Raw genomic sequence first — 57,671 nt, 5'->3', positions numbered from 1 at the left:
TGAAGTATGACGAGTATAGCTGGTGAATGATGCAATATTTTGTAACACTATAGACACTAAAGATTCATCAATATAAGCCGATAACTGACATATGACAAAAATCGGGAATAGGAAAATACATTATGGCTATTGAGCAAACATCTGCAATTTCTGCGCTGACTCAGGTGACAAACCGCGACCCACAAGATGCGGCTGCCCCGATGCGCGACAAAAAAGTGTCCAGCAATGAAGTCGTTCAAGAGAGTTCTTTTGCGCCAAGTGAGTTACAAAAAAAATTATTGCAACCTCAAGCTAGCGATATTAACAGTGCTAAAGTTGAGCAAATCAAACAAGCTATCAAAGATGGCACCTTAAAAATGGACGCTGAAAAAATTGCCGATGGCATTTTACGTGATGCCCATGAATGCATGTTATCAATGAAATAAAAATAGCCATCATGACTGACGAATTACTGATATTACTAGAGCAACAACTCTCTCACTTGCAATCATTACAGATAGTAATGAAAAATGAAGAGTTATTATTAGGTTATCACCGTGTGCCACCTTCGCCTTTCCAAGAAACCACTGAACAAAAACGGTTTCTGGTTGCCGCAATTGGTCATGGTGAAACAAACCGCTTGGCATTAGAAGCACAAGCGGAGGTTAGTGCACCTTATGAGAACAATGACGCACTAGCTGGGGTATGGGAAGCCATTAAAACCTTAACCACCAACCTAAAAGAGCTGAATTATCGTAATCACCAGATGCTGCAATTGCATATTGAGCTAAATGCTCAGCGCCTAAACTTTGTGAAAAAGCATAATAACCAGTCTACTTATGGTGCTGATGGCTTAGAGTCAAAGCGCCCTGTATTAGGTAAGAAAATTTCAATTTAAGGTTGTTTTGTATTTTTAAACTAAAAAGGATTACCCTTTCATGTACTAGATAATAAACACCTTTTCATCAATTAGTTTGAGTAGCCTTAATGCTGCACCATTTGGTTTAATCTCCCCTCTTTCCCATTTAGAAACACTTTCCTTGGTCATATTTAATATCGAAGCGAGAGAAGATTAAGAAATATTATTTTGCTCACAAATACGTTTAATGTCTTCTCCTGTCATAGACTTAGGGTTGGTGAATTTTTTCTTAAGCTCTTGTGTTTTTATCCGCGCCTCGATACGGCGAGCCGCGGTGCCATCAGCACCACCAATTGCTTTCATTTCTTGAGCAAATTTCAGTAACTCATTTATTTTATTATTCATAATGAATCCCCACCAACAGGTTAGCTTCAACTCACTATAATTTTTACTATAGTAAAAATTATCATGGTTAAGGAAGAAAATATGCTAATTAAGCAAAGTCTTGGAATAAAAAAAGAGGAAAATTACCGTATCCTATTGGCAATTTTCCTCTTTTTAATACTGTAGCTAAATGGCAAATAATACCGATAGAATTAACTGCCGCTGATCATTGACGTCATTCTGATCTTACGGTGGTCAGTCATTTCTAAATTCGACATGACCACTAGCTGTGGCAGGCTGCGCCGCAAGAAACGCGACAAAATTAGGCGTAAGCCATGGTTAACTAATAATACCGTTGGGGCTCCCATCGCCTCTTGGTGTGCCACGGCTTGCTCTGCTTGGGTTTGAATAAACTGCGCCAAGTTTGGCTCTAAACCACCGCCATTTTTAGCGGCTTGCAGTAAGATCTGTTCAAGACTAGCTTCTAAACCAATAACTTGAATTTCTTCTGCATTACCAAACCATTGCTGGGTGATAGCCCGACCTAACGCAATTCTCACTTGTGACGTCAGGTAATCCGTATCTTTATTCTCACCATTTTCCCCCGCCATTTCAGCTAAGGTTTCAATGATGGTACGCATATCGCGGATTACCACATCTTCCATTAATAAATTTTGTAGTACACGGTGCAAAATGGTTAACGAAATGGTATCTGGGATCAGGTCATCTGCCAATTTTGGCATCTCTTTTTTCACACGATCATACAACATTTGTGCTTCTTGGCGGCCAAATAAGGTGCTGGAGTTTTGCAACAAAATTTGATTAAAATGAGTTGCCACTGCGGTACTCGCAGATACCACCGTATACCCTTGTATTTGCGCTTGCTCACGTAAATCATCATCAATCCAGATTGCAGGTAAACCAAATGCAGGCTCTTTGGTGACGTCGCCTTGTAACGACCCGGCGGCATTACCTGGGTCAATAGCCAGGCTACGACCAGGCTGTGCTTCTCCCCGCCCAACTTCTGCACCTTTGATCAGAATTCGATATTCACAGGGGGAAAGCGCCAAGTTATCGCAAATATGTACGACAGGTGGTAAATACCCCACTTCTTGAGCAAATTTCTTACGTAAACCACGCAGTCGCCCTAATAATTCACCTTGCTGGTCATTATCAACTAAGGGAATCAACCGATACCCCACTTCCATCGCCAACAAATCTTCTAGTTGCACGTCATCCCACGTGGCTTCAACCACTTTATTTGCTTCTTGGAAATGCTGCGATTGGCTATTATCTCCCGTGGCACTTTCGGGTTGTTGCGATTTACGCACTAAATACCAACCAAGGGCGGCCAGTGCTGCAGTAAATAGCAAGAAAACAAAGTTAGGCATACCCGGAATCAAACCGATTAGGCCTAAAACGCCTGCGCTCAACCACATCACTCGCGGGTTATTAAATAGCTGGGTGACCATCTGCTCACCCACATCTTCATCGGTTGCCACTCGAGTGACAATAACCCCAGCAGCCGTTGAAATAATCAAAGCAGGAATTTGCGCCACAAGGCCATCACCGATGGTCAGCAAGGTATACGCACTTGTCGCCTCACCCAATGACATATTGTGTTGACCAACACCGATAATTAATCCGCCAACCACGTTGATCACCATAATCATGATCCCCGCAATCGCATCCCCACGCACGAACTTACTCGCACCATCCATTGAACCGTAAAAATCCGCTTCTTGAGTCACTTCCGCACGGCGTTTTTTCGCTTCATCATCCGTAATGATACCTGCGTTCAAGTCGGCATCGATGGCCATCTGTTTACCCGGCATACCATCTAACACAAAGCGAGCGCCCACTTCCGCAATACGCCCTGCTCCCTTAGTGATAACCATAAAGTTAATCAGTACAAGAATAATGAACACCACAATACCGATGGCAAAGTTACCGCCCACCAAAAAGTGACCAAAAGCTTCGACAACTCGTCCAGCTGCATCTGGCCCTGTATGGCCATCTAACAAAATAATTCGCGTTGAGGCGATATTCAAAGAAAGGCGCAATAAGGTTGCAAATAGCAAAATGGTTGGAAATGCAGCAAAGTCTAATGTGCGCTTAGTGAACATCGCCACTAATAGCACCATAATAGAAAGTGCAATATTGAAGGTAAACAGTAAATCCAATAAAAATGCCGGCAATGGCAGTACCATCATCGACAAAATCAATAAGATAAGAACCGGTCCAGCAAGTATTTGCCACTGCGTTCCCTGTAAATTTTTCGGCAATTTTAATAATGAAGCCAAATTAGCCATCGCGATTGTTATCTCCAGCAAAGTCCAGCGTCGGTGGCACTGGCAAATTTTTCGGTTTTTTTGGTCTGAGTCCACCTTCACGGCGCCAGCGGCGCAATTGGTAAACCCATGCTAAAACTTCTGCAACCGCCGCATATAAGGCAACAGGAATGCTTTGGCCTATCTCCGCATGGCGATATAGCGCACGAGCAAGCGGCGGTGCTTCTAACTGTAATATTCGGTGCTCTTCACCAATTTCCTTGATGCGCTGAGCCAATACGCCCGCACCTTTCGCTAATACTTTTGGCGCCCCCATTTTTTTGTCGTCATATTTAAGGGCAACCGCATAGTGTGTCGGGTTAGTGACGATGACATCCGCACTTGGGACATCCGCCATCATTCGGTTACGCGCAATCGCACGCTGTTGTTGGCGAATTTTGGCTTTAATCTGCGGGTCACCCTCTTGCTGCTTGAATTCATCTTTAATTTCCTGACGACTCATGCGCAATTTTTTTAAATGGGAGCGAAACTGATAGAAAACATCAAAAGCCACCATCGGGATCAGCAAAAACACAATTAAATACCCGGCAAAAATGACTTTCTGTAGTGCATTACTTAGCGCCGTAACCGGTGATTCCATCACTAAATGCAGTAATGATGGCCAACTTTGCCAAAGAAAAATAAACGCCCCTAAACCCACAAATAACGATTTTAAAATTGCTTTAAATAACTCAGATAACGCATTCATCGAAAAAATACGCTTTAGCCCTTTGATTGGATTTAACTTTTTCAAATCAAATTTAATCAACTTGCTATTAAAAACGAGCCCACCCACTAACGATGACGCAGAAATCCCCACCAAAGCTAACCCACCAATCACGGGTAATAAGGCAAATAAAGCCTCACTGACAACACGTCCTAAATAGCTGATCATCAAGCCTGTGTTTTGTAAGTAATGACCATCAAAAATAAAACCCTGACGAGCTATTTGCCGCAGTTGTGCCGCCAAATGTCCGCCACTTAACCATAGCAAGCTCACGCCAGCTAACATCATCATTAGCGAACTCAATTCTTTTGAACGAACGATTTGCCCATCATCTTTGGCTTTTTGCTTTTTATGGGGGGTGGGCTCTTCTGTTTTTTCTACATCACTCTCGTTGGACACCGTGATTCCAAAATTTAATGAAAATACGAGTTATCGCTATAGCATGACAGAGTGTAAAAAAATCAATGGTGGAAAATAGACGTAGTTCAAGGGGGTTATTTGGCTATTGAGCAATAAGCATGCTTAATTTCACATGCCTGAACACGTGTAATTAAGGAGATACCATGAGTACAATGGCTCAAAGCATGAAAAAAAACGCCAGTGTCACTATCGCGCCTGAACTTTATGAGCAAGCAAGGCTTGTTAAAAAAACATTACCTGTACGCCTAAATCCACAATTATCAATCAACGGGCAGGTTTTCATTTTAATGACTCATCAAATGGCTTGCGTCCCTCATTCATTATTAGGGAAAAAAATCGTTGACTTAAGTTGCCAACGAGACACCATTAAGCACGCAATCGACTTACTTATTAATGGCTTTTAACAATAAAGGGTTATTATGGATACTTGCCACCTTGTTGCCCCAGATATTTCCTTAGAAGATGCCCCCAAACATGCCCAGCGCATGCTTGACTGGCTAAAAGAACAAGGCATTATTGACCCACATTTCCAAGGCGTTGAATATGGTGAAGTCATTTATCGCCCTACACCCGCTCACAAAGAACCCATTTTGTACGTCATTAATGATGAAATCGTCCCAACCCAACTCCCGGAAGATATGCTAAAAAATTACATGTCTATCGTAACTGAACACACGGTTTTTCACGCAGGTGGCAATGGCCTCGGTATTTACTGCCCACAATGTGCCAGTGAACAAAGCGAACAGAGCCATGCATGGAGCGATACGGTATCTGATTGGTATGAGGGAAAACCAGAAAACCTCGCTTGTTTTTGTTGCGATTTTCATGGTCCACTTAATGCGTGGCAATTTGATCCGCAATGGGCATTCGGTAATTTAGGTTTTAGTTTTCATAATTGGGATGTCCGCGATGATTTTATTGAGCTATTTGCACAAATACTTGGCAGTAAGATCATCGCAGTCTATCAACATGATTAGCGATTAAATACTCACCTGAATACATATAGATTTACTTATACACTATATAATTCAGGGCGTAGAAGGAAAATCCAAGGTAAGGCGCAAGCCAACCGCTTCCGCATATTTTAATAATGTGCCTAATTTCGGGTCGAATTGCGCTTTTTCCAAACGCGACACGTTTTGCTTTTGAGTTTGCATTTTTTCTGCAATTTGCATCTGGGTTAAGTTATTGGCTAAACGCGCTTTTTTAAGTTGATTGATTAACGCTTGCCTCATTTGTAATTCTGAAGAGCACTCATCAACATCCCCGTTATTTTCTTGAACGATATCAGCTTGTTCTTTTTGTTCTTTAATCACGAAAGTAGAAATTAAATCGTTATTTATCATTGCAATCCCTTCCTTGTAACGCAAGTACAATAAAACTACCCTAATCCTATGTAATTAGAGTAGTTTAATTAAAAAAATGTCGGTAATTAGAAACCTAGCTCATCAAGTAAATCATCAACCTGAGACTGTGATGCCATGACATTAACGCCTTCTTTATTGATTTGCGGGCCATTGAGCAAACTTTCGTTTTGCGTTTTCGCACGCATTTCAGGTGGCGTATTTTCCATTAATAATGCAAGCAGTTGTTTTTCAGCTTCTTCAACCACTTCCATCATTTTTTTGATGACTTGTCCTGTTAAATCTTGGAAATCTTGTGCCATCATGATTTCCAACAACTCTGCTTTAGTCGTTTCGCTGTCTTGGATCACCTGTCCTAAAAAGGCTTCTGTTGACTCACGCAATTGTGCAGGAACCGCATCTCCAGCGGTTTCTTGCCACTGCTGTTGCAGCACCTGCGCATTTTTATTCATTTCCACTTGCAGTGGTTTGATGACATCAATGCCATTTAAGGTTTTTTCTGCCGCTTGCGCCGTCATTTGTGCGATATAACGCAGCCTGTCTTTTCCGTCTGGAATACTCGCCACGGCTTGTTGAACGCTTTTTTCTAGGCCCAATTCGCGCATACTTTCACGCAGGGTTCTCATTAGCGTACCAATGCGTGTAATGACTTGTTTTAAATCATCATTACCATTGCGAATACCTTCCATACCCACTTGTTCAGTCATGAAAATCTCCTTTGGCACGCACTGTTATTGCAGACCCATTTTTTCGAATACTTTATTCAATTTTTCTTCTAAAATAGCGGCAGTGAACGGCTTAACTACGTAACCACTCGCACCCGCTTGTGCAGCCGCAATAATATTTTCTTTTTTCGCTTCAGCCGTCACCATCAAAACTGGGATGTGCTTTAATGCATCATCACCGCGAATAGTTTTGAGCAGTTCTAAACCATCCATATTTGGCATATTCCAATCGGCAACCACAAAATCGATGCTGCCTGCACGAATTTTCTCTAAGGCATCAACACCGTCTTCCGCTTCTTCTATTTTATTAAATCCGAGCTCTTTTAATAAGTTACGGACGATGCGGCGCATAGTAGAAAAATCATCAACAACCAAAAAACTGAGATCTTTAGCGGCCATAACCACTCCTTCAAAATACAATTGTGAATTCCTGCCCCGGGTTAAACCGTGACAGAAGAAAGTCTTGCTAAAACACTTGGGGCAATCTTGAGAATATCTTGCACTTCATCCGCAGCTCCCATTTCAATCGCAGCACGCGGCATACCAAATACCACACAACTACTTTCGTTTTGTGCGTAAGTGATTGCCCCCTGCTTACGTAAATTTAATAGTCCTTTCGCTCCATCCATCCCCATTCCCGTCAATAAAATACCAATGCATTTTCGCCCAACACATTGAGCTACTGAATCGAACAACACATCAACAGAAGGACGGTGCCGGTTAACAGGTTCGCTTTGCTGTAAAATGACTTGAAATCCCTTGCCTTTATCGGCAATCAACATATGCGAATCGCCTGGTGCGATATATGCATGGCCTTTTTGTAATAGCTCGTTGTGTTCAGCTTCTTTTACGGTCAATACACACAGCTTATTTAAGCGATCAGCAAAAGAACGCGTAAAACCCGCAGGCATATGCTGAGTGATCACGACAGGTGGGCATTCATGAGGTAACATTTCTAGAAATTGACGTATCGCCTCTGTTCCACCTGTCGATGCGCCAACCGCAATCACACGGCTGTTACAAACATAGGGAGAGAGCGCTTTGGCTTGAGAAACTGGCTCACTGACCTTTTTGTCCGGACGAGCAAAACGGCTGCGCTGAGTAATTTTTGACATAGCTGCTGCGCGAATTTTTTCACCAATAATATCGCGATAACTCATCATGGTTTCACGAATACCAATTTGCGGTTTCGTGACAAAATCCACAGCACCTAATTCCAGCGCCTTTAATGTCACTTCAGAACCTTTCGACGTTAATGTTGAAACCATGACCACAGGCATTGGGTGTAAGCGCATTAATTTCTCTAAGAAATCAATACCATCCATTCGTGGCATTTCCACATCTAACGTAATCACATCCGGCTCATATTGCTTGATTAAATCACGAGCAACATAAGGGTCTGGTGCGGTATCAACCACTATCATGTCATCATGGCTATTAATAATTTCGCGCATTAATTGGCGCATCAGTGCTGAGTCATCCACACATAGCACTTTAATTTTTTTCATTACCCCCTCCTCGCCGCTTGCAAGCTGTAGACGGTTTGCCCTTTAATAACGAAACTTTGTGATAACTGCGATAAATTTTCAGAATGCCCAATAAATAACAAACCATCTGGCTTAAGCAATGGAGCAAAACGCTCCAGCATTTTTATCTGCATCTCTTTATCAAAATAAATCATGACGTTACGACAAAAAATCGCATCAAATCGATGTTGCATTTGCCAATCATGGTCACTCAAATTTAAATAACGAAATTCAATCATTTGGCGTAATGCTGGCTTGACTCGCGCATAGCCATCAAACTCGCCAACGCCTTTCATAAAATAGCGTTGTCTCTGTAATGCCGTTAAAGACTTCAGCTCTTCTATGCGATACACGCCTTGTTTCGCTTTTTCTAGCACTTCCGTGTCAATGTCACTGGCAATGACTTTGGCATTAATTGCGTTTGGCCCAAGCACATCACTCAATGTCATGGCTATCGAATATGGCTCTTCTCCTGTTGAAGATGCAGCGCACCAAATATTAATCGCGCTATTTTTACGTGTGCGAACAAAGTCTGCTAGCGTCACAAAGTGGTGCGGTTCACGAAAAAATGCGGTTAAATTTGTCGTCAGAGCATTCACGAAAGCTTGCCATTCTGCATGGTGAGGCTCACGCTCTAACATCCGTAAATAATCGGAAAAATTGTCGATATTACAATCACGCAACCGCTTTAACAGCCGGTTATAGACCATATTTTTTTTATTCATGGTGAGGACAATGCCTGATTTTTTATGAATAAATCGACAAACCCGACCAAACTCATCATCAGTCAGTGGTTCTACCTGTGGTACAAAAAGCATCGTACTTGTCGTCCTATTCAATAAAAACCCAGAGGCAGCCAGTTATTTGGCTGCCTTTTAGGATGGATAACCTAAGAAAAAATAACCAGTTACGATTATCCACCGAAAACTCAAAAACGAGTTTTCACAACACTTAACGCCGATTACGATTTAATTGACTTTCAGGTAATTCAAAGAATGCAACCGTATCAACTAAGTTGTTCGCTTGATCTTCTAGCGCTGCCGTCGCACTGGTCGATTGCTCAACTAACGCCGCATTTTGTTGTGTGACTAAGTCCATTTGGCTTACTGCTGTTGCGACTTGCTCAATACCACGGCTTTGCTCATTGGATGCAGAGGCAATATTACCCATTAATTCAGTAACTTGGTTAACTGCAGCAACCAATTCACTCATAGTTGCACCTGCTTCATTAACTAATTGAGAACCTTGGCTGACTCTGCCAACAGATTCATCAATCAAGGTTTTAATTTCTTTTGCCGCTTCCGCACTACGCTGAGCTAATGCTCTAACCTCACCAGCAACCACAGAGAAACCGCGCCCCTGTTCACCCGCTCGAGCAGCTTCAACAGCAGCATTCAATGCTAAAATATTGGTTTGGAAGGCGATGCCATCAATCACACTAATAATGGCACTGATTTTTTGTGAGCTATTGGAAATGGAAGTCATGGTATCAATCACGTCTTCGGTGATCTCTCCACCTTTCGTTGCGGTTTTCGATGCGCTAACAGCAAGTTCACTGGCTTGGCGCGCGTTATCCGCATTCTGCTTAACCGTAGCGGTTAACTCTTCCATACTGGCTGCGGTTTCTTCAAGTGATGCCGCTTGCTGTTCAGTACGTGAAGATAAATTATTATTTCCTAACGCGATTTCACGGATACCAGTGTACATTTGGTCCGTATTTGAACGTAGCGCTGTTACTGAAGTCGCTAGAGACTCCTGCATGTCTTTTAACTTACCAAACACTTCACCAATTTCATCACGGGTAGTGACTTCAATTTTCTGATTGAGTTTACCATCAGCCACTAATGCAAAGTGCTCTCCCATACTTTTCAATGGGTTAATCACTTTACGTTTCATCCAGTAGTTAACAAAAACAATAACGGCAAGGATAATAACAATCACTGAAGCGAATGAACTCCACGCAAACGTGTTATACATTCTTGCTGCTGCAAGAGATTCATCATTTTCAGCATTCAGTAATTCAAGGTATTCCTCGACAACTTGCTCCAACTGATCCTGGTTTTCTTGGGCAGGAAGTTCAATATAGGCTGCAATATCTTTATTATCTAAATGTGTTTTTAATGCTTTGAGTGTCAATACAAAGGCTTGATACCGAGCCTCAAGAGCGGCGAGATTTTCTTTCTCACTCAAAAGAGGCTGGTTTTTAAACGTGGTGTAATCTTTCTCAGCTTCTTCGAGTAATTTATCAAAAGTTACTCTCGTTTCTTCAATCAACGGTTCGTTACCACCCACTTTATGCAGCAAAGCAATTTGCGTTAAGCTGTTGCGTGCTTGCATTAGGTGTTTACTGGTTTCTTCAAGCATCGCTCGCTTATCAGACCCCAAATCAATACGCTCTAAAGATTTTAATTCACTTACAACAATCCCGACAGAAACCCCGCTAGACACAATCTGCATCCCACAAAATAAAATGAGAAGTAGATACAAACTCACCGAAATTCGGATATTTTTACCAAACATAGAAATCCCCACTTGTGCCAGCTAAGAGAACTAAACCTCTGAAACATTGTCTTGTTTTCTAATGCACAGAAACGCTGCAAAACCAAAGCCTTGCAGCGAAAGACTGAGCTTAACCCTTAGAAAGTTTCCCAATTGTCATCATCTTTATGTTCTTTTGATGACAGTTTTGTCAGATCCGGTGTTTTAACGATATTTGAAACCGTTCTTGCTGCCGGCTGAATATTGCGTATTTCGCTTTGTTTTAATGGTGGTAAACGGAAGATTGAAATCAATTGCGACAGTTTTGCCACTTGTTCTTCCAATACATTGGCTGCAACCGCAGACTGCTCAACCAGCGACGCATTTTGCTGTGTCACTTTATCCATTTCTGCAACAGCGATGCTGACCTGTGCAATTCCTTTACTTTGCTCGTCTGATGCAGTTGCAATGTGCGTCATAATGTCAGTGACACGTGTGACAGACTCAACAATCTTGGTCATTGTTTCGCCCGCATCTTCTGCTTGGCGAGCGCCTGTCCCAGTTCTTGACACTGAATCTTCAATTAACGTTTTAATCTCTTTAGCCGCATCAGCACTGCGTTGTGCTAAATTACGCACTTCATCAGCCACCACAGCAAAACCACGACCATGCTCACCTGCTCGCGCCGCTTCAACCGCTGCGTTTAGCGCTAAGATGTTGGTTTGGAAGGCGATGCTATCGATAACCGCAGTAATATCAGAGATTTTCTGTGAGCTATCGGCAATGTTCAGCATGGTACTGACCACATTCGATACCACTTTGCCACCCTCTTTTGCTATCACTGAAGCTTGGTTTGCAAATTCACTCGCTTGGTGGGCGTATTCCGTATTTTGTTTTACGGTTGCAGTCAGCTCACTCATACTGGCTGAAGTTTCTTCTAAGCAAGCAACTTGCTGCTCAGTTCGTGCAGATAAGTCATTGTTGCCTGCTGCAATTTCGGTTGTACCTTGGTAAATAGTTTCGCTACCATCTAGCACACCACGAACGGTATTAATCAATTCCTGCTGCATATGTTGAACACCATTGGCCAACTCGCCAATTTCATTCTTGGCAATTGTTGTCACATTCGGTGTTAAATCGCCTGAAGCAAAGACTTTAATACGCTCAATTAAAATACCGAGTGGTTCAATAATGCCTTTACGAACATAGCGATAACTAAAGAAGCCAATTAAGACGAGTAAGATAGATAGTGTCACCAACATATATAAAGATTGGCGATAGTTATTATCTGCATTTACGACTTCGGCCTGAAAATCTGCTGAGATATCCGCAAAATAAGCGTTAAATTGCTCTTCAAATTTTACTTGGTGCCCTGAGGTTCTGTGTGCATAAAAGCCTTCAAGGTCACCTTTTTCAGCGAATTCACCTAGCTTGATTAACGCATCACGATAGGTTTCATAGGTGCTAAATAGTTTTTCAAATTTGGCCTTATCATAATCCGAACTTTGCATCAGCTTGTTATAGCGCGCATAGGCATCATCCGCTGATTTAAAGTTACGTTTAGCGGCTTTAATCAAATCTTCTGTCGTTGCATCGTCTTGAATTTTACGACCTTCAAGCAAATAGGCATTGATAGAGCGGTTTAAGTTAGCTCGAGCTTGTAACAAATTGACCCAGCTTTCCGTTAATACTTGTCTTTGGCGTTGTAATGAATTCAAATAACTGATGCTGTCGCTGTTATCGCCCAGTTTGGTAAACATCAACCCACTGGATACCAGTTGCAGCAAAATAAAGATAAAAATGACGGACAAAAGTCCCGATACGATTTTAATTCGACTGTACATGACGTTTTACTAACATAATTTTGTTGTATTTTGGATATCGGTCATCCAACCAAAAACTTTAGTTAATGACTTATTATTATTTGAACAATTGTTGGGGCTGAGAATTACTCAGCCATGCTGTCAATCAGCGCCATTTCATCGCTTGTTAATAATTTTTCGATATCGACTAAAATCAACATACGGTCGTTTAATGTTCCGAGCCCTGTCAGATATTGTGTTGATAATGTCACGGCAAAATCAGGTGGCGGTGCAATTTGTTCTTCATTCAAGACCAGTACATCCGAAACTCCATCGACGACAATACCAACGACGCGATCTTTTAAATTCACTACGATAACGACCGTGTTATCGTTATACACCACGTTTTCATGGGAGAATTTCACCCGTAAATCAATAATCGGAATGATGACCCCACGTAAGTTAGTCACTCCTTTGATAAAATCAGGGGTATTCGCGATACGAGTCACTTGTTCGTAACCACGAATTTCCTGCACTTTTAAGATCTCAATGCCATACTCTTCTTCACCCAAGGTAAAAATGAGGTAGCCTTCGCCGTTTTTTTCTTCTTCGTGTTTATTTAAATCATCATCTAACATAGACATGGTGTATGGCCTCTATTTAGTGCACGACAGGTTGAGAAACCTGCTGTTTCTTTTTAATCAAAATGCTGTTATTCATTTTTTGTAGTTCAGCCACATCTAAAATCAATGCAACAGAACCATCACCCATAATCGTTGCTGCGGAAATACCGGGGATCTTGCGATAATTACTTTCAATGTTTTTCACCACCACTTGCTGCTGCCCAACTAATTTGTCGACCAACAATGCAAAACGATGACCTGCATTCTGAATAATCAGCACAATACTGTTATCTAAATTTCGTTCGGCTTCTTCGATGGAAAATACGTGGTGTAATTCAACAAGCGGTAGATATTCACCTCGCACAAGCAGCATTTTTTCCTCTCCAGCCAAGCGATAAATATCCTCTTGTCGAGGCTGCAACGTGCTGATAATTGCACTCAATGGCACGATAAAGACATCTTCCGCTACTTTCACCGACATCCCATCCAAAATCGCTAAAGTGAGCGGTAATAAGATGCGGATAATGGTGCCTTTGCCTTCGGTAAAACCGATTTGAATACGACCGCCCATGTCTTGGATATTTCTTTTCACCACATCCATTCCAACACCGCGTCCCGAAACGTCTGTCACTACCTCTGCGGTTGAAAATCCTGGAGCCATAATCAGCATCGCAACTTCATCATTGCTCATACCATCATGCACGTTCATGCCTTGTGACTTCGCTTTTGCCAAAATACGTTCACGGTTTAGCCCTGCGCCATCATCACGAACTTCAATGCAAATATTGCCACTTTGATGTGCTGCCGCTAAGGTCAATGTGCCAGCTTCTGGCTTACCATTTGCCACGCGAACTTCTGGCTTTTCAATCCCATGGTCGAGGCTATTACGAACAAGGTGATTCAGTGGATCGACGATGCGCTCAATCAAACTTTTATCGAGTTCAGTTGAACTTCCTTCCACTTTCAGCTCGATTTTTTTACCTAATTTCGATGCAATATCGCGTACCATGCGTGGGAAACGACTAAATACGTAATCCATTGGCATCATGCGAATTGACATAACGGATTCTTGCAAGGCGCGAGAATTACGCTCCAACTGTACGATTGAGCTTAATAAATCACTGTATTCATTTTGATCGACATGCTGACTATGTTGGGTCAGCATTGATTGAATAATGACCAACTCCCCGACTAAGTTGATCAACTGGTCAACTTTCTCTACAGCCACACGAATACTGCTCGAATCCCCTTTCGGTTTAGCGATTGCAGGTTTTTTCGATGTATTTGCAGGCGCAGCTACCGCTGGTGAAACAGTTACAGGTTTTGCTTCTTTCTCCGGCTCAGGAATCTTAATTTCGATTGTGCCATCGGAGCCATCCGTGATGACTTCTTCAGGAGATAAGGCGAGGCAATCCGCAAATGATACGACTTGGTGAGCAATCTGTGATTCATCCACCACAAAACATAATACGCCACTAATATCATCAATATCAGTGTTTGTACCAAGCCATGCTTGCAAACTATTTGCTGTTTTTTCAGTATGATACAAGTGCCCAAATAAACTGAGCTCATCTGCCAGTAAATCAACTTCATTTTCTTTGAGCTGATTTAACGAGATCATAAAGTAGTGTGAATATTCACCTTGCTCTGCGGGAGCTTCTTCAACAACCGCAACTTCAACTTTAGTCTCAGGTAACGCAGCCGTTGTTTCAGTGACCTCTTCTGCTTTATTTTCAACCCGGCTAAGCACCTCACAAATGCGCTTAAAGGTCTCTTCATCCGGCAAAGAATCATTTTTATAGGCATCTAACTGTGATGCCATGACATCCTTAGCATCAAGAAAAACATCAATAATGTCAGGTGTGAGTGTTAATTCATCATGACGCGCCTTATCTAAAAGGTTTTCCAATGTGTGAGTCGTATTCTGCAACTGAGTGAAACCAAAGGTTGCAGCCCCTCCTTTTATTGAATGGGCACTGCGGAAGATGGCATTTAGCTGCTCGCTATCCGGGTCAAAAGGATCAAGCTCAAGTAAATGTTGTTCCATATCCCTGAGCAACTCATCAGCTTCATCGAAAAATGTTTGATAAAACTCGGTAATATCCATGGTTTTTATCCAATTTCGCTTAAGTTTCACTTAACGCTGTCTGCCGGACATTCCGGCAGACAACTAAACATGTTATGTAATAAATTCAAATAACAGCAATTCATCACGGTATTTTCACCGCAGCGACAACACCCACGGACGTTTCTGGTGTGGGCTTTTGCGGTTTATTCAGCACATCATTGATCGGCTTTGCGCCATCATATTCACGGAGGATCTGCTTTGTTTCTTCATCATTTAATACAATGATACTTATCCGGCGGTTGATCGGAGCAAAGCCATCATCTTTGTCTAAGTGAATAGCTGATGCCATTCCAACCACGCGTAAGACTTTATTTTCATCCATTCCACCGCGAATCAATTCACGGCGTGAAGCATTCGCGCGATCAGATGAAAGCTCCCAGTTGCTGTAATTGGCTCCGTTGGCATAAGCGAGATCATCAGTATGACCGGAGATACTAATTCGATTGGGAACATCATTAAGAAGTGGTGCTATTGCTCGCAAAATATCACTCATATACGGTTCAACCATTGCCGAACCAACTTTAAACATTGGGCGATTTTCACTATCTACAATTTGAATTCGCAGCCCATCGTTGATCATATCAATCAGTAAATGTGGCTTTAATTCATTCAAACGTGGGTCTTTTAAAATGGCCTGCTCAAGTGACTCTTTTAATTTTTCAAAACGATAGTTTGCATTTCCATCAATAATATTATTAGGTTCTGGCATCACATCCCCATCACGGAAAATAGGGTCTTTACCACCACCAGGAATAGGGTTTGTGGCATCTCCACTTTTACTTCCTGGGTTGATAGCTGTACTTAAGGGAGTACGAAAATACTCGGCAATTTGAGTTAATTCTTGAGGACTTGAAATTGAGATTAGCCACATCACTAAAAAAAATGCCATCATCGCCGTCATAAAATCGGCATAAGCAATTTTCCATGAACCGCCATGCCCGTTTTGCTGATGCGAACTGCGTTTTTTAACCCGAATAACATGCGGTGTATTGGCTGCCATCCGTTAGTTACTCCTCAGTTGTTTCTTGTGAGCGAGCACCAACTTTCACTTCTCGAACTTTATCTTCAAGTTCAACAAATGAAGGCCTATCTGCACTGAATAACACCTTGCGGCCAAATTCCACTGCAATTTGAGGGGCATAGCCTTGCAATGCTGAAAGGAAAGTCACTTTAATGCATTCCATCATTTTCAATTGCTCACTACTGCGTAGTCTTATTAGTGCAGCCAAAGGTAAAATGAAGCCATAAGCCACTAAAATACCTAGAAATGTTCCCACCATAGCATGAGCAATTAAAGCACCCAATTCACCAGCAGGACGATCCGCTGAGCCCAAGGCATTTACGACACCCAAAACGGCCGCAACGATCCCAAATGCAGGCATAGAGTCACCGACCATATTTAACCCCGAAGCCGGTACTTCATTTTCTTGGCGAAAAGTTTCTAACTCTTCGTCCATTAATGCCTCAATTTCATGGCTTTGTAAGTTACTGCTTACCATCAAACGTAAGTAGTCCACGATGAACATCATGGTGGATTCGTCTTTTAAAATACGGGGATACTGGGAAAAAATTTCACTTTCACTTGGGTTATCAATATCTTTTTCAAGTGCAAGTAACCCTTGCTGGCGTGATTTATTAAGTAATTGAAATAACAACGCCATTAAGTCCATTGACATTGTTTTATTGTAAGAGGAACGACGAAAGAGTTTTGGTAATACTTTACACAAGGCGACTATAGATTTGCCACTGTTACCAACAACAAAGGCACCTAAACCTGCACCTAAAATAATAACAAATTCAGCAGGTTGATAAAGCGCACCCAAATGGCCACCGACCATTAAGTATCCGCCTATAACCGCAACTGTAACAATGATATACCCGATGAGTATTAACACAATATTCCCTTTCACTCCGTTGGTTAACAGATGGCAGTCAAAGGGAATATTAGGAGTGACAGGCAAAAACCTTTGCCTGTTAACCAAATCAATCCAATTACATTACCGCTTTAGTAATGCCATCCTGTCGATATACCGTAATATCGGCTAGATGCTCGGAAAGTTTACGTTTTTTTATTGCACGTGATGGCGGTTGGCATAAACTACAAGTAAAGCTATTTTCAGGAATATGTGCGTAAGTAATAAAAGAACCATGGCAACAGCTACATTGTGAACTTTGTAACATGCCACTTTCCACAAAACGGACTAATGTCCAAGCGCGTGTTAAAGCTAACAAAGGCTCCTCACCAGGTTCTGGAATGCACTGTTCAAGGTATAACCTGTAGGCTTTTAATATGGCATCCACACCACGACATTGACCACTTTTAAGTAAAAATTGATAAGCATTATAGAACATGGATGAATGAATATTCTGTTCCCACGTCATAAACCAATCTGTAGAAAAAGGTAGCATGCCTTTTGGTGGTGGGCAGCCTCTTAGCTCTTTATATAAACGAACTAAACGACCACGACTAATTTGAGTTTCACTTTCTAACATTTGAAGGCGAGCGCCTAAAGAGATTAGTTCCATGGCTAATCGAATATCATTCGCTTCTTGGACTATACTTTTTTCAGCTGCGGTACTCATCTTTTTCTCGCTATTTCTGTGTCGCCCTCATTATGCGTTTGCAATAATCGGGTCGAAAGTAAGATACCTGTATGAATTTGTTGCAATTCATCAACTCTTGAATCACGGGTTAGCTTTTCAATTGTGTCACTATTATCAAATCTAAACTGGCAGATTAGCTGGTTTGTCTCTGCTAATTTGACTAATTGAGGGAGTGTAAGGTCTGCTAAAGTAGTTGCCATTGCATCAGAGATACCTAAACGAAACATCGCAGAGGCTTTCTCTTGGGAGATGAGTTTTTGGGCTAATAGCAAATATGAGAGGTTAATATCGTATATATGCTTCAGAAAATCTGTCGTCGAGCTCATTTTTTTTCCTTTCCGAAAATTATCAACATCTGTGCGATCTGTGTGCAAAAAGAACAAATATAAATTTGAAAGTATTGTGTAATCAAATTATTAAATTTAAAAAGTAATTAAATTGGGTAAATACAATTCCATTAATTTTCCCATGTCATCCATTCAAAAGTACCCAATTTGGAGTATAAACACACAAATTTCCAAACTTAAATTAAAGATATTTCCTGAATACCTACAACAATAAAGAATGACTAAAAAATTAGCGGTTCCCGTAAAAATCAGAAATGGCTGATGTCATTATTAGTCGCTAATTATTATGCACCACTAAATTAACTATTCAAGGTACTTATGTTTCTTTTTATACCAATGGGATGATTACCCCTTAATTCATTAAATAATCTTCATTATTTCTTTATCTTCTATTACTTTATCCTAAATATCCACAACATTTTTAGTCACCTTAAGCAAAATGGCAGGATTTTAATCAAAGCATTCACTCTTTACATGTGATTACCAAGCGAAAAAAACCAAGCACAACATCAAAAACAACATATTGATCCAAATCAATTTTTAGTATTAAGAAACTGAGTTACCCATGTCTGTAATAAGCCGTTATCGGCACTATTGGAATAAAACTTAATCATTAATTTTCAATAAGTTTAATCTACATTACAACCATCGTTCAAAATTATTCAATCGTAGTTATCATACAAACTCTCACTATATTGTCATACATATTAAGTATCCGCCCTCAATTCTCATTAGATTAATTAAACAATGATTATAATGTCATCATCTCGTAATATTAATAAAATTAATAAAATTTAAATAAATTACCAATAATAAAAAACTATTTAGCTTAAATACTTTTACTGGTTATTTTTGTTTTTTTAATATTTTAAGTAATCACTTTGTTATTAATTCATTAAAGTAATTTTTTTGATTAATTAATATTTGTTTTTTTATATAAAGTAGCTGAGATTTCATTTTTTTTAATAAAAAGATCAACCTACGTTAATCAATCACTTTTGTGTTAAGGGTGAAAAATGAAGGTTTCAATTAAGAACATTCCATTTTCTATATATTTTTCATATCACTTTTAAAACATTCGATTGGCACTTAAAATAAAAACGACTAAGCGTATTATTACATGTCTTCATGCTTATCCGTTCTAGCTGTTTTCACGCAATGACAACAAATTTGATTAACCAAGGTTATAGTAACCTTTAATTACTATATACTTTTATTTTAACAAAATACCCTAATCATCATCCTAACTTAAGTAAAATTGCTTAATCCAATAATGAAGGAATAGAAAAAAATGACTTTTAGTTAAAATAATTCAGTGAGAAGCTTGCTTATAAAACAAACAAATTTATTGTGCTTTTTATGAGCAAAAATATTCTCCAATTTGCGACAGTCTTCACACTTGTTTTCTTTGTTTCTCAATAATTTCCGAATAAAACGATACTCTCATTGATATATTTATGTTAAGAAGATCACATTAATATTGCTTACAATGCTCTCTAAGTCGTATGTAGGATCAATATAGACAAAATGATGAAAAAATGACAAGGCCAGTGAAGTGATAAACTTGTTTTCCTCATGCACCAATGCAACACTGAGCACACTAAAATATAATTTTAAGGAAAAGCATGTTCAATTATCAAGCAACTGTAGACTTCATTGAGGAAGAAAACGTATATGAAATCAACTTTAGTGATTTTTCTGGGCTACAGGGCGTTAGCTATTGTAAAGAAGATGTTGAGTTAGAAGCCCAAGAAATTTTGCTCGCTTCTTTTGCTGAACTAATTGAACTCAGAAAACCTATTCCATTAGCAACACAAACAAAAAGTGAAGCAACCTTTACTGTTTATTTACCCATAATCTGCTGCTTAAAAATTGCCTTGCATAACGCGATTCTCAATTCTGCAACACAACGCATCGACCTCGCTCGCAGGCTGAACATCAATGCACAACAGATAGAACGCTTACTCGATATTCATTACGCATCTAAAATTGAACTTTTAGAGCAGGCTTTATATATATTAGGCGTTGAAGCTTCAATTACAATCACCCAAAAATTGGTTGATAACAGCATGAACTGATCATCATTGATAAGAATAGCGCCGAAATAGCCTGAAACACTTTTATTTACCTATACTGATTGTTAGGCGTTGATGAAATGGCAGAGACTTGAGTTAATTTTATTTTCCTCATGTCTCAAACCCTGTAATTGCAATCACTTCTTAGGTACATTCCATATTAAAAAATAGTCTCTTTAAATTGTTCGCAATTCAACCAAATCATACTTTTCCAACCCAATACAGATTCCTTGGGGTGTCTATCACGTTTCATGTCTTAAGCATCTGTGATTTTTATCGTACTCTTAAATGATGAATAAAGGATATTGTAGCCTTATATCCGGTTACTAAATCATGAGTTAACTCGAATTAAGAGTAACATTTAACTTAATAAGACTCATCAATATTTGACGTATTACCTTCCCTTTCATAATCCCTAAAATAATTTATTTTAAATAAAAATCTCAATGAGGTACAATAAGTGAGTTTTTATATAGGGTATATGTATGAAAAATGAAAATCACTTAATCTCGAATATAAAAGATAATAACCAACCATACTGGCCTACACTAAAGCTTATATTGAGTTCATTAATTGTTTTTGATTTTTATTTAAATTTAGTTGATAAAAACAAATATGCGTTGCTTATTAATACTTTTGAATTAACATTAATCCCTATGTTTGTATTTATAGTTGCATTTATAACAAAAAATACGACATGGAAAGGGTTACAATCTCATCTTCTTCCTGCTGTTATCATTTATTTTACGTTCCAAACAATCGATATGCTCCCACTTTATTTCACCGGTGAGTTAACTTTAAGAACCTATTTACTTTCTCCTCAATACGGAGTTTGGTTTTTCTTAGCAACGCCTATCTGGCAAGCTATTTTTTTATTATTACCGAAAAGCTTTAAATTAAATAAATTCTACCTCTCTATAATTTTAACATTATCATTGATAATTTCTTATATAACAAAAACTTACCTTATGCCATTTTCTAGTTTCTTCTCAATTATTCTATATTTTCCATTTTTTGTCATCGCTTATTTTATTAATAATAAAAGTATATCTTCGTTAAGAAAAAAACCTACCATGGTAATTTTTTGTATTACAATTTCAGCTATTTTATTCCTTCATTATCGAGATGCTTTCTTAAGTGAAATGCTCAGCGGTATCAACTCCTATTTATTCTTCAACGAATTTATTATTCATATTTTAAATTTTTCTATAAGTCTAGTGTTAGGGTCAAGCATTATTTACTTTGCCTTATCAACTGATAAATATGCGAAAACATCAAACAATGCTTTAGGTGTTTATTTAATCCACCCAATTATTTGTTTTATTATATTACAAACATTAGTTTTTTTAGGTATAGAGCTTAATTTATTATTAATAATAACATTTACTCTACTAACCATTTGTATAGCACTTTTATTAGCATCAATTCCAATTATTCATTGGTTTATAGATCCTATTTTTTACTCTAATAAATTGAAATAATGAGGTAAAAGCCTAACTCATAAACAATCAATGCTATTTGAATACTAATTAAAACAGATAAAAAATCACCTCAGCAGGTTAGTTTGAAACGCTGTTTAAATTCCTTGCAATCCTAGTTAGTTCAATCCGGCGTCCCGCTGTCTGATCTTCAAGAAATGGGCGGCTAGGAAAGTATTGAGATGGTTCTGCGATATGCTCACTGAGCACCAGATCACTTAGCCAAACATGCTAAGCAAATTGATGCAATATTTAATGCTTGCGTCCCAAATACGTCCCATACAGTCAGTATAGGTTCCGCAGCATGCTCATAACTCATTGAAAATCTTGGTGGGTTGTGGGGGGCTCGAACCCCCGACCTAATGATTAAGAGTCACCTACTCTGCCAACTGAGCTAACAACCCGATACAAATTATTTAACGCCTAACAATTGCTACAGTCAATATGATTCTGCTATTTTTATTATCTAAGTTAATTTAAAGTTACGAATGTAAAATTTAAGAAAACTATCGCTTGAATAAACATCACTTCGTTTCTAACAAGATAACTTTTCCTTACTCTAATTGAGATTTATGTCACAATATTTCACGCAAACATAACCACAAAATTATAAAAAAGACTGTGGCTAATTATCACAAACCACTACGGACATCTTTAGTATGGAAGAAAATGCGAATTCACTATCAACACAACCCAACGCTGATCGTAATCAGCTAAAACGTAGTCTTAGTAACCGCCATATACAACTTATTGCTATTGGTGGCGCAATTGGTACAGGCTTATTTATGGGTTCTGGTAAAACCATTTCACTTGCGGGCCCATCAATTATCTTTGTGTATATGATAATCGGCTTTGTGCTATTTTTTGTGATGCGCGCAATGGGTGAACTGCTACTTTCTAATCTGGACTACAAATCATTCAGTGATTTTTCTGCTGACCTTATCGGCCCATGGGCAGGTTTCTTTGTCGGTTGGACATACTGGTTTTGCTGGGTTATCACAGGTATTGCCGATATCATTGCCATAACAGCCTATGTGAGCTTTTGGGTTCCTGATTTTCCTGAATGGGTAACCTCATTTATCTGCGTAGTCACCTTATTAACACTCAACCTGGTTTCTGTCAGGCTTTTCGGTGAGCTCGAATTTTGGTTCGCTATGATAAAGATTGTTGCCATAGTGGCTCTCATTGCAGTAGGTGGCACACTAATTGCCATGAATTTTCAATCCCCTGCGGGTCATACGGCATCTTTAAGCAACATCTGGAATGATGGTGGAATGTTTCCGATGGGGATCAGCGGCTTCTTTGCTGGCTTCCAAATTGCTATTTTTGCGTTTGTTGGGATTGAATTAGTCGGAACGGCAGCCGCTGAAACACGCGATCCAGAAAAATCTTTACCGAAAGCTATCAACGCGATACCTATCCGGATCATTGCATTCTATGTGTTATCTTTAATTGTGATTATGGCAGTTACCCCATGGCGAACCATATTGGCCGATAAAAGCCCATTTGTAGAAATGTTTGTCCTGATAAGCTTACCTGCAGCAGCAAGTATTGTTAACTTTGTCGTTTTAACTTCTGCAGCTTCTTCTGCAAATAGTGGTGTATTTTCCACCAGTCGAATGCTTTTTGGGCTTTCAAAAGAAGGGAATGCACCAAAACAGTTCAGCCAATTATCGAAAAAAGCCGTACCCGCTACTGGGTTAATTTTTACCTGTATCTGCCTCAGTTTTGGTATTGTTCTGATCTATTTTATTCCTGATATCATGCATGCATTCACACTAGTCACAACCGTGTCTGCAATTCTTTTCATGTTTATTTGGAGCATGATTTTATATAGCTATTTAAATTTCCGTAAAAAGCGACCTGAGATGCACAAAGCATCCCATTATAAAATGCCTGCGGGTATTGTGATGTCGTGGTTAAGCCTCGCCTTTTTTGCCTTTATGGTTGTTTTATTGGCATTTCAGCACGATACAAGACAAGCCTTAATAGCAACACCAGTTTGGTTTATTTTGCTCTTCATTGGTTACCAATTCGCTAAGCGCAAAAAGAACCATTAATGAAAAATAAGCAAAAAGGCCGAATAACAGTATTGTTACTCGGCCTTTTTAGTTTATAAACTCGCTCGATTAACTTGCTTTATATTCTGCCTCGGCTTCATCAAAACGAGCCTGCGCAGCTGCACTTGGTGCTTTAGTTATCAAGCTGACAACAACAATCGCGATTGTTGCTAATAAGAAACCTGGGATGATCTCGTACAAATCAAACCATTTGTATTTTATCCAAACGAGTACTGTCACTGCACCAACTAACATTCCTGCGAGTGCGCCCGTACGCGTCATTCGTTTCCACATTACAGAGATTAAAACAACAGGACCAAATGCGGCACCGAAACCAGCCCATGCATTACTCACTAATGCCAAAACTTTATTATTTGGATCACGAGCAATGTAAATGGCAATTGCAGCGACTAACAACACCATAAAACGCCCGACCCATACTAACTCTTTTTGGCTAGCACTCTTACGAATAAAAGGCTTATACAAGTCTTCCGTTAGCGCACTCGCACAAACTAATAATTGGCAACTTAACGTACTCATTACCGCGGCTAGTATGGCTGATAATAAAATACCAGCGATCCATGGGTTAAACAAAAGCCCCGTTAACTCCATGAATATACGCTCATTGTTTTGCATGACCGAACCCGCTAAAGCCGGATTATTTTCAAAATAAGCGATACCAAAGAAACCAACCGCAATCGTTCCACCTAGGCATAACACCATCCATGTCATACTAATACGTCGAGCAGAACGAATAGTACGAGCAGAGTCTGCTGCCATAAAACGCGCTAAAATGTGAGGTTGCCCAAAATAGCCTAATCCCCAACCTAATAATGACAGAATTGCGATGATATTCATGTCTTTAAACATATCAAGATATTCAGGATTCTTAGCTTTAATCACTTCAATAGAGGTATCAATTCCCCCTAAAGAAAGGATCACAACAATAGGTGTAAGAATCAATGCGAAGATCATTAATGAAGCTTGAACAGTATCGGTCCAACTCACAGCTAAGAAACCACCTAAAAACGTGTAAGCAATCGTCGCGAGTGCACCTAACCACATCGCTTTCTCATAGCTCATATTAAATGTGCTTTCAAATAACAAGCCACCTGCGACCACACCTGACGCACAATAAATCGTAAAGAAAACTAAAATAACAACAGCAGAAATAATACGTAAAATCTTACTGTTATCCTCAAAACGGCTAGTAAAGTAGTCCGGTAATGTTAACGCATTATTATTTTTTTCTGTTTGGACACGTAAACGCCCAGCAACAAATAACCAGTTAAGATATGCACCGAGACTCAAACCGATAGCAATCCAACTTTCAGAAATCCCGGCCAAGAAAATCGCACCTGGTAACCCCATGAGTAACCAACCGCTCATATCTGAGGCACCAGCAGACAATGCAGTTACAACACTGCCTAAACTTCTCCCACCCAGAATATAGTCGTCAAAGTTTTTCGTTGAGCGATAGGCCATATAACCAATTAATAACATGCCAGTAATGTATACGACGAACATAATGATCATCGGAGTGCTTACAGTCATCCTGTTTTCTCCATTGAGTAGCTTTAAAATTATTAGTTATCTTTATAAGTGACCGCTGATAACTTGTAACTTCATGGTGTTGCACTTTATTGCACATATTTAATTTATCTGCGCAAACACCAAATAGGTTGTGATTGTTTGTGTTGCACTAACTTAATATCTTAACTGCCACATCCTAGACAGAGTCGTATTAAATTAACAAGAAATTAACTATTTTTTATTGCATAAATAGAATCCATATCACAAATGTTAAAATTTAAACTTAAATTCACAATCAGATGTTTAATCGCCTCATCTAAAGATGATAAATATAACTACATGTAAAATATAATAAATAAATGAATACCAATTTAATTGAAATTATTAGAACTCAAAAAACTCGATATATTTCACATTTCTTTCAGAAATCACACGTAACAATGTTGCACAAAGTTGCAACATTAAGATAATGTGGTGTAACTTTTTGATTAAAATGACTCGTGACCTAGAGGAATTAAGATGAGTAGCACTACAACTATGGGTGTGAGACTTGATGAAGCAACTCGTGAACGCATTAAAAATGCCGCTCAGCGTCTTGACCGCACATCACATTGGCTTATCAAACAAGCTATTTATAATTACCTAGAACAACTCGATAATGGCCAAGCCTTTCCAGAGCTCTCACCGGGTATCGATGTAAAAGAAAATCAAACTTCTGATGAAGACACCACCGTTGAATCTAACTATCAACCATTCTTAGATTTCGCAGAGCACATTTTACCACAATCTGTAAAACGCTCTGCAATTACTTCTGCTTACCGAATTCCTGAAACACAAGCCGTGCCAATGTTGTTACAGCAAGCACAGCTCCCTACAGAACAAGCTGAAGCCGCTCATAAATTAGCTTATTCAATAGCTGAAAAACTACGCAATCAAAAAAATGGCATCGGCCGCTCAGGTTTAGTTCAAGGTCTACTCCAAGAATTTTCACTTTCATCTCAAGAAGGTGTCGCATTAATGTGTCTCGCAGAGGCCTTACTGCGCATTCCTGATAAAGCAACTCGAGATGCGCTCATCCGCGATAAAATTAGCAATGGGAATTGGCAATCACACCTTGGCCAAAGTAGCTCAATGTTTGTCAATGCCGCGACTTGGGGTCTACTATTTACGGGTAAGCTAGTTTCTACGCATAATGAAGCTAAACTCTCAACCTCACTTAATCGCATCATTAGTAAAAGTGGTGAACCGCTGGTACGCAAAGGCGTTGATATGGCGATGCGCCTTATGGGAGAGCAATTTGTTACTGGCGAAACTATTTCCCAAGCGCTCGCTAACGCACGAAAACTCGAAGATAAAGGCTTCCGCTATTCCTACGACATGCTGGGCGAAGCCGCATTAACGGAAAAAGATGCACAAGATTACATGGTGTCTTACCAACAAGCTATCCACGCGATTGGTAAAGCATCAAATGGCCGCGGTATTTATGAAGGCCCTGGTATTTCAATTAAGCTATCAGCATTACATCCACGTTATAGCCGTGCACAATACTCTCGCGTAATGGAAGAGCTTTATCCACGCCTGTTATCCCTAGTATTACAAGCGCATCAATACGATATAGGGATTAATATTGACGCAGAAGAAGCCGACCGCTTAGAAATCTCTTTAGATTTACTAGAAAAACTCTGTTTTGAACCACAACTCGCGGGGTGGAATGGGATTGGCTTTGTTATCCAGGCCTATCAAAAACGCTGCCCATTTGTGATTGACTCAATCATAAATTTAGCTGAACGCAGCCAACGTCGTTTAATGATCCGTCTGGTAAAAGGGGCTTATTGGGACAGTGAAATCAAGCGCGCGCAAATGGATGGGCTAGAAGGTTACCCAGTTTATACGCGTAAGGTGTATACTGACGTTTCTTACATTGCCTGTGCACGAAAACTGTTGTCGGTTCCCAATTTAATTTACCCGCAGTTTGCAACGCACAACGCACATACTCTCTCTGCTATCTACCAAATTGCAGGTAAAAACTACTACCCAGGCCAATATGAATTCCAATGTCTACATGGAATGGGTGAACCACTTTATGAACAGGTGGTTGGTAAAGTCGCTGATGGCAAACTAAACCGCCCTTGCCGTATTTATGCACCTGTCGGTACTCACGAAACACTACTTGCCTATCTGGTGCGTCGATTATTAGAGAATGGTGCAAATACTTCATTTGTAAACCGTATTGCTGATGCCACTATTCCGCTAGATGAATTAGTTGCTGACCCAGTTAAAGATGTCTTAGAACTGTCTAAAACTGAAGGTCAAATTGGCTTACCGCATCCAAAAATTCCGTTACCACGTGATTTATACGGCCAAGAACGAGTAAATTCGATGGGGCTTGACCTATCAAACGAACATCGACTGGCTTCCTTATCAAGTGCCCTACTGAGTGCAGGTATGCAGCAAAAAATAGCAGAACCGCTGTTAGGGGGCAATTTCCAAGCTTCGCAAACGTTACCTGAAGCAACACCAATTATAAACCCTGCCTGTAATAAAGATATTGTTGGCCATGTTCGTGAAACAACAGAACAAGAAGCTGAACATGCATTAAATACCGCTAACGATGCGGGTACTATCTGGTTCGCAACTCCGCCTTCTGAACGAGCAGCTATCTTATTACGAGCCGCTGACCTTATGGAGCAACAGCTACAACCACTATTAGATATTTTAGTGCGTGAAGCGGGTAAGACCTACAACAATGCAATTGCGGAAGTTAGAGAAGCGGTAGATTTTCTTAATTACTATGCAACTCAAGTCAAGAATGATTTTGATAACAATACGCACCGTCCTTTAGGGCCTGTGGTCTGTATTAGTCCATGGAACTTCCCGTTAGCAATATTTTCAGGCCAAATTGCAGCTGCTCTCGCGGCAGGAAATACCGTACTCGCGAAGCCGGCAGAACAAACACCATTAATCGGTGCTATTGCGGTTTCCATTTTGCATCAAGCGGGTATTCCACGCGATGTACTGCAATTTTTACCGGGTAAAGGTGAAACGATTGGTGCCCAACTCGTTGGTGATAGCCGTGTTCGTGGAGTCATGTTTACGGGGTCAACTGAAGTTGCAGGATTACTTCAACGTAATATCGCTGGGCGCTTAGATGCACAGGGCCGACCAACCCCGCTGATTGCAGAAACGGGCGGATTAAATGCAATGATCGTTGATTCTTCTGCATTAACAGAACAGGTTGTCATTGATGTTGTCGCATCTGCATTTGATAGCGCAGGTCAGCGTTGTTCAGCACTGCGCATTCTATGCATCCAAGAAGATGTCGCAGATAGAACGATTCGTATGTTAAAAGGCGCAATGGAAGAGTGCCGCATGGGGAATCCAGAACATTTATCAACCGATATTGGCCCGGTGATTGACCGTGAAGCAAAAGAAAATATCGATCAATATATTCAAAAAATGCGTAGCAAAGGGAAAGTCGTCTTCCAAGCCGCATTTGAAAATCATGATGATCAACAAGAACAAATGGAAGGAACCTATGTTAAGCCGACATTGATAGAACTTGATGATGTTAGTGAGCTGAAAAAAGAGATCTTTGGCCCTGTTCTGCACGTTGTACGTTTTAAACGAGATGAGCTAGAAGCACTCGTTGAACAAATTAACGCTGCGGGTTATGGGCTGACACTTGGTGTTCACACTCGTATCGATGAAACTATCAACCAAGTTGTTTCAAAAGCTAAAGTAGGTAATCTGTACGTAAACCGAAATATGGTTGGTGCCGTTGTTGGTGTGCAACCTTTTGGTGGTGAAGGCTTATCTGGAACTGGGCCTAAAGCAGGCGGGCCACTATACCTCTATCGTTTATTAAGCGAACGCCCAGATAACGCGGTTTCAAACACTTTAGAGAGACAAGATAGCCATTTACCGATGGATGCCAGTGCCCGAACCGTATTACTCGAGCCATTTGAAGCACTTACTCAATGGTCTGAAAAACAAAATTCGGTTATTTCCCCCTCCGTTATTGAGCTATTTACACGCCATAGTCAGACAGGAACCACTCGTGTGTTGCCCGGTCCAACGGGAGAAAGGAATACCTATACCTTGCGCCCACGTGGTTTGATTTTATGCCTTAGCGATAATGAACAAGATTGTTTAACTCAGTTAACAGCGGTGCTTTCTGCGGGTTGTCAGGTGTTATGGCCAGATAGCGAACTTCATCAGAAGCTATTTAAGTCACTACCTGAAAAAGTGAGAAAAACCATATCGCTAACTAAAAACTGGATAGAATCTAAAGAGCCAATCGAAGGGGTTATTTACCATGGTGATAGCGATCAGTTAAAAGAGGTTTGTGCAGCGGTTGCACAACGTAAAGGGCCTATTATTTCAGTACAAGGCTTTGAACGAGGTGAAACTAATCTGCTGACTGAACGCTTACTTCATGAGCGCTCATTGAGTGTCAATACCGCAGCTGCAGGTGGTAATGCTAGCTTAATGACGATCGGGTAATAAACAAAAGGCCTGACCTCGCAGTTTATGAGGATCAGGCCATACATCACAATGTGTTTATTTAAAAATACACTTATCTCATAAGAATAACAGTCGCGGTTCCTATCAGATAAGTGCTATCTCATATATTTACTGCTAGAAACATAAAAGGTGCCCACGAGGACACCATTGTTTAAAAACAACAATGAAAATAACGATACTTATTTTCAGTATGTCATTCTAATTATTGCACTTTTCAGATTCCCAGAATAAATATTGTTCATATTTACGTAATGCAATATTGTAATTGCTAAATGCAGAGTCTGTCATTTTTTCACTTAACTCTTCTTGAACTTTACTTGCAGTAAATTCTTTCATAGAAAAATTAGAAGAAGATAACAGCTCATCTAAACGTCGTAAACGAACAACATATTCACGAACAGTACTATGGCTCATCTCAGTCTGTAAGAATAAATACTGTTTAAATGACATAATATCAAAATAATCAGTATTACTATTGCAATAAATTTCACTACAAAAACGACAAAGTGCAGTAAATTTATCTTGCAGCTCCCCCCAGGTACCTTCATCAACCAATTCAGTCATATCAGCGATAGCTTCTTTATTTAAGATGTCATCGTTGAAAACTAAAGAGATGCGATCAAGGGTCTTGTGACAATGTGCACAATGAGTTTGGCTGTGTTTAAAATCTTTGATGTAACGACTCAGAGGCCGTTTCTTTACAATAGAAGCAGACATAATGGTAAAGCCCTGTGTGTAAGTCTAAATATAAAATTGTAACCAAATAAATCAGGTTACATACATTGTATGCCCATAGCATTAATATATTATTTGCTATGTTGCATTGTGATATGGTGAACCCATATCATATATTCTTACTTTACCTTTAGAGAACTAATCATTCTAAAAATGTACAGTAAGAAAAGGTATCGCCCTTTGTTAAAAACATTCTAACCCGTCTCTCGCTCTTTGGCGAATTTCTACGGTGAATCAATTTTGGTATGAATTTGAGTTAGCGTCAACAAAATTAACTTAATTGTCGTTAACCCTGTACACCTATCATTAACCATAAGTTAAGCGATATTTACTTATTAGTTCGCTTAAAAACAAAGACTTTACCTGATAATTTCATCTTCGTACAAAGAAAATTTAATTTAAAAATCAAACTTATACTGATACAAAGGTTTTCTTCTTAAATTTGTGAAGTAGCTCACTTTTCACATCTATAATTGCATCTTAAATGAACAGCCATTAATTCTATAAATATTTCATAGTAAAAATTTATCATTCAACCGTAAATATTTTGTTACAAATAAACGATTTTTTAATAATTTTAATTGTGTATAAAAAAATGTTATAACAATATTTCAAAATCTTATATAAGCAAAAACACGTACAAACATTATCCTATCTTGGCACTAGAACATAATTATCTTCAAAAAATATGTTTGTTAAATTAAATAATCACGATTCCACCGCCTAATTAACCTCTTCTCTCTATCCTCAATTCCTTTATCTTCTATCAATTACTTTAGATAAACGTAGAATTGTTAGTGATATTCCATAACGATATGATAAAAAAAGACTTAACCATAAACATAAAATTATGTAACGAAAACAGACAAACATAAAATACGATAGTCCAAGTAAATTGAAATTTAATTAATTAACTAAGATATTATTTTAGGATTTGTCACGTTTGATATTAAAAACATCTCTTATATACTCAATTTGCTATATAAATAAATAATTTTAATAAGGTTGATTATGAAAAAGTTGATTTTAGCTTGTGGTATGGGTTTATTGGCACTGACAATCACTGCTTGTTCGGAAGAAGAGAAAAAAGGCGAAGTTGCTGGTGCAACTGAAACTTGTAACGCTTACTTCGCTGAAGTTGATAGCTTAATTGCTAAAGCTTCAGAAAACCCGCAAGCAAAAACTCAGTTAGATGCAATGAAAGGTCAGCTGGAAGAAGGTAAAAAACAAGTTGCTGCACTGCCTAAGGATCAGCAAGATAAAGCTTGCCAACAAGGTATTGATGCAATGAAACAGATGAAAGCTGCTTTAGGCCTGCAATAAGCCCTATTCTTCTTTATTCTGTAGATCAACAAGAGCCACACTGGTGGCTCTTTTTATTGCGCACAGAAAAGAAGAACCATCCTTGGTTTTTCTTTTTCCTGACTTAACAATATATTATAGCCATGTGCCAAAACGTTTAATATAAAACTGCTTCATCAGTTGAGCGACAACACAATAGCTCACTAATGTCAGAGCTAGCCATGGGAAATATTCTATTGGCAACGGTTGTAATCCTATCATTTCACCAAATGAAGAAAATGGAATATATAGCCCGAGAGCCATAATTAACCCTGTCGTTAACATAACAGGTAGCGCAGCTGTGCTTTGTATAAAGGGTATTTTTTGTGTTCTTAACATATGAACAACTAGCGTCTGAGAGAGTAATCCTTCCACAAACCAACCGGATTGGAACAACGCTTCATGAGCAACACTATTTGCTTGGAACACGTACCACATTAGCGCAAAAGTCGTGATATCAAAAATAGATGACGTTGGCCCAATCCAAAGCATAAAGCGGCCAATATTTTTTGCATCCCATTTACGAGGTCGTTTTAAAAACTCTTTATCCATTTTATCCCAGGGTAATGCAAGCTGGGAAATATCATACAGCAAGTTTTGAACGAGCAAATGAATGGCTAACATCGGTAGGAAGGGAATAAATGCACTGGCAATCAATACAGAAAATACGTTACCGAAGTTAGAGCTCGCTGTCATATTTAAGTATTTAATAATATTGCCGAAAGTTTCACGTCCTTTAATCACCCCCTGCTCTAATACCATTAAATCTTTTTCAAGTAAGATAATATCCGCAGATTCCTTAGCAATGTCCGTCCCTGTATCAACTGAAATTCCCACATCAGCATCACGTAATGCCGGTGCATCGTTAATCCCATCACCAAGAAAGCCAACTGTATGCCCATTTGCTTGTAACCGCTTTAAAATACGGGATTTTTGCAAGGGTGTTAATTTACAAAAAACTGAAACCTGCTCAACTTTCTGACCGAGCTCTTCGTCCGTCAAAGCTTCAATTTCCAGACCAGTCATGATTTCACTGATATTTAGGCCAACATCATGACAAATTTTTTCGGTAATAATCGCATTATCACCCGTCAACACCTTCACCGTAACACCATTTTCACGTAGCGCTGCAATGGCTGAAATTGCGCTTTCTTTTGCTGGGTCAAGAAAAGTTAAAATGCCTTGTAGTTCTAACTGATGCTCAGCTTGAGTTGAAAGCGGTAAGCGGGCTTCAGCATCATTCAAACGGCGAGTTGCGAGTAGTAATACACGAAATCCTTGTCTGTTATAGTCACTCACTAGCTCAGTAATTGTTGCTCTTGCTTGGTTATCAAGTAAATGAAGCTCACCATCTTGTTGATAGCTTTGGCAAACAGCTAACATTTCCTCAGCGGCGCCTTTACAAATAAGTAGGGCTTCACCTTCTGGTGTTCGTACTGTCACTGACAATTTACGCCGAATAAAATCAAAGGGTAATTCATCAATTTTTTGAAATCCTTTTAGCTGCTCAACTTCACTGTTCCCTCTACCACGACGAATAATTGCCTGATCCATCATGTTCTTAGCGCCACTTTGATGGAAGCTATTTAGCCAAGCCAGTTGCAAGATTTTACTATTTTTCTGCCCATTACTGTCTAAATAATGTTCTAAAATAATACGATCTTGCGTTAAAGTTCCCGTTTTATCGGTACACAGCACATCCATTGCACCAAAGTTTTGGATAGCATTTAATCTTTTGACAATCACCTTGTGTTTTGACATGGCAATTGCACCTTTGGCTAAATTGGAGCTAACAATCATCGGTAACATTTCGGGTGTTAACCCCACAGCAACCGCCAGTGAGAATAATGTTGCTTCGAACCAATCACCTTTTGTAAACCCATTGATAAGTAAGACAATTGGTACCATGACTAACATAAAACGAATCAATAACCAACTTACGCTATTCACACCACGATCAAACGATGTTTGCGCACGGCTCCCCACAATGGATTTAGCCAACGAGCCTAAATAGGTTTTTCCGCCGGTTGCCACCACAATTCCACGTGCTGTACCGCTGGTAACATTGGTTCCCATTAAACAAATATTTGAAATCTCTAATAATTCATTTTCTGTTGGCGATACGGGATCTAAACTTTTGGCTGAAACGTCACCCAATGTGTCATATTTTTCAACGGGTATAGACTCCCCTGTTAGAATCGCTTGGCTGATAAACAAATCTCTTGATTCGACTAGCTTTAAATCAGCAGGAACCATATCTCCTGCGGATAACAACACAATATCCCCAGGTACTAAGCATTTAATCGGCACCTCTTTTCGAACTGAACGTCCCGTTTTATTGTCGCGACGAAATACCGTAGCTGTCGTTCGAACTAAGGATTTCAATGCTTCCGCAGCTTTATTGGTACGATATTCTTGCCAAAAACGCAAAAATCCACTCAGTAAAACCATAGTGACAATAATAATCACCCCGGTTAAGTCTGTTTCTTCACCTTGACGTTCGGGAATAACATAATCCGTAAAAAAACTAACAACTGCTAATATAATCAGTACGAATATAAATGGATTTTTAAAGGAAGTGAGTAGTTGCTTCCATGCTGGAGGGGCTTTTTCATGAGCAACTTCATTCTCACCTTCAGTCACTAGGCGATCCATCGCCTCATTCTCAGATAAGCCTAATAGATTTGTTTGATATTCATTGAGCACTTGCTCAATATTTTTACTCGCTTGTTCGCCAACAATATATTTTTGGCGTGCAGCCGCTTTGACGCTTTTACGCGGTTCTCTTATTTCAGTCATAACGTTGTCTCGAATACAACACTCGTGATTTTAACGCTATCCAACTGAAATAAAATTAGTTTATTATCAGTTAGATAGCTCCAGCTTACGACTCCATGACGGAGGGTGGTCGTCCATTTCAGCTCCTATAGTGAGTTAATTTAAAGTCATCAGGCAGGTAGCTCTGATGCGACTTTCCAATTGATAGCACTAACACTTTGCTCAAGACTTATTCTGCATACCAATGCTTCAATTTCCTTTTGCTCGGCGGGTGTTGCAAGGAATTCAGCACACACTTCCAGCTGTTCAGGCTTTAATGTGTCGGCACTACTTAACGATTGCAATCGAATATGAAGCCCGTTAATTGCTTGTAAAATAAGTGTTCTTACTAAAATTTCATCCGTTTGATGGCACATTACACGGATCTTATAGCGCTGTTCTACATCAAGCGCTTGCTGCTGTGGTTGTTTATTAATTCGTGAAGCTGCTTCTCTTAATAAAATGTTGGCGCATAAAATTAATAACGTCGCCATCAATGCCAAAGAGTACTGCCCTAATCCACATAAAACACCGATCCCCGCAGAACACCAAAGCGTTGCCGCAGTATTTAGACCTCGAATGTTCATGCCTTCACGCATAATTACACCCGCCCCGAGGAAACCAATTCCAGACACCACTTGGGCAGCAATACGCCCAGGGCTATCAGGAGATGTTGTTACAGAACTTAAAATAAACACCGCAGCACCTGTTGCAACCAGTGCATTGGTTCTCAAGCCCGCCATTCGTTGACGCCACTGGCGCTCAGCACCGATTAATGCACCAAAACACATAGCAGACAGTAAATTTAAAATATCAGGGGAAAAAAGCATGATAATCCCTCCAAAAATAACTTGGATAATGATTTATATGCCTAATAAAAAGCATATAGCCATATATTTTGAGTAAAATAAATTACTCAAAAACCATTAGCTATTGCCTGGAGGAAATAGAGAATAAATATAGACCAACATGATACACACTCAATACAGCTATAATATGCTATCTAATTAAATACAATTATAAGGGAGTAGTATGATGAGGAAACATCAGACACCGCCCGCCATTGTGGCAAGCAGTGAAAAGAAAAGATGATTACTGGCTTGCCATTAAATTAAGTTTTTATTCCAACTCTGACTGTCCAAGTAATAATCTCCTAAGTAAAAGATGGAAGGAGTATAAGTGGGGAAAATTATTAAGTAAAGAACAAAGTGTTCATTAACTTGAAACTTATCTTTCAATTGGTGTAACAAAAATCCCTTCATCACCCTCTTTTTCATTAAAAAACCAAATACCTTCCGGGTAATCTGGTAATGCGATTAAGTACATTACCCCTTCATTGAAGGGCTCAATAAGTAAAATAGTGCCTTCACGACGCTCTTCCCCGTCTGTTTTTACATAAACACGGTCATTAATATTCATAACAGTCTTTTCCAACAAAATATATTAACCATAAATGTAGCGCATACGAAAAAGCCCGTCATTAAAAATGACGGGCTTTAGAAAATCAGTTAAGCAATTAGCTTAGATAGCAGTTACGTTAGCAGCTGCTGGGCCTTTTGCACCGTTTTCAATGGTGAATTCAACTTGCTGACCTTCAGCCAGAGTTTTGAAACCATTGCCCTGAATGGCAGAGAAGTGGACGAAAACGTCTTTGCTACCATCAGCTGGAGTGATGAAACCGAAGCCTTTAGACTCGTTGAACCACTTAACTTGACCTTTCATTTTGTCGGACATTTGACTTTTCCTATATAACATCAAAAAAACTTGCCTTTTGGCATATACGGGCCAGAGTCAACTATTTAATCAGGGAAACACCAAGATGCAGCGTCACGGTCAAAGGCTATCTGTGATAACTTTCTTCTTTAGAACACACTAACTCAGTAATCATACATCAAATAGGACTGCTAAACAGGCCGACACTCATTAACTCATGACTTAAAGATAATAGCAACTATTTTATACGGGTAAACTTCAAAAATATGTCGTTTTTTCGATTGCGTCACTTTTATCGACTATAACGTTAACAAAAATGCTGCATTTAGTTGATAGTTTAAAGAAAACTTTAATTTAAAAAGCCAACAACCCAATAAATGTCAGTAAGAATTATCTGATACGATGACAATCTGTGTAAATATTTTTTTTAACTGATATATAACAATCTCAACGGCTCGTGATACCCTCCTAGTATAGATATCTGACAGAGAGTTATACACATGGATATTATCAAACAAATACTCGTCGAAGACTTGGATGCCATCAATAAACGTGAAAACCGAGATGGGAAACCTTACTTTAATAGCCAGTTTCTCGCCAACCACCCTTATTTATGTGTTGGCATGGTTGCGGCTTATGTCCCCCTAGCCATTATTCTTTGGTATGCCCCTTATTTTGGCCCTTATTGGGCTCTGGGTATCACTATTCTCTTTATTATACTAGCAAGTGTGCTACTTTTTGACATTAAACCTGTCTATCATTTTGAAGATATTGGTGTGTTAGATTTACGCGTTTGTTATAACGGAGAATGGTTTGTCACTGAACCCGTTTCTGATAATGCGATAAGTAAAATCATTGATTCACAAGATGTTAGCTCTGCAATAAAGCAAGAAATATCGCGTTTAATTACATTAAAAGGAATGATATCGTTTTATGATATCTATCATGTTGCTTATCCTGAAGTTTCTACGCAATTACCTGGTACACTTGCAGCTCAAAATTAATTCAATATCAATTAACTAGAGCAAAACTTCGTCAGAATGTGCAGTGAATGAGCAGTTAGATATTTTTTCTGTTTTTATGATTGACAGCCTGAGATGATGTCGTTAATATTCGCCTCGTTCTCAGGAACAAGCAATTCCTCCATAGTTCAGTCGGTAGAACGGCGGACTGTTAATCCGTATGTCGCTGGTTCAAGTCCAGCTGGAGGAGCCAAATTTAAAAAAAGCCCGCTTAATGCGGGCTTTTTGCTATCTGTTTGTTATGTTCTGCTACTCATGAATTATTCACCTCTATTATCAGTTCCCTCTGCATCTCCTATAAGCCGCATACTATAGACAACGACACCACTTATTGGAGTAGATAATCATCAAATCGATTACTTAACACTCACTTGGCTATTTTTTTCGTTTTTATGCTTTACAACGGTGAACAGGATGGGTAATATGCGCCTCGTTCTCAGGAACAAAGCAATTCCTCCATAGTTCAGTCGGTAGAACGGCGGACTGTTAATCCGTATGTCGCTGGTTCAAGTCCAGCTGGAGGAGCCAAATTTAAAAAGCCCGCTTAATGCGGGCTTTTTGCTATCTTTCTGAAAGTTACCCTTCTGAATATTCAGCTACTAACTAAGCAACCGCAAAGACCCGCACCATAGAATGAATAGCTACTCTTTCTCCAGAAAAAATTGTTTAATTGTCTGGCGTAACCATTGATGCGCAGGATCTCTATCCAACCTTGGATGCCATGCTTGCACGATAAATATAGATTCCAATTCCAAAGGGAGTTCAATTTCAATTAACGGCAAATTAACACTCTTTACCCCTTGCAGTACATGGCGAGGGAGCGGCAAAATATAATCAGAGTTCATCGTTAGCATCATAGCTGAATGAAAGCTAGGCAAAGTCAACGCAACATTACGCTCTAATTGAAGGTCACGTAACGCGTCATCAATTGGTCCCAATGTACGCCCCCGCCGCGATACGCTAATATGCGGGTAATGCGTTAAACTCTCAGGTGTCACTTGTCCAATAATCGGATGCCCTGGGCGAACCAACGCCTGAAAAGTACTAGTAAATAAGCTCTGAGCCTTAATTTCAGGGTGCCAATCTCGAGAAGAACCAATAACCAAATCGACTTTACCGCTACGCAAAGAATCATCTTCAGTATCACTTTCCGCGATAAAAATTAAGCTACTTTGGGGAGCTAATTCCCTGAGTTTTTCTAACAACCCACCACCTAAGGCGCCAATAAAAATATCATTCGCCCGAATAACAAATGTTCTTTCTAATGTTTTTGGATTGAATAATTCATCAGGATTAATTAACGCTTCTGCTTGAGCAATAATATGGCTAAGTTGTTCTTTTAATTCTAATGCTCTGGGAGTTGGTACTAATTTACGCCCTGCCCTGACTAAAATGGGATCATTAAATTGCTCACGAATTCGCCCTAGAATTCGGCTCATAGCAGGAGCACTCAGGTTCATTTTTTCGGCGGCTCCTCCTACACTTCCTTCCTCCAATAATAAATTCAACGCATAAATCAAATTGAAGTCGATTTTTTGTGGCATTTTTCCTCCTCGCCCCTTTGCAGCCCTCCTCATTAGTGGATTGCGTTTCATGCAATAATTTAATTACATCATTTCATTTTAAACAATTAAATAAAGTTTAGATACTACTGCTAAAAAATGACAGAGCAAATTTTTAAATAGCAGGAGTTTGAAATGGTTGATGCGTCTATCATACAACCTAAAAAAAACAAATGGATAGCCAGTGCGAGTGAAATTAATGGCCGCACATGGATGGGTCTATTTGGTGTTTTTTTAGCAGTAATGGCGAGTGGCGTGGGAGAAAACGCCAGTAAATTCGCCCTAGGCGATATTCAGGGGGCAATGGCATTAAATATTGATACTGGCAGTTGGTTAATCACCTGTTATGTAACTGGTTTTGTAATTGGTTCAGGATTTACTCCTTGCTTTTGGCCAACATTCTCACTACGTCGTGTTGCGCTCGTTATGTGTTCTATTTATCTGATTGGAGGATTAATTACACCATGGCTAGGAGATCATTATGCTCTTCTATTAACAATACGTAGTTTACAAGGCTTTGCGGGCGGGGCTCTCCCGCCTATGTTAATGACGGTAGTGCTGCGCTTTATGCCTCCGCTTATTAAAGTATTAGGTTTAGGAGCTTATGGCTGGGTTTCTGCATGGAGTGCTACTTTTGGTGCCACTGCGGCCGCGTTTGCCTTCCACTGGGGGTGGAGTGGGTATTTTTATTGGAACTTACCACTAATGGCGATAGCCACCATCTGCATTGGCTTTGGTTTGCCACAAGACCCTTTACGCTTAGAACGACTGAAACAGTTTAACTGGCGAGGTTTACTTCTGGGGGGAAGTGCACTTGCTATGCTCACCGTAGGTATTTCTCAAGGAGAACGCCTTGATTGGCTAAATTCATCACTAATTTATGTTTTATTGATTGGTGGACTTGGTTTATTAGCTCTGTTTTTGATAAACGAATGGTACCACCCATTACCCTTCTTCAACTTGCAGTTACTTAGCAAACGGAATCTATCGTTCTCATTAATCACCCTTGGTGGCGTGTTGTTGATTATGGTTTCTTTGGTGAATATTACCTCTGGCTATTTATCGTCTATTCAAGGGTATCGCTTAGAACAAACCTCCGACATGATGCTATGGGTGTCACTCCCACAACTCATCACGCTCCCTATCATAGCCATTATTTGTAATACCCCCAAAGTTGATTGCCGTTGGGTGCTCGCCATTAGTTTACTTTTGATGACAGCCGCTTGTTTTCTCGCATCACAACTGACCCCTGATTGGAATGGTGACAATTTTAGAATGATTTCTCTCTTACAAGCTGTTGCACAACCCATGGCCGTTATTCCGCTATTGATGATGGCAACGGGCGGATTACTGCCCACTGATGGTCCATTTGCTGCTGCTTGGTTTAATGCGGTTAAAGGATTTGCAGCAACGGCTGCCGGGGGAGCAATTGCCCTATTAAGCCGCCAACGAGGTGATTTTCATTCGGGCGTCATTGCTGACAGCTACGGCAGTACTTATCGCGATACGGCGACAAATTCTATCGGTGAACTCACAAAACTCTCCTCAAGCCAAGGACATGTTTTAGCTAGCTCTGACCTATATCTGTTGGTTTCTGGTTTAGCACTGTTATTAACTGGGCTGATTTTAGTGATGCCAACTCGTATTTACCCACCGCGGTCTGTTGCCGCTGCTTAGTTATTGATTATCAGGAAATTAGAATGAGTAAGATCAAATTAAAAATTAATAAAAATGTCGCTCTAGCTATCATCGCTATTTATTGTTGTTTTGATGGGAGGATTATTAATTAATAAATTCGCCATTAAAAAAACTGCTCAAAATACCAATGATGCCTATATCCGTGCAGATATTTCACGTATTTCACCACAAATTTCAGGCGTGGTGGCCGAAGTCCTTGTGCAAGATAACCAATGGGTTAAGGAAGGTGAATTATTAGCAGTCATTGATCCCAGAGAATTTACAGTTGCACTTTCTCAGGCTGCTGCACAAGAGCAATCTGCTCGCGCACGGCAAGATGATGCAAAAGCCAATTTAATGCGTCAACAGGCCTTAATCGCTGCGGCAGAAGCCCAACTGCAATCTGCAAGAGCAGAACTACAATTTGCGTACCAAGAAAAAACTCGCTACCACAAAATGGCAAATACTGGCGCAGGCTCACAACAAGCGGCACAACAAGCAACTACGCGTGTACAAACAGTGACAGCAAGTGTTGCACAAGCTGAAGCATCATTAAAAGCAGCCAAAAATATGTTGCAAGTTTTAGAAGCGAAACAGGCCGATAGCAATGCTGAATTGACATTAGCTCAAGCTAAAAAAGCGATGGCTGAGCTTAACCTCTCTTACACCCGTATTACTGCGCCCATTGGTGGCGTAATTGGTAAAAAAAGTTTGCGCGTCGGTGAGTTTGTTAAACCAGGCGATGCTTTAATGGCTATTGTCCCCCAAAATAAGCTCTACATCATCGCGAATTATCAAGAAACTCAATTGGAAAATATTACTCATGGCCAAGTCGTTGATATTAGTATCGACACCTTCCCAGGGCAAATATTAAAAGGCTATGTCGATAGTATTGCTCCCGCGTCTGGCGTAAGTTTCTCACCCGTTGCCCCGGAAAATGCGACGGGTAATTTTACTAAAATTGTACAGCGCATACCTGTAAAAATTGTTTTTGATAGCAACACCGAGCATGCCCAGATGATGAATGCGCTGCGTGTGGGTATGTCTGCAGATGTCACCATTAATACACTCGATGGGAGCCGCTGATGAACAAAACTGTGATCACACTGGTTTTGTTAAAAACTTATCAGCTACTAAGCCATTGGGCAAGATTTCACTCCACTGTAAGCCACACTCCCAGACAACTGGGTAGCCACGCAAAACACAGCGACTTTGCCCACCGAATGGTGGGTTATTTTTCATTTATCGATCAACGTATGATCCCCAAAAACCTTTCCATTTTACAAAAAGTATTGGAAAAAAGGGGAGCTAACTTTAAAGGCGCTATTTCGTTCGCCTATCAGGAACTAATCATGATTAATAATGTGTTGTTAGCCGTCGACAGCTTTGAGAATAGCAGTAATGCACTTAGTTTTATGCAGCGTATGACTGGCTGTGTCAGCAATGTGATTGTATTGACTGTTGTCGATAATACCTTTGCACTAAGCCGCACTGGGTTAAGTAAAGATAGCGATGAGTGGGATGAATACCCTGCCGCGCAAAAAGAAGAAGCTTTGGCACAAAAACAATTAAAAGAGGTCACAAGCGCCTTAAATAGCATGGGGTTTAAAGCCCAAGGACTACTCGCTGCAGGTACCCCTATCGATACCATCCCCAAAAAAATGGAAAAATATAACTGCGAATTATTAATTATTTCTCATCGCCATCTTTCTTCACTTGGACGCTGGCTTAATACCTCAGTGACTCGTAGTTTACTCGACGATATCGCCCAACCAGTTCTCGTTATTCCGCTGTAGATAATTTCTGTAAGTTACATTCATCAATTAGTGGTTAACTGCAGTTAACCACTAAATTTGAAATAATATACCGCCCATCGACTTAAGTTTGTTACCGTCTTTTTGTTTGTGTATGGTCTTGATTAATCACTATTACCTAATTTTCGATCAAACTTCCGACAGTTCGCACAGATAACAGGCAAACAAACATATTTTTCGCTATTCTCCTTTGACAATACAGTAAGAGAAAGCTAATATCCTCTGCGTACCAAGGAGTTCCTCCATAGTTCAGTCGGTAGAACGGCGGACTGTTAATCCGTATGTCGCTGGTTCGAGTCCAGCTGGAGGAGCCAAAATTTAGAGAAACCTGCTTAAGGAAACTTAAGCAGGTTTTTTGCTATTGCATCCCTGGATAAGTTAGCTATTTACGTCATTTACATAATCTACCTTTGAAATAAGCTATAATCGCGATTTCTCATAGCTATTTTTTCACTTTACCTTTATCATTCTATTCCGGCTTGAGCACTCGCTCATCATTCACTCTTCCCCTATGGAGCCGGTTTAATGACAACTGTAACTACCCTAACGATCCGCCGCCCTGATGATTGGCATGTTCATTTTCGCGATGATGATATGTTAAAAACGGTCGTTCCCTATACCAGTGAATTCTTTGGCCGCGCGATTGTCATGCCGAATTTAGTGCCACCAGTCACAACGATTGAAGCCGCAAAAGCTTACCGCGAGCGTATTCTAAAAGCGGTTCCACAAGGACATCAATTTACCCCTTTAATGACCTGCTACCTTACTGATAGCACAGATCCTGCTGAAGTCGTTCGCGGCTTTAACGAGGGGGTATTTACTGCCTGTAAACTCTACCCGGCCAATGCAACAACTAACTCTAGCCATGGCGTATCCGATATTAAAAAGATTTACCCCGTATTAGCTGCAATGGAACAAGCAGGAATGCCACTGCTTATCCATGGTGAAGTCACCGCAAGTCATATCGATATTTTTGACCGAGAAGCCTTATTTATTGAGCAAGTTATGTTGCCACTACGGGCACAGTTTCCAAAACTAAAAGTCGTTTTTGAACACATCACCACCAAAGAAGCGGCTCAATATGTCCAAGAAGCGAATGAATTTACAGCTGCAACTTTAACACCTCAACATTTGATGTTTAATCGTAACCATATGTTAGTTGGTGGTATAAGACCGCATTTATTTTGCTTACCTATTTTGAAGCGTAATGTGCACCAAGAAGCATTACGTACAGCGGTTGCTTCAGGTTGTGACCGTTTCTTCCTTGGTACCGACACCGCACCACATATACAATCACGTAAAGAATCTTCCTGTGGTTGTGCTGGGGTCTTTAATGCTCCCACCGCATTAGCGGCTTACGCAAGTGTTTTTGAAGAGCTCGGTGCCTTGGCGCATTTCGAAGCTTTTTGTTCCCTAAATGGCCCTAAATTCTATAACTTACCTGTGAATAAAGGGACAATTACGCTAACTAAAGAACAAAATATAATTTGTGAATCCATTGACTGCTGTAATGATAAATTAGTTCCTTTCTTAGCAGGGGAAGATGCACGCTGGACAGTCTCTCTGAGTTAGTCGTTTACACGCCGATGGGAAGTTCAAAATACTTCCCATTCTATTTTTACAATGCTTGTTATTCGTTTTATGCATTTTCTGCCATATAGACAAAAAAATGTTTTATTTGCTTTCTTATTGGCGAAATCTCCTTATACTAAAAGTGGACTCATCACGAGGTCATTGCTCTTAGTCAGTTATAGATATTTATTATTTATCACGATGTTTGATTAGGAGGTTTATATGAATAAAAAAAATGATGTCATTCAAACCCACCCAGTAGTTGGCTGGGACATCAGTACAGTCGATGATTACGACGCTATGATGTTGCGTTTGCACTACCTCCCCGAGCAAGATAAACACACAGGTGACGCTATTGTGGATAAAACCATGTGGCTAACGACTGATGTGGCTAAACAACTCATTCATATTCTTCAAGCAGGTGTAGACAAGATAGAATCTGGGGAATATGTTGAGCTTGGTTTTAAAACACACTAGGGAAATAAATGGATATTAGGGTCACTAATATCCATTTAATTTATTCATTCATACAGGTAATTATATATTTTTATATAATTACCTTATTAATTAATTACTAATTCGTAATTTAAAATAAGAACACTATTTATTGTTTTTATTAATCCTTGGTTGACTTCACTATCAGTTCCAATTTATTGTAAGGCATCTTCTTGAACAAGGATGTTCCAATGCGAATATTAGTTATTGATGAATGTTATTATACACGTCTTGGCATTACAGAATATTTATCCAAAAATAAAAAACTCGAATTTATTAGTACAGGATGCATAAAAGAAGCCATTGGTTTTATAAATATAAACACACCAAGCATTATACTGGTGAATTTAACGTATTATTGTAATTACTCTAATTACTGTCCTACGCTACAGCAATTATTAAGCAATACCAATAATACACGGTTTTATATTTATATTAACGCCCCGTACCCACAGACAAACAATCCATTGTTATTAAAGGATAATTATTTCATTCTATCAAAAGATATTATTATTCAAACTCTTGATAAGGTTATTCGTGACTATGAACAAATAGAGAAAATTACTAAGCTTGCTAATAATATTGAGTCATCTATTTTCACAATTAAAGAACAAAATATTATTAACAATTGGATGAATGAAACACCTAATCATATTATTTCTCGAAAACTAGGAATTAGCAATAGCACTGTTTACTCACAAAAAAGGCATATTACCTCTAAAGTTTTCGTCAAAAACAGAATAGAGTTATTTTTTATATATAATGTGTTTAAATATTTATATTAAAAAAAAGCCCTAATTGCAGGGCTTTCTTATTATAGATAACATTAATGACTAGTTGTCTTTATTTAATAACCCATCGGATAAACGGTGACGTGATTTATTAAAGATTTTATTACTGACCTCACGGCCTGCACGGCGTGCGCGTTGCTCTTGCTCGGGAAGTTTCATTTCTTCTGTGCAAGACGAACTGCAGCAGCCTTCATACTTTTCTGCACAACTAGGGCATTGGATAAACAATAAGTGGCAGCCATCGTTACGGCAATTGGTATGTGCATCACAAGGCGCGCCACATTGGTGGCATTGTGCTAATGTGTCCTCTGTAATGCGCTCACCCATGCGGTTGTCAAAAACAAAGTTTTTCCCTTTAAACCGTAAAGGTAGGCCCTGCTCCTTCGCCTTACGTGCGTATTCAATAATCCCACCTTCAACATGGTAGACATTTTTAAAACCATTATGCAGCATATAAGCACTGGCTTTTTCACAACGGATCCCACCAGTACAATACATCACAACATTTTTGTCTTTTTGCTCTTGCAGCATTTCAACCGCCATTGGCAGTTGCTCTCTAAATGTATCTGATGGTATTTCAATCGCATTATCAAAACGCCCCACTTCATACTCATAATGATTTCGCATATCAACGAAAACAGTATTTGGGTCATCAATCATCTCATTAACTTCGTGAGCTTTTAGATATTGCCCCGTATTTGCTGGGTTAAATGTTTCGTCATCAATACCATCAGCCACTACACGCTCACGGACTTTCATACGCAGCACCCAAAATGATTTACCGTCATCATCAATCGCAATATTTAAACGTAGGTTTTCTAATGCGGGATCTGTTGCATAAATGAGTTCGCGTAATGCGCTCACATTGGATTCAGGCACACTGATTTGTGCATTAATACCTTCTTTGGCAATATAAACGCGCCCAAAAACACTCAATGCTTTAAATTGTTGGTACCATTGATTACGAAATTCGTTTGGGTCTTGGATATTAAAATACTTGTAAAAAGAGATAGTGGTGCGCGGCTCGACCTCAGCCAACATGCGCTCTTTTAAGATTTTATTTGAAATTTGGTTATGTAACACTGGCATGGTGTTCTCTTTTCCTTTGTAACTAGTTAATATTTAAAGCTTAAAATCATGTGGTGTTCACGAAATGTCCACATCTGATTATTATCAAATATTATCGCTGTTATTTTGTTAATAAAAAACCCTTTATTTGAAAGGTTATTGTGATAGAAGTATTAACGACTCGTTTTAAGTTGATTTTTAAATCATTCCGAAATATTTTTCTTTTTAGTTTGCAGTTCGTTATGTTATAACATTTATTTGATAAGCCAATTTAGCTGACTGAATGATGCGATTTTTTCCTTTCTATTTTTTATTTCTGTTCATAGTTGCTCCACTAGTAGCGGCACACCCTCACAGTTTTATTGAGATGCAAATTTCCCTTGAAAATAAACAAGATAAATACACAGGGATTAGCTATGTTTGGAAAATGGACCCCATGACATCAGCGGATATCGCCTATGAATTAAAAGGCATTAAACCGGATGATCCTCGTTGGAAACAGCAAGAAGCTATTATTATGGCAAATGTGTTGGTGCAAGATTATTTCACTGATTTTTATTATCAGGGGAAGAAAGTGAGCTTTAAACGAATTCCAGATAGCTACCATTTAGAAAAAGATGGCTTTTCTTTAGTTTTCTTCTTTACCGCTTCATTTATGCAACCCCTGCCTATAGCAGGTTCCCATGTGGAAATTCAAACTTATGACCCAACTTTCTATGTCAGTATGACTTACCAAAATAAACAACAAATTAACCTACCGTTGGATATTGCTGCAAATTGCCAGATGGAATTACAAGAAGCAAATGTGACCGATTCAATGCGCGCCTACGCTTTCTCTTTAGACAAAAGTGATAATCCAGAAGAGGATTTAGCACTTGGCAAACAGTTTGCACAACGGGTTGATATACAATGTCCATAATGCCTTTACGTACGCAAAAATTAATAATTACTGCGCTGTTTGTGGGACTTATTACCTATGTCACTTGGCAGCTATACATTCACTGGGGATCATGGTTACAACTTAGCCTAGCTTGGCAAAAACAGTTAAACCAAGGGTTATCTTACTTATTGCAAGAAACCACCTCTCGCCCATGGTATGCAGGTGGGTTACTGGTGATTGCCAGCTTTGCTTATGGTTTTTTGCATGCCCTTGGACCGGGTCATGGCAAATTAATTATTACCACCTATATTGCCACCCAAGCGACTCATTTAAAGCAGAGTGTTATCATTAGCTTACTAGCATCACTCTTACAAGGGCTTGTTGCGATTACTTTAGTTTCCTTAGTATTGATCCTATTCCAACTCTCTACTAAACATCTCAACCAAGCCAGTTTATATGCAGAACAAATCAGTTATCTATTTGTTATTTTACTGGGTAGCTATTTATGTCTCAGCGCATTACGTCGTGGCTGGTTAATCCGCAAATCAAAATACTTAACCCCACTCACGATAAAAAGCATTCAGCCATTGAATTCTTCAACGAAAGCAATAATTAAAACAAAAGCCCATAGCCACTCGGACAGCTGTGATTGTGGCCACCAACACGTTATCCAGTCTCATCAATTGCAATCCAGTTTTAAAAGTAAACTATTGATTATTCTATCAATGGGGATTCGTCCTTGTTCTGGAGCAATTCTCGTATTGCTGTTTTCTTATGTGATAGAAGTATATACATGGGGAGTTATCGCTGCCTTAGCAATGGCAATGGGTACTGCATTAACCATTTGTTTAATTGCCATTTTTGTTCATTTAATGCGTGATAATGCGGTTCGCGTATCACAATTAAAAGGAAAATCATTTTCCCCTTATTGGGCAATCTCACTAAAAATTTTGGCAGGTATTTTATTTATTTTGATGGGTATTTTGATGCTTCAAAGCATCGGTTTGGAACAATCGGTTTCCCCACTGTTGCGATAAACCATTAAAAAAGGGAGGGCTCCCCCTCCCAGGCATTTGCCGAAGTCACGGTGTGGTAGCACACCGTTTTATGCGCAATGTCAACTGCTTACTACTTATTGCCAACAACCAGATGGTTAATAATGAAGCTATGCAGGTCCCCATCACTAACCATCCTTACTACTTCGTTTAACCAATTAACTCAATGCGAGCAGGTAATCCTTGGCGTACCGATGCCCCCGAAACCCAGTCTAACCACGTGTTGGCGACTTCACGTGTTGGGTCAGCAAACCCAAGGTCATTTAAGTTAATTCCTGAACCATTTGCCTCATTCATTGGCATTGGTTGGCCATCCAGATAATGCTGTTTCGCCCCCATTTCGGTGTGCCCATAACCATGCTCAATCGCAAGTACCCCAGGCATTACACCATCAAGAACACTCACTTGGGCTTCAGCATGGCCACCCGGTGTGGTGATCCGGATCCAATCGCCATGTTTGACACCCATTTTTGCTGCATCATCGGGATGCAAAGCAACAAGATTCGTTGGTTTCACATGGCGTAGACGTTCAATGACTGTCGTTGAACTGCTCATGACATGGGATTTAAATGACATCAGTTTCAACGGCCACTCTTGTTCTGGGAATACCGTATTCACATCATCGCCATTTGCCATACGTGGTGGATAGTAAGTTGGGCAACCACTATAACGCTCACCCGTTATGGCATGTCGATTGATTGCCACCGTTGGATTCCAAATTTGTAAGCCTTTTTTCCATTGAGGTCCTGTTGCATCGCCATCCCAGGCTTTTTCATACGGAGCAAAACGGCCTCCTCTTGTGAAAATATAGGCAACACGGCGAACTTCTTCTGGTTTTAACGTACGCGTAATCGCTGGTAAAATGCGCTCCACGCCACTGATTTGGATATCTTCTGTTGCGGCTTCAGGAACTGGTTTTTCCCCTAGCCATGCCATATTTGCAGCAACTCTTAAGTAATAGTCTTCAGCTGTATTGAGTGAATGCATGTTGCCATCCATATCTTCAATCACGTTATCACCAAAGCCCGGTAAATTAAGTTCTTTTGCTACAGCGATACAGAAACTCTCCATCGAAACTGGCTGGCCATCTGCTGTTTTAGCCGTGCGTGACTCAACAATCGGCCAACGTGCCGTACTGGCTTTGACCTGCACACCAGACCATGGTGCACTGAACCCCCAACTTTCGAAATTATGGGTATCCGGCACAATGTAATCTGCCAATGCCGTGGTTTCATTCATAAAGGCATCAATACCTATAATCAGCGGCAAGTGTTTAGGGTCTTTCAGTTTTTCTTCCATCACCTGACGAATACCTGCGATACCATATACAGGGTTAGTCATATTGGTGATCCACGCTTTCAGTGCATAAGGATACCCCATCAAGGCGGATGCTAACTGTTCTGTTAGTTGACCTTTGGCAAACGGGTACCAAGGGGCTTTTGCAGGATATGGGTTCTCACCTGCCGCCTGACGCGCTTTGAATTCATCTGATTTTTCATACACTTCATTGCTACGTGATAACACCACACCTTTAGGTTTCACTTTACCTTTATAGCTGGCAATTTTGTAACGTGGCCCATCGTTTTCTCCGTTGAATTTACCACCACCAACAGAAACACCGCCTTTCAAGTTTAAGTTACCAATCAATGCGTTAAGCATGATAACTGACCATGCAGTGTAGAAACCATTACCGCCCATCATACCGCCATGGGAAATAACTGCGGCTTTTCTATCATAAGACGTTAATGCTTTACCCAGTGATTCAATGGTTTTTACTGGGACATGACAGCGCTGGCTATATTCTTCCAAAGTCATGCGATTTGCGGCTTCTTTAAGACACTGGAAGCTGGATTTAACCGTCACTTCACTGCCATCGTGCAAAGTCACTTGGCGTGTCACAAACAATTCAGCAGTTGGAACTTCGTTTGCCAGTTTTAATTCGCCAGAGGCATCTTGTACTAAATAGGCTTTCTCATCGTCACCTTCTCCTGTGATATAAGAAGAAATTAACAATTTGCCAGCTAATGGGTGGTTATCATCCGTAATGACTAAATGTGTTGAGTTAGTCCAGCTTTTCTCCCCCATCGCTTCCATGGATTTTTCACTTGGCACACTGAGGTATTTGGCATTGTAACGCTCATTTTCAATGATCCAACGGATCATCCCCATCACTAACGCAGCGTCAGTACCCGGCTGTACTGGGACCCAGTGGCCGTGGTCATTTGCTAAAGTCGTTGTTAATGGTAATGCAGGCGAAACCACCACATAGTTAAATGAATCACGTAAACGCGCAGTCGCCAATTGACGGCCTTGGCGCTTAAATGGGTTACCTGATTGCGCAGGCGATGTGCCTAAGAACAGTGCGAAACGAACATTATCCCAATCGGGTTTGACGTGGGCGTTTTTGTCCAAATCATCCATCAATGCACCGGAACCGGCACGATAAGCCAATCCACAATACGAACCGTGAGCTCCAAAGTTTTTACTACCAAAGGCATTTTGTGCAAAGCGACGGATAAAACCATCACGGCCGTCGTCACCTGCATTGGTCACTAATAATTGGTTGGCTTTTGGTCCCAGTTTTGGTTGGGATGGGTCTAAAGGCGTTTCTAAGTCACGGATCGCCCGTAAGCCATCCACATGCCCTTCACCAAATAAATCGCCCCCTTCAACCACTTCTTTTATTAATTGTTCAAAACTGATGCGCTCCCATTTACCTTCCCCGCGTTTGCCAACACGTTTCATCGGTTCGAGAATACGCAATGGGCTTGTTAAGCCTTCCATTAACGTCGCACCTCGAGCACAGGCAGTCGAACGGTGTTCAAGGCCTGATTCCCCACTCATTTTGTTAAATGCCATTTTCAGCGGCATGCCATACGGAAAATGCTCTTCATGAGATAGTGGATGATAAGGGTTCCCCGCAATACGCAATACTTCATTTTTCGCTGTATCAACGCGAGCACGAATACCACACTGAGTCCAACAACCAAAACATTGCGTCATCGCAACCACTTGTTCTGGGTTTTCTTGCCAACCTTTCAGTGCCTGTCCTTCAGGACGTAAAGAGTTACCATTGAGCCTATCAAGAGTGACTTTACCTGACGTACCATTAACCAGACCATCGACTGCACGTTTGGCCACATCACGGTAGCTTGCACCAAATAATGCGATACCACCGACAACCAAACCACCTTTAAGCCATTGACGTCTTGAGAATTTAGCCATGTTGCACTCTCCTCGCAAACCAGCGAACACCTTCACGAACAATAATTGTTAATGCAATCCATAAACCGAATGTGCCGACAATTGCCAGTAATCCGTCTGTTCCCAATGGGAAATGGTATGGGTTAGCGATAATGTTATATTTTGGTACCGCTTGAACTTCCATCAGGAAAACCCAACGTATCGTCCAAGCAAAAGCCATTGAAATTAAAGCGAGAACAGTGATATATGCAACCGAGCGATTCGCTTTTAAATTACTGACGGACATCGCAAAAGTGATTACCCACAATGCACAAACTCCCATCAACATCCACCACCCAGGACTTGCTGTATCTAACTGTTGACGTACTGCAATACCTGAGGTGGTATCACCTGAGAGCCATAGCGCAAAACAAACGGCGAACAGCAATAATGTCACAACTTGGAAGCGTGCTAAGCGGTTTTGATATTGAGGTTCACGGCGTGCTCCTAAGTTAATCAATGCAGGTAATACTTGTAGCGCACTGAGGAACATCAATACTGGTATCCACCAGCTATACCAAATTGGGCGAGCATTTAATACTGAGGCTTCACGGCCGGTATATAACAATAATCCTATCGCTGAAAGTGCAGCCAACAACGCCACCCAACGTGTTGCTTTAAACTCTTTTTTCCAAATCAGTTTCACCACTAATGCGACAAAATATAAACCAATAAATGTAGTGAATAATGGCAGTAACACAGACCCCCACCACATCCAAGACCATATTGTTGGATGCGCGTAGAAATGCCATACCCTTGCGGTTTGGTGTAAATCTGCGGTTAATGCTAATGGAGCGGTAATACCCATCGTGATAGCAATAAATACTGCAATCATCTCTAAGCGACTGTTTTCAGGTTTATTTCTCCAATGAAGATAACAAGCGTACAGTACCGCGCAAGCAGCAATTCCTATGAAGAAGAAATATTGTACCGCCCAAGGAAGCCAAAAGAATTCTTGTGGCTGAGCCATGACTTCTGAAATATAAGTTACTTGGCCATTCATCAGAACACCTCCTGCCATAATGCGGGCTGCCCTTTGCCTTGTAGCGGCTGCACGAATGCGTCATCTAAACCGATATAGAAAACTTGAGGTAATGTGCCATTTTCCGGTTTGAGGACTTTGATTTCAGCTTCGTGCTCTGTCAGCATTTTACGAATAGTACTGTTCGGGTCTTTTAAATCCCCAATAATGCGTGCGCCCCCCACACAAGATTCAACACAAGCTGGCAATAACCCCACTTCTAAGCGATGAGCGCAAAATGTGCATTTATCGGCGGTTTGCGTAGAGTGGTTGATAAAGCGAGCATCGTATGGGCACGCTTGTACGCAGTAAGCACAACCAACACAGCGTTCGTTATCAACGACAACAATGCCGTCTTCACGTTGGAAAGTCGCTTGAACTGGACATACCGGTACGCAAGGAGGGTTATCACAGTGGTTACATAGGCGAGGTAATAATACGTTGGTAAAACCTTCTTCGCCCTTCACTGCAACTTGATATTGATTCACTGTCGTTCTAAATTGGCCTTGTGGGGTTTGGTTTTCAACCGAGCAGCTTACTGTGCAAGATTGGCAACCAATACAACGGCGTAAATCAATCAACATTCCATAACGTTTTTCTGGGTTGCCTTCTCGGCGTGTCGGGGAAAAACTGAGCCCAGCTTCTGCGATAGGAATTAACGAAGCTCCCGCAGTCACCGCCCCAATTTGTTGTAGAAATTTTCGTTTACTCAGATCCATAATTGGCTCCAGTACTGACATTGCTAATGCGAAAATAAAAGTTATTAATCAATATGTTATTTGTATTACATGCGTTATTGACAATGGGTACAGTCTCGTTAAGATAACCCGTGGAATTGTTATTTCTCTTTAAACCAAATGAGTTATCTTGATAAAACGTGTAGTGCCATTGTAAGAAGTGTGGAGCCGCCGCCCTATTGTGGTTTACCACATACCCGTAGCTAAATTGATCTAACGCAACGAATAACTCAAATATGTTAAAAAAATCGCCTAGGCCGTTGTATCACATACTATTAATCATGCTACTGACGTGGTCTTTGCCTGCAATTTCGGCACAATGGACTATCGGAGTATTAGCCTTGCGTGGACCGAGTTCCACCCAATCTCATTGGCAACCACTTATTGACACACTCAATGAGTCTATTCCTGAGGAACGTTTTACGTTACAACCACTCAATTTAGATGAAATGAAAGAAGCAATTTCCAACCGTAAGATTGATTTTTTACTGACAAATCCTGCCCAATTTATTCAGTTAGATAACCGCTATCATTTACGTTGGTTGCTCTCCCTTCGTTCTGATGTGGAGCCCAACAGCACGACGCGTAATGTTATTGGCAGCTTAATATTAGTTCGCAAAGACAGTGATATATCAGAAGTTAAAAACCTAATTGGCAAAAAAGTCGGCGCTATCTCGCCAGATGCTTTTGGTGGCTATTTATTAGGTTACAAAGTGTTAAGGGATATGGGCTACGATGCGGCTAAAGACTTTAAGATGCAATTTTTAGGCTTTCCTGCTGATGCATTATTATATGCACTGCGTGATGATTCATTATCTGCGGCAATTGTTCCTGTCTGTTTATTAGAAAATATGCATAGCGAAGGGCTGATTGATAAAACACAATTTCGTCCACTAATTCAACATCCAAGCTCTCTCTCTTGTTTAACTAGCACAGAACTGTATCCAAACTGGTCTTTTGCTGCCTTAAGTGAAGTGCCGGATAATTTAGTCGACAAAGTCACCAAGACATTATTATCAACCGATAAAGCCGCCATGCGTTGGGGAGCTCCGGCCTCGGTGACTCAAGTTGAAACCTTGCTCAGGGACGTTAACCAACACCCGCAACAACGTCAAATCTGGCAAGATATCGTCAGTTGGACTATTCAAAACCAAATCACTCTTAGCCTTGTCGCGTTATTTTTTGTGTTACTTGGCATTAATCATGTTTGGATTGCCTTTTTGGTTAGGCGCCGTAGCCGCCAATTAGAAGAAGCGCATAACCGCTTACGAGAACAAGAAGCCAATTTACAAAAGGCACAGCGGTTAAATATTTTGGGGGAAATGGCTTCTGGATTTGCTCATGAATTGAATCAACCCCTGTCTGCAATCCGCCACTATGCCCAAGGGTGTATTCTACGCCTGACTAAAGAGTCTGAAAGCCACCCATTAATTAACGCATTAACAAAAATCGATGACCAAGCTCAACGTGGAGCAGATATCATTCGTAATTTACGCCTCTGGGCGGGTAAACCAAGTCTTGACCCGGCAGTCACCTTGAGCCAACAATCAGTTAAACAGGCCATTAATCATATTTGGCAATTATTGCGTGCAGACCAACACTACCCCGATGCAAAGTTAATTTTACCTGAAACGCCTGACATCTCCCTGATGTTGCCTGATACGTTACTTGAGCAATTACTTTCCAATTTAATCAGCAACAGTTTACAAGCGGGGGCAACCCTACTGCGTTTCGAGTTTCATTTTTCACAGCAGCATTTTTTACTTGTCTTGCAGGACAATGCCGGAGGTATGCCTGCGGGTCAATTAGAGCAAGGTATCACACCATTTACTACGACTAAAAAAGAAGGTTTAGGGTTAGGTTTAGTGATTTGCCAGCGTTTGATCCAAAGCCAAGGTGGCGATATTCGTATCGAAAATAACCTGAGTGATGATGGATTACATGGCCTAATGGTCACTCTCATTTTCAATTATCACAATAAAATCGTGGATTGAGCATGTTTTGCCACGTAATTGATAACATTCACATTAACTATATGTGACAATGGCTTTATTACGATAATCAATGCTCATTACATAAAGCACCCTATTTTGTCACCCTCTACACGACGAGGTATATGTATGCCAGTGATCCATCTCGTGGATGATGACCCCGATGTGACGGATGCCTGCCAATTCTTACTAGAAACATTGGGCTATAGCGTTACCGTTTGGAATGACAGTGAAGCATTTATCCAAAATGCGGCATTACACCAAGAAGGTGTGGTGTTATTGGATATGCGCATGCCTAAATTAGACGGGCGACAAGTTCACCAATACTTGAGGGAACAACACAGCACATTAGCCGTGATCTTTTTGTCTGGCCATGGGGATATCCCGATGGCGGTAGAACAAGTGAAACTGGGTGCCGTTGATTTTCTACAAAAACCCATTGATAGCCAACAGCTTGCTAAGACCTTAGAGCAAGCTCGCTCACAAACCACGAAAGCCACTGAAGGGTATTTAATTAAACAGCGCTATGAAACGCTCACGCCTCGTGAAAAAGATATCTGTGGCTATGTGTTGCAAGGCTTAATTAACCGTGAAATTGCTGAGGCAGCCTGTGTTTCTGTGCGCACCGTTGAAGTTCATCGGTCTCGTGTCATGGAGAAAATGGCTGTTCGCAACTTAGCTGAGTTAATGAGCACCATGCAGGCAGTTAACGCTTTAAACGAATAATTTGATATAGTTTAATCATGCCTTTTTATTAATTTATGACTAATATATTCGGATAATAATGATACTAGCTCCAAAATTTCAAAAACGGTTCCTCCATCCTCGTTACTGGCTAACTTGGCTAGGTATTGGCGTATTATATCTTCTTGTTTTATTGCCTTATCCTGTCATTTATTGGATGGGAACTCGTTTAGGTTTGTTTTCCAAGCGCTTTTTGAAAAAGCGGGTGAAAGTCGCAGAACGAAATTTGCAATTATGCTTTCCAGAGATGAGTGAGCAGGAACGGCAGCGTTGCATAAACAAAAACTTTGAATCTGTCGGCATGGGCTTATTTGAAACGGGTATGGCTTGGTTTTGGCCTGATTGGCGCGTTCGTCGCTGGGTCAAAGTCATTGGGGAAGAAAATGCCGTTGTAGCCCGCCAAACTGGCAGAGGGATTATCGCGCTCGGCGTTCATTTTCTAACCTTGGAAATAGGTGCGCGTGCCTTTGGTATGTTAAACCCGGGTATTGGTGTGTATCGCGCCAATGATAATGACCTGCTTGATTGGTTACAAACCCGTGGGCGGTTACGTTCCAATAAATATATGTTGGATCGCAAAGATATGAAAGGCATGGTACGCGACTTAAAAAATGGGGAAATTTTATGGTATGCCCCCGACCATGATTACGGCCCACGCAATAGTACATTTGCACCTTTATTCGCTGTAGAAAATGCAGCGACAACCAATGGTTCACAAATTATTTTACGCCTGGCTTCCCCTTTAGTGGTGCCTTTTACCCCAAGGCGTTTACCTAACGGTAAAGGTTATGAATTGATCATTCAACCTGCCATTGATGATTTCCCAATTGAAGATAATGTGGCTACCGCAACCATGATGAACCAAATTATCGAAAAAGAAATCCTCAGGGCGCCAGAACAATATATGTGGCTACACCGCCGTTTTAAAACACGCCCTGAAGGGGAACCTTCGTTATACGGGGATTTAGACAAAATCCATCATTAATGATTAACGTAATCAGATAAATTATGGCGTGATTTTTCAACTATTTTTTATGATGCTTTTCTTGCTGTTTTTTATACTGTTTTCTCTAAATATGGCGTGATTTTTCAACTGCTTTTTATGATGTTTTTCTTGCTATTTTTTATGCTGTTTTCTCTAAATATGGCGTGATTTTTCAACTGTTTTTTATGATGCTTTTCTTGCTGTTTTTTATACTGTTCTCTCTATATGGCGTGATTTTTCAACTATTTTTTATGATGTTTTTCTTGCTGTTTTTTATACTGTTCTCTCTATATGGCGTGATTTTTCAACTGTTTTTTATGATGCTTTTCTTGTTGTTTTTCATACTGTTTTCCCTAAATAGTCGGGTCTACAGCTAGGCGGCAAAATGAAGATATCCCGAGGAGCATACATAAGTATGTGACTCGGGTAGCTGAATGAAGCT

The 57,671-nt window shown here is 40.2% G+C and carries 48 protein-coding genes, 4 tRNA genes and 1 pseudogene; 25 read left to right on the top strand and 28 right to left on the bottom strand.

Annotation, left to right across the window (positions count from 1 at the left end; genetic code table 11):
- Positions 1–122 precede the first annotated feature (122 nt).
- Both flgM and PR767_RS14095 read left to right on the top strand, forming a co-directional pair.
- Positions 123–425 (top strand): flagellar biosynthesis anti-sigma factor FlgM, encoded by a 303-nt coding sequence (gene flgM, locus PR767_RS14100; protein ID WP_004909864.1) that lies wholly within the window; start codon positions 123–125, stop codon positions 423–425.
- Positions 426–436: 11 nt separating this feature from the next.
- Positions 437–877: a flagella synthesis protein FlgN gene (locus PR767_RS14095; protein WP_110732275.1), complete on the top strand. Its 441-nt coding sequence runs from the start codon at positions 437–439 to the stop codon at positions 875–877.
- A 174-nt stretch (positions 878–1,051) separates the two neighbouring features.
- Here the strand turns inward: PR767_RS14095 and PR767_RS14090 are convergent, their stop codons facing one another.
- The 3 genes from PR767_RS14090 to flhB form a co-directional block, all read right to left on the bottom strand.
- Positions 1,052–1,243: a hypothetical protein gene (locus PR767_RS14090; protein WP_226537852.1), complete on the bottom strand. Its 192-nt coding sequence runs from the start codon at positions 1,241–1,243 to the stop codon at positions 1,052–1,054.
- 191 nt (positions 1,244–1,434) lie between these two features.
- On the bottom strand, positions 1,435–3,534 hold the full coding sequence (flhA, locus tag PR767_RS14085; RefSeq protein ID WP_004909858.1) for a flagellar biosynthesis protein FlhA: 2,100 nt from the start codon (positions 3,532–3,534) through the stop codon (positions 1,435–1,437).
- Entirely contained in the window at positions 3,527–4,678 is a 1,152-nt protein-coding gene (flhB, locus tag PR767_RS14080) for a flagellar biosynthesis protein FlhB (RefSeq protein WP_272520474.1), read from the bottom strand. The genes flhA and flhB overlap by 8 nt, the downstream gene beginning before the upstream one ends.
- 164 nt (positions 4,679–4,842) lie before the next feature.
- Here flhB and PR767_RS14075 point away from each other — a divergent pair, with 164 nt between their 5' ends.
- Together PR767_RS14075 and PR767_RS14070 are read left to right on the top strand one after the other, a co-directional pair.
- Positions 4,843–5,103, top strand: a complete 261-nt coding sequence (locus PR767_RS14075; protein WP_196719710.1) for a CcdB family protein — start codon at positions 4,843–4,845, stop codon at positions 5,101–5,103.
- Positions 5,104–5,118: 15 nt separating this feature from the next.
- On the top strand, positions 5,119–5,676 hold the full coding sequence (locus PR767_RS14070; RefSeq protein WP_272520473.1) for a hypothetical protein: 558 nt from the start codon (positions 5,119–5,121) through the stop codon (positions 5,674–5,676).
- A gap of 51 nt (positions 5,677–5,727) precedes the next feature.
- Here PR767_RS14070 and PR767_RS14065 read toward each other — a convergent pair whose 3' ends face one another.
- The 13 genes from PR767_RS14065 to flhD all read right to left on the bottom strand — a co-directional run bounded on the left by PR767_RS14065 (position 5,728) and on the right by flhD (position 18,275).
- The gene (locus tag PR767_RS14065) at positions 5,728–6,045 is read right to left on the bottom strand and encodes a helix-turn-helix transcriptional regulator (RefSeq protein ID WP_249215141.1); all 318 of its coding nucleotides are present in this window, start codon (positions 6,043–6,045) and stop codon (positions 5,728–5,730) included.
- A gap of 86 nt (positions 6,046–6,131) precedes the next feature.
- On the bottom strand, positions 6,132–6,770 hold the full coding sequence (locus PR767_RS14060) for a protein phosphatase CheZ (RefSeq protein ID WP_110731846.1): 639 nt from the start codon (positions 6,768–6,770) through the stop codon (positions 6,132–6,134).
- Between the two features lie 24 nt (positions 6,771–6,794).
- On the bottom strand, positions 6,795–7,187 hold the full coding sequence (cheY, locus tag PR767_RS14055) for a chemotaxis response regulator CheY (RefSeq protein WP_004909843.1): 393 nt from the start codon (positions 7,185–7,187) through the stop codon (positions 6,795–6,797).
- Between the two features lie 41 nt (positions 7,188–7,228).
- Positions 7,229–8,296: a protein-glutamate methylesterase/protein-glutamine glutaminase gene (locus PR767_RS14050; protein ID WP_004909841.1), complete on the bottom strand. Its 1,068-nt coding sequence runs from the start codon at positions 8,294–8,296 to the stop codon at positions 7,229–7,231.
- Positions 8,296–9,132 (bottom strand): CheR family methyltransferase, encoded by an 837-nt coding sequence (locus PR767_RS14045; protein ID WP_004909839.1) that lies wholly within the window; start codon positions 9,130–9,132, stop codon positions 8,296–8,298. The genes PR767_RS14050 and PR767_RS14045 overlap by 1 nt, the downstream gene beginning before the upstream one ends.
- A gap of 133 nt (positions 9,133–9,265) precedes the next feature.
- Positions 9,266–10,834 carry a methyl-accepting chemotaxis protein gene (locus PR767_RS14040; protein ID WP_109911154.1) on the bottom strand — a complete coding sequence of 523 codons (1,569 nt, stop codon included), beginning with the start codon at positions 10,832–10,834 and terminating at the stop codon, positions 9,266–9,268.
- 116 nt (positions 10,835–10,950) lie between these two features.
- The gene (locus PR767_RS14035) at positions 10,951–12,636 is read right to left on the bottom strand and encodes a methyl-accepting chemotaxis protein (protein ID WP_110731845.1); all 1,686 of its coding nucleotides are present in this window, start codon (positions 12,634–12,636) and stop codon (positions 10,951–10,953) included.
- Between the two features lie 104 nt (positions 12,637–12,740).
- Entirely contained in the window at positions 12,741–13,238 is a 498-nt protein-coding gene (gene cheW / locus PR767_RS14030) for a chemotaxis protein CheW (protein WP_004909833.1), read from the bottom strand.
- 16 nt (positions 13,239–13,254) lie between these two features.
- Entirely contained in the window at positions 13,255–15,324 is a 2,070-nt protein-coding gene (gene cheA, locus PR767_RS14025; RefSeq protein ID WP_272520472.1) for a chemotaxis protein CheA, read from the bottom strand.
- Between the two features lie 103 nt (positions 15,325–15,427).
- A complete protein-coding gene (gene motB, locus PR767_RS14020) occupies positions 15,428–16,345 on the bottom strand; it encodes a flagellar motor protein MotB (RefSeq protein WP_272520470.1) in 918 nt (305 codons plus the stop codon).
- A gap of 7 nt (positions 16,346–16,352) precedes the next feature.
- Positions 16,353–17,240: a flagellar motor stator protein MotA gene (motA, locus tag PR767_RS14015; RefSeq protein WP_004909829.1), complete on the bottom strand. Its 888-nt coding sequence runs from the start codon at positions 17,238–17,240 to the stop codon at positions 16,353–16,355.
- A gap of 97 nt (positions 17,241–17,337) precedes the next feature.
- Positions 17,338–17,928 (bottom strand): flagellar transcriptional regulator FlhC, encoded by a 591-nt coding sequence (flhC, locus tag PR767_RS14010; RefSeq protein WP_004909826.1) that lies wholly within the window; start codon positions 17,926–17,928, stop codon positions 17,338–17,340.
- Positions 17,925–18,275: a flagellar transcriptional regulator FlhD gene (gene flhD, locus PR767_RS14005; RefSeq protein ID WP_004909823.1), complete on the bottom strand. Its 351-nt coding sequence runs from the start codon at positions 18,273–18,275 to the stop codon at positions 17,925–17,927. The genes flhC and flhD overlap by 4 nt, the downstream gene beginning before the upstream one ends.
- A gap of 1,646 nt (positions 18,276–19,921) precedes the next feature.
- Between flhD and PR767_RS14000 the strand changes: the two genes are divergently transcribed.
- From PR767_RS14000 to PR767_RS13990, 3 genes and pseudogenes are all read left to right on the top strand, one after another.
- Positions 19,922–20,374 (top strand): hypothetical protein, encoded by a 453-nt coding sequence (locus PR767_RS14000; RefSeq protein ID WP_004909821.1) that lies wholly within the window; start codon positions 19,922–19,924, stop codon positions 20,372–20,374.
- Between the two features lie 482 nt (positions 20,375–20,856).
- Positions 20,857–21,852, top strand: a complete 996-nt coding sequence (locus PR767_RS13995) for an acetyltransferase (protein ID WP_272520469.1) — start codon at positions 20,857–20,859, stop codon at positions 21,850–21,852.
- 116 nt (positions 21,853–21,968) lie between these two features.
- Positions 21,969–22,163, top strand: a pseudogene (locus tag PR767_RS13990) (integrase); the annotation flags it as partial.
- A 14-nt stretch (positions 22,164–22,177) separates the two neighbouring features.
- Here PR767_RS13990 and PR767_RS13985 read toward each other — a convergent pair.
- Positions 22,178–22,253: transfer RNA gene (locus PR767_RS13985), tRNA-Lys, on the bottom strand.
- A gap of 255 nt (positions 22,254–22,508) precedes the next feature.
- Between PR767_RS13985 and cycA the strand changes: the two genes are divergently transcribed.
- Entirely contained in the window at positions 22,509–23,909 is a 1,401-nt protein-coding gene (gene cycA / locus PR767_RS13980; RefSeq protein WP_272520468.1) for a D-serine/D-alanine/glycine transporter, read from the top strand.
- A 69-nt stretch (positions 23,910–23,978) separates the two neighbouring features.
- Here the strand turns inward: cycA and putP are convergent, their stop codons facing one another.
- The gene (gene putP, locus PR767_RS13975; protein ID WP_164528956.1) at positions 23,979–25,463 is read right to left on the bottom strand and encodes a sodium/proline symporter PutP; all 1,485 of its coding nucleotides are present in this window, start codon (positions 25,461–25,463) and stop codon (positions 23,979–23,981) included.
- A gap of 498 nt (positions 25,464–25,961) precedes the next feature.
- On the opposite strand from putP, the gene putA reads away from it, so the two are divergent.
- Positions 25,962–29,945: a trifunctional transcriptional regulator/proline dehydrogenase/L-glutamate gamma-semialdehyde dehydrogenase gene (gene putA / locus PR767_RS13970; RefSeq protein ID WP_272520467.1), complete on the top strand. Its 3,984-nt coding sequence runs from the start codon at positions 25,962–25,964 to the stop codon at positions 29,943–29,945.
- Positions 29,946–30,164: 219 nt separating this feature from the next.
- Here putA and fliZ read toward each other — a convergent pair whose 3' ends face one another.
- Positions 30,165–30,683: a flagella biosynthesis regulatory protein FliZ gene (fliZ, locus tag PR767_RS13965; protein WP_004255757.1), complete on the bottom strand. Its 519-nt coding sequence runs from the start codon at positions 30,681–30,683 to the stop codon at positions 30,165–30,167.
- A gap of 1,029 nt (positions 30,684–31,712) precedes the next feature.
- On the opposite strand from fliZ, the gene PR767_RS13960 reads away from it, so the two are divergent.
- Complete coding sequence (locus PR767_RS13960) at positions 31,713–32,024, top strand: DUF5339 domain-containing protein (RefSeq protein WP_004909809.1); 312 nt, start codon at positions 31,713–31,715, stop codon at positions 32,022–32,024.
- 114 nt (positions 32,025–32,138) lie between these two features.
- Here PR767_RS13960 and mgtA read toward each other — a convergent pair whose 3' ends face one another.
- From mgtA to cspE, 4 genes are all read right to left on the bottom strand, one after another.
- Positions 32,139–34,841, bottom strand: a complete 2,703-nt coding sequence (mgtA, locus tag PR767_RS13955; protein WP_272520466.1) for a magnesium-translocating P-type ATPase — start codon at positions 34,839–34,841, stop codon at positions 32,139–32,141.
- Positions 34,842–34,990: 149 nt separating this feature from the next.
- The gene (locus PR767_RS13950; RefSeq protein ID WP_004255789.1) at positions 34,991–35,689 is read right to left on the bottom strand and encodes an MgtC family protein; all 699 of its coding nucleotides are present in this window, start codon (positions 35,687–35,689) and stop codon (positions 34,991–34,993) included.
- Between the two features lie 397 nt (positions 35,690–36,086).
- Positions 36,087–36,278, bottom strand: coding sequence for a protein DsrB (gene dsrB / locus PR767_RS13945; RefSeq protein ID WP_004255792.1), 192 nt, complete (start codon positions 36,276–36,278; stop codon positions 36,087–36,089).
- Between the two features lie 102 nt (positions 36,279–36,380).
- Positions 36,381–36,593 carry a transcription antiterminator/RNA stability regulator CspE gene (gene cspE / locus PR767_RS13940; RefSeq protein WP_004909801.1) on the bottom strand — a complete coding sequence of 71 codons (213 nt, stop codon included), beginning with the start codon at positions 36,591–36,593 and terminating at the stop codon, positions 36,381–36,383.
- Between the two features lie 479 nt (positions 36,594–37,072).
- Here cspE and PR767_RS13935 point away from each other — a divergent pair, with 479 nt between their 5' ends.
- From PR767_RS13935 to PR767_RS13925, 3 genes are all read left to right on the top strand, one after another.
- The gene (locus PR767_RS13935) at positions 37,073–37,576 is read left to right on the top strand and encodes a YlaC family protein (protein ID WP_272520465.1); all 504 of its coding nucleotides are present in this window, start codon (positions 37,073–37,075) and stop codon (positions 37,574–37,576) included.
- 135 nt (positions 37,577–37,711) lie between these two features.
- Positions 37,712–37,787 (top strand) — tRNA-Asn (locus PR767_RS13930).
- 259 nt (positions 37,788–38,046) lie between these two features.
- Positions 38,047–38,122: transfer RNA gene (locus PR767_RS13925), tRNA-Asn, on the top strand.
- Between the two features lie 113 nt (positions 38,123–38,235).
- Here the strand turns inward: PR767_RS13925 and PR767_RS13920 are convergent.
- Positions 38,236–39,138: a LysR family transcriptional regulator gene (locus PR767_RS13920; RefSeq protein WP_109911095.1), complete on the bottom strand. Its 903-nt coding sequence runs from the start codon at positions 39,136–39,138 to the stop codon at positions 38,236–38,238.
- A gap of 153 nt (positions 39,139–39,291) precedes the next feature.
- Here PR767_RS13920 and PR767_RS13915 point away from each other — a divergent pair, with 153 nt between their 5' ends.
- From PR767_RS13915 to PR767_RS13885, 7 genes are all read left to right on the top strand, one after another.
- Positions 39,292–40,833 (top strand): MFS transporter, encoded by a 1,542-nt coding sequence (locus PR767_RS13915; RefSeq protein ID WP_210850288.1) that lies wholly within the window; start codon positions 39,292–39,294, stop codon positions 40,831–40,833.
- 93 nt (positions 40,834–40,926) lie between these two features.
- The gene (locus tag PR767_RS13910; RefSeq protein WP_272520464.1) at positions 40,927–41,919 is read left to right on the top strand and encodes an HlyD family secretion protein; all 993 of its coding nucleotides are present in this window, start codon (positions 40,927–40,929) and stop codon (positions 41,917–41,919) included.
- On the top strand, positions 41,919–42,629 hold the full coding sequence (locus tag PR767_RS13905) for a universal stress protein (RefSeq protein ID WP_272520463.1): 711 nt from the start codon (positions 41,919–41,921) through the stop codon (positions 42,627–42,629). The genes PR767_RS13910 and PR767_RS13905 overlap by 1 nt, the downstream gene beginning before the upstream one ends.
- Before the next feature lie 256 nt (positions 42,630–42,885).
- Positions 42,886–42,961, top strand: a tRNA-Asn gene (locus PR767_RS13900).
- A gap of 211 nt (positions 42,962–43,172) precedes the next feature.
- Entirely contained in the window at positions 43,173–44,219 is a 1,047-nt protein-coding gene (pyrC, locus tag PR767_RS13895) for a dihydroorotase (RefSeq protein WP_272520462.1), read from the top strand.
- Between the two features lie 222 nt (positions 44,220–44,441).
- Positions 44,442–44,696 (top strand): biofilm formation regulator BssS, encoded by a 255-nt coding sequence (bssS, locus tag PR767_RS13890; RefSeq protein WP_004909784.1) that lies wholly within the window; start codon positions 44,442–44,444, stop codon positions 44,694–44,696.
- Positions 44,697–44,905: 209 nt separating this feature from the next.
- Positions 44,906–45,499, top strand: a complete 594-nt coding sequence (locus PR767_RS13885) for a LuxR C-terminal-related transcriptional regulator (RefSeq protein ID WP_181937011.1) — start codon at positions 44,906–44,908, stop codon at positions 45,497–45,499.
- Between the two features lie 48 nt (positions 45,500–45,547).
- On the opposite strand, the gene trhO is transcribed toward PR767_RS13885, so the two are convergent.
- The gene (gene trhO / locus PR767_RS13880; RefSeq protein WP_109911091.1) at positions 45,548–46,594 is read right to left on the bottom strand and encodes an oxygen-dependent tRNA uridine(34) hydroxylase TrhO; all 1,047 of its coding nucleotides are present in this window, start codon (positions 46,592–46,594) and stop codon (positions 45,548–45,550) included.
- Between the two features lie 262 nt (positions 46,595–46,856).
- Here trhO and PR767_RS13875 point away from each other — a divergent pair, with 262 nt between their 5' ends.
- On the top strand, positions 46,857–47,492 hold the full coding sequence (locus PR767_RS13875; protein WP_042851561.1) for a DUF1007 family protein: 636 nt from the start codon (positions 46,857–46,859) through the stop codon (positions 47,490–47,492).
- On the top strand, positions 47,483–48,490 hold the full coding sequence (locus tag PR767_RS13870; protein ID WP_272520461.1) for a nickel/cobalt transporter: 1,008 nt from the start codon (positions 47,483–47,485) through the stop codon (positions 48,488–48,490). The genes PR767_RS13875 and PR767_RS13870 overlap by 10 nt, the downstream gene beginning before the upstream one ends.
- 168 nt (positions 48,491–48,658) lie before the next feature.
- Here the strand turns inward: PR767_RS13870 and ttrA are convergent, their stop codons facing one another.
- The 3 genes from ttrA to ttrB are packed head-to-tail and all read right to left on the bottom strand — an operon-like array spanning position 48,659 to position 53,491.
- The gene (gene ttrA / locus PR767_RS13865; RefSeq protein ID WP_198641285.1) at positions 48,659–51,733 is read right to left on the bottom strand and encodes a tetrathionate reductase subunit TtrA; all 3,075 of its coding nucleotides are present in this window, start codon (positions 51,731–51,733) and stop codon (positions 48,659–48,661) included.
- The gene (gene ttrC / locus PR767_RS13860; RefSeq protein ID WP_442959805.1) at positions 51,726–52,772 is read right to left on the bottom strand and encodes a tetrathionate reductase subunit TtrC; all 1,047 of its coding nucleotides are present in this window, start codon (positions 52,770–52,772) and stop codon (positions 51,726–51,728) included. The genes ttrA and ttrC overlap by 8 nt, the downstream gene beginning before the upstream one ends.
- The gene (gene ttrB, locus PR767_RS13855; protein WP_109911088.1) at positions 52,754–53,491 is read right to left on the bottom strand and encodes a tetrathionate reductase subunit TtrB; all 738 of its coding nucleotides are present in this window, start codon (positions 53,489–53,491) and stop codon (positions 52,754–52,756) included. Before ttrB ends, ttrC begins: the two co-directional genes overlap by 19 nt.
- Positions 53,492–53,745: 254 nt before the next feature.
- On the opposite strand from ttrB, the gene ttrS reads away from it, so the two are divergent.
- From ttrS to PR767_RS13840, 3 genes are all read left to right on the top strand, one after another.
- Positions 53,746–55,503, top strand: a complete 1,758-nt coding sequence (ttrS, locus tag PR767_RS13850; protein ID WP_272520459.1) for a tetrathionate respiration histidine kinase TtrS — start codon at positions 53,746–53,748, stop codon at positions 55,501–55,503.
- 126 nt (positions 55,504–55,629) lie between these two features.
- Entirely contained in the window at positions 55,630–56,226 is a 597-nt protein-coding gene (gene ttrR / locus PR767_RS13845) for a tetrathionate respiration response regulator TtrR (protein WP_109911086.1), read from the top strand.
- 58 nt (positions 56,227–56,284) lie between these two features.
- Positions 56,285–57,229 (top strand): Kdo(2)-lipid IV(A) acyltransferase, encoded by a 945-nt coding sequence (locus PR767_RS13840; protein WP_272520458.1) that lies wholly within the window; start codon positions 56,285–56,287, stop codon positions 57,227–57,229.
- The last annotated feature ends 442 nt before the right edge of the window (positions 57,230–57,671 follow it).

The sequence above is a fragment of the Providencia sp. PROV223 genome, from assembly GCF_028479245.1.
GTDB classification, from domain to species: Bacteria; Pseudomonadota; Gammaproteobacteria; order Enterobacterales; family Enterobacteriaceae; genus Providencia; species Providencia rettgeri.
Note: the sequence above shows the minus strand (reverse complement) of the source record. Positions and strands in the feature narration are given on the sequence as shown.

What these genes read in the sequence shown, in the direction of transcription:
- PR767_RS13910 (WP_272520464.1), top strand. Translation starts at nt 40,927, where the DNA reads ATGGGAGGATTATTAATTAATAAATTCGCCATTAAAAAAACTGCTCAA.
- flhA (WP_004909858.1), bottom strand. Translation starts at nt 3,534, where the DNA reads ATGGCTAATTTGGCTTCATTATTAAAATTGCCGAAAAATTTACAGGGA.
- ttrC (WP_442959805.1), bottom strand. Translation starts at nt 52,772, where the DNA reads ATGGCAGGAGGTGTTCTGATGAATGGCCAAGTAACTTATATTTCAGAA.
- PR767_RS13920 (WP_109911095.1), bottom strand. Translation starts at nt 39,138, where the DNA reads ATGCCACAAAAAATCGACTTCAATTTGATTTATGCGTTGAATTTATTA.
- PR767_RS13840 (WP_272520458.1), top strand. Translation starts at nt 56,285, where the DNA reads ATGATACTAGCTCCAAAATTTCAAAAACGGTTCCTCCATCCTCGTTAC.
- PR767_RS14060 (WP_110731846.1), bottom strand. Translation starts at nt 6,770, where the DNA reads ATGACTGAACAAGTGGGTATGGAAGGTATTCGCAATGGTAATGATGAT.
- PR767_RS13905 (WP_272520463.1), top strand. Translation starts at nt 41,919, where the DNA reads ATGAACAAAACTGTGATCACACTGGTTTTGTTAAAAACTTATCAGCTA.
- flhD (WP_004909823.1), bottom strand. Translation starts at nt 18,275, where the DNA reads ATGAGCTCGACGACAGATTTTCTGAAGCATATATACGATATTAACCTC.
- cycA (WP_272520468.1), top strand. Translation starts at nt 22,509, where the DNA reads ATGGAAGAAAATGCGAATTCACTATCAACACAACCCAACGCTGATCGT.
- motB (WP_272520470.1), bottom strand. Translation starts at nt 16,345, where the DNA reads ATGGCAGCCAATACACCGCATGTTATTCGGGTTAAAAAACGCAGTTCG.
- ttrA (WP_198641285.1), bottom strand. Translation starts at nt 51,733, where the DNA reads ATGGCTAAATTCTCAAGACGTCAATGGCTTAAAGGTGGTTTGGTTGTC.
- PR767_RS13885 (WP_181937011.1), top strand. Translation starts at nt 44,906, where the DNA reads ATGCGAATATTAGTTATTGATGAATGTTATTATACACGTCTTGGCATT.
- trhO (WP_109911091.1), bottom strand. Translation starts at nt 46,594, where the DNA reads ATGCCAGTGTTACATAACCAAATTTCAAATAAAATCTTAAAAGAGCGC.
- mgtA (WP_272520466.1), bottom strand. Translation starts at nt 34,841, where the DNA reads ATGACTGAAATAAGAGAACCGCGTAAAAGCGTCAAAGCGGCTGCACGC.
- fliZ (WP_004255757.1), bottom strand. Translation starts at nt 30,683, where the DNA reads ATGTCTGCTTCTATTGTAAAGAAACGGCCTCTGAGTCGTTACATCAAA.
- cheY (WP_004909843.1), bottom strand. Translation starts at nt 7,187, where the DNA reads ATGGCCGCTAAAGATCTCAGTTTTTTGGTTGTTGATGATTTTTCTACT.
- PR767_RS13915 (WP_210850288.1), top strand. Translation starts at nt 39,292, where the DNA reads ATGGTTGATGCGTCTATCATACAACCTAAAAAAAACAAATGGATAGCC.
- PR767_RS13935 (WP_272520465.1), top strand. Translation starts at nt 37,073, where the DNA reads ATGGATATTATCAAACAAATACTCGTCGAAGACTTGGATGCCATCAAT.
- PR767_RS13875 (WP_042851561.1), top strand. Translation starts at nt 46,857, where the DNA reads ATGATGCGATTTTTTCCTTTCTATTTTTTATTTCTGTTCATAGTTGCT.
- PR767_RS14075 (WP_196719710.1), top strand. Translation starts at nt 4,843, where the DNA reads ATGAGTACAATGGCTCAAAGCATGAAAAAAAACGCCAGTGTCACTATC.
- PR767_RS14065 (WP_249215141.1), bottom strand. Translation starts at nt 6,045, where the DNA reads ATGATAAATAACGATTTAATTTCTACTTTCGTGATTAAAGAACAAAAA.
- PR767_RS13960 (WP_004909809.1), top strand. Translation starts at nt 31,713, where the DNA reads ATGAAAAAGTTGATTTTAGCTTGTGGTATGGGTTTATTGGCACTGACA.
- PR767_RS14090 (WP_226537852.1), bottom strand. Translation starts at nt 1,243, where the DNA reads ATGAATAATAAAATAAATGAGTTACTGAAATTTGCTCAAGAAATGAAA.
- putA (WP_272520467.1), top strand. Translation starts at nt 25,962, where the DNA reads ATGAGTAGCACTACAACTATGGGTGTGAGACTTGATGAAGCAACTCGT.
- PR767_RS13995 (WP_272520469.1), top strand. Translation starts at nt 20,857, where the DNA reads ATGAAAAATGAAAATCACTTAATCTCGAATATAAAAGATAATAACCAA.
- dsrB (WP_004255792.1), bottom strand. Translation starts at nt 36,278, where the DNA reads ATGAATATTAATGACCGTGTTTATGTAAAAACAGACGGGGAAGAGCGT.
- cheW (WP_004909833.1), bottom strand. Translation starts at nt 13,238, where the DNA reads ATGTCTATGTTAGATGATGATTTAAATAAACACGAAGAAGAAAAAAAC.
- pyrC (WP_272520462.1), top strand. Translation starts at nt 43,173, where the DNA reads ATGACAACTGTAACTACCCTAACGATCCGCCGCCCTGATGATTGGCAT.
- PR767_RS13950 (WP_004255789.1), bottom strand. Translation starts at nt 35,689, where the DNA reads ATGCTTTTTTCCCCTGATATTTTAAATTTACTGTCTGCTATGTGTTTT.
- flgM (WP_004909864.1), top strand. Translation starts at nt 123, where the DNA reads ATGGCTATTGAGCAAACATCTGCAATTTCTGCGCTGACTCAGGTGACA.
- PR767_RS14000 (WP_004909821.1), top strand. Translation starts at nt 19,922, where the DNA reads ATGTTCAATTATCAAGCAACTGTAGACTTCATTGAGGAAGAAAACGTA.
- ttrS (WP_272520459.1), top strand. Translation starts at nt 53,746, where the DNA reads ATGTTAAAAAAATCGCCTAGGCCGTTGTATCACATACTATTAATCATG.
- PR767_RS14045 (WP_004909839.1), bottom strand. Translation starts at nt 9,132, where the DNA reads ATGCTTTTTGTACCACAGGTAGAACCACTGACTGATGATGAGTTTGGT.
- flhC (WP_004909826.1), bottom strand. Translation starts at nt 17,928, where the DNA reads ATGAGTACCGCAGCTGAAAAAAGTATAGTCCAAGAAGCGAATGATATT.
- cspE (WP_004909801.1), bottom strand. Translation starts at nt 36,593, where the DNA reads ATGTCCGACAAAATGAAAGGTCAAGTTAAGTGGTTCAACGAGTCTAAA.
- PR767_RS14035 (WP_110731845.1), bottom strand. Translation starts at nt 12,636, where the DNA reads ATGTACAGTCGAATTAAAATCGTATCGGGACTTTTGTCCGTCATTTTT.
- PR767_RS14050 (WP_004909841.1), bottom strand. Translation starts at nt 8,296, where the DNA reads ATGAAAAAAATTAAAGTGCTATGTGTGGATGACTCAGCACTGATGCGC.
- PR767_RS14070 (WP_272520473.1), top strand. Translation starts at nt 5,119, where the DNA reads ATGGATACTTGCCACCTTGTTGCCCCAGATATTTCCTTAGAAGATGCC.
- ttrB (WP_109911088.1), bottom strand. Translation starts at nt 53,491, where the DNA reads ATGGATCTGAGTAAACGAAAATTTCTACAACAAATTGGGGCGGTGACT.
- putP (WP_164528956.1), bottom strand. Translation starts at nt 25,463, where the DNA reads ATGACTGTAAGCACTCCGATGATCATTATGTTCGTCGTATACATTACT.
- PR767_RS13870 (WP_272520461.1), top strand. Translation starts at nt 47,483, where the DNA reads ATGTCCATAATGCCTTTACGTACGCAAAAATTAATAATTACTGCGCTG.
- cheA (WP_272520472.1), bottom strand. Translation starts at nt 15,324, where the DNA reads ATGGATATTACCGAGTTTTATCAAACATTTTTCGATGAAGCTGATGAG.
- bssS (WP_004909784.1), top strand. Translation starts at nt 44,442, where the DNA reads ATGAATAAAAAAAATGATGTCATTCAAACCCACCCAGTAGTTGGCTGG.
- ttrR (WP_109911086.1), top strand. Translation starts at nt 55,630, where the DNA reads ATGCCAGTGATCCATCTCGTGGATGATGACCCCGATGTGACGGATGCC.
- PR767_RS14095 (WP_110732275.1), top strand. Translation starts at nt 437, where the DNA reads ATGACTGACGAATTACTGATATTACTAGAGCAACAACTCTCTCACTTG.
- PR767_RS14040 (WP_109911154.1), bottom strand. Translation starts at nt 10,834, where the DNA reads ATGTTTGGTAAAAATATCCGAATTTCGGTGAGTTTGTATCTACTTCTC.